35 protein-coding genes and 1 pseudogene (2 of these 36 running past the window's edge) are annotated in these 57,671 nt (G+C 55.9%); 8 read left to right on the top strand and 28 right to left on the bottom strand.

Annotated elements, in window-relative coordinates; genetic code table 11:
- Positions 1-441, top strand: partial view of a VWA domain-containing protein gene (locus AB1L30_RS12145; RefSeq protein ID WP_367013690.1) — the final stretch only. Its footprint begins 1,587 nt before the window's first position; 441 of the gene's 2,028 nt are visible here — the last part of the coding sequence; the start codon falls outside the window, past its left edge; the stop codon is at positions 439-441.
- 66 nt (positions 442-507) lie between these two features.
- Complete coding sequence (locus AB1L30_RS12140) at positions 508-3,318, top strand: BatD family protein (protein WP_367013689.1); 2,811 nt, start codon at positions 508-510, stop codon at positions 3,316-3,318.
- 124 nt (positions 3,319-3,442) lie between these two features.
- On the opposite strand, the gene AB1L30_RS12135 is transcribed toward AB1L30_RS12140, so the two are convergent.
- The 17 genes and pseudogenes from AB1L30_RS12135 to AB1L30_RS12055 all read right to left on the bottom strand — a co-directional run bounded on the left by AB1L30_RS12135 (position 3,443) and on the right by AB1L30_RS12055 (position 31,756).
- On the bottom strand, positions 3,443-4,969 hold the full coding sequence (locus AB1L30_RS12135; protein ID WP_367013688.1) for a hypothetical protein: 1,527 nt from the start codon (positions 4,967-4,969) through the stop codon (positions 3,443-3,445).
- On the bottom strand, positions 4,969-6,783 hold the full coding sequence (locus AB1L30_RS12130) for a hypothetical protein (RefSeq protein ID WP_367013687.1): 1,815 nt from the start codon (positions 6,781-6,783) through the stop codon (positions 4,969-4,971). The genes AB1L30_RS12135 and AB1L30_RS12130 overlap by 1 nt, the downstream gene beginning before the upstream one ends.
- 318 nt (positions 6,784-7,101) lie before the next feature.
- Positions 7,102-8,013: a dihydrodipicolinate synthase family protein gene (locus AB1L30_RS12125; RefSeq protein ID WP_367013686.1), complete on the bottom strand. Its 912-nt coding sequence runs from the start codon at positions 8,011-8,013 to the stop codon at positions 7,102-7,104.
- A gap of 30 nt (positions 8,014-8,043) precedes the next feature.
- Entirely contained in the window at positions 8,044-9,768 is a 1,725-nt protein-coding gene (araD, locus tag AB1L30_RS12120; RefSeq protein ID WP_367013685.1) for an L-arabinonate dehydratase, read from the bottom strand.
- 102 nt (positions 9,769-9,870) lie between these two features.
- Complete coding sequence (locus tag AB1L30_RS12115) at positions 9,871-11,523, bottom strand: SLC13 family permease (protein ID WP_367013684.1); 1,653 nt, start codon at positions 11,521-11,523, stop codon at positions 9,871-9,873.
- A gap of 457 nt (positions 11,524-11,980) precedes the next feature.
- The gene (locus AB1L30_RS12110; protein ID WP_367013683.1) at positions 11,981-13,567 is read right to left on the bottom strand and encodes a glycosyl hydrolase; all 1,587 of its coding nucleotides are present in this window, start codon (positions 13,565-13,567) and stop codon (positions 11,981-11,983) included.
- Between the two features lie 933 nt (positions 13,568-14,500).
- A pseudogene (locus AB1L30_RS12105) lies at positions 14,501-14,626 on the bottom strand (hypothetical protein); the annotation flags it as partial.
- 187 nt (positions 14,627-14,813) lie between these two features.
- The gene (locus AB1L30_RS12100) at positions 14,814-15,761 is read right to left on the bottom strand and encodes an SIMPL domain-containing protein (RefSeq protein ID WP_367013682.1); all 948 of its coding nucleotides are present in this window, start codon (positions 15,759-15,761) and stop codon (positions 14,814-14,816) included.
- Positions 15,762-15,861: 100 nt separating this feature from the next.
- Entirely contained in the window at positions 15,862-19,281 is a 3,420-nt protein-coding gene (locus AB1L30_RS12095; protein WP_367013681.1) for a HEAT repeat domain-containing protein, read from the bottom strand.
- 56 nt (positions 19,282-19,337) lie between these two features.
- A complete protein-coding gene (locus tag AB1L30_RS12090; protein ID WP_367013680.1) occupies positions 19,338-20,690 on the bottom strand; it encodes a multiheme c-type cytochrome in 1,353 nt (450 codons plus the stop codon).
- A gap of 18 nt (positions 20,691-20,708) precedes the next feature.
- Complete coding sequence (locus tag AB1L30_RS12085; protein WP_367013679.1) at positions 20,709-21,431, bottom strand: DUF4159 domain-containing protein; 723 nt, start codon at positions 21,429-21,431, stop codon at positions 20,709-20,711.
- A 2-nt stretch (positions 21,432-21,433) separates the two neighbouring features.
- The gene (locus AB1L30_RS12080) at positions 21,434-24,229 is read right to left on the bottom strand and encodes a hypothetical protein (RefSeq protein ID WP_367013678.1); all 2,796 of its coding nucleotides are present in this window, start codon (positions 24,227-24,229) and stop codon (positions 21,434-21,436) included.
- A 21-nt stretch (positions 24,230-24,250) separates the two neighbouring features.
- On the bottom strand, positions 24,251-26,527 hold the full coding sequence (locus AB1L30_RS12075; RefSeq protein WP_367013677.1) for a vWA domain-containing protein: 2,277 nt from the start codon (positions 26,525-26,527) through the stop codon (positions 24,251-24,253).
- Positions 26,528-26,555: 28 nt separating this feature from the next.
- Positions 26,556-28,673, bottom strand: a complete 2,118-nt coding sequence (locus tag AB1L30_RS12070) for a BatA and WFA domain-containing protein (RefSeq protein WP_367013676.1) — start codon at positions 28,671-28,673, stop codon at positions 26,556-26,558.
- A 42-nt stretch (positions 28,674-28,715) separates the two neighbouring features.
- A complete protein-coding gene (locus AB1L30_RS12065) occupies positions 28,716-29,624 on the bottom strand; it encodes a DUF58 domain-containing protein (RefSeq protein ID WP_367013675.1) in 909 nt (302 codons plus the stop codon).
- Positions 29,624-30,628, bottom strand: coding sequence for a MoxR family ATPase (locus AB1L30_RS12060; protein ID WP_367013674.1), 1,005 nt, complete (start codon positions 30,626-30,628; stop codon positions 29,624-29,626). Before AB1L30_RS12060 ends, AB1L30_RS12065 begins: the two co-directional genes overlap by 1 nt.
- A 399-nt stretch (positions 30,629-31,027) precedes the next feature.
- On the bottom strand, positions 31,028-31,756 hold the full coding sequence (locus AB1L30_RS12055; RefSeq protein WP_345092651.1) for a YebC/PmpR family DNA-binding transcriptional regulator: 729 nt from the start codon (positions 31,754-31,756) through the stop codon (positions 31,028-31,030).
- A 527-nt stretch (positions 31,757-32,283) separates the two neighbouring features.
- On the opposite strand from AB1L30_RS12055, the gene AB1L30_RS12050 reads away from it, so the two are divergent.
- The 5 genes from AB1L30_RS12050 to AB1L30_RS12030 all read left to right on the top strand — a co-directional run bounded on the left by AB1L30_RS12050 (position 32,284) and on the right by AB1L30_RS12030 (position 40,317).
- The gene (locus AB1L30_RS12050) at positions 32,284-33,723 is read left to right on the top strand and encodes a TolC family protein (protein WP_367013673.1); all 1,440 of its coding nucleotides are present in this window, start codon (positions 32,284-32,286) and stop codon (positions 33,721-33,723) included.
- A gap of 100 nt (positions 33,724-33,823) precedes the next feature.
- Positions 33,824-34,276: a hypothetical protein gene (locus tag AB1L30_RS12045; protein ID WP_367013672.1), complete on the top strand. Its 453-nt coding sequence runs from the start codon at positions 33,824-33,826 to the stop codon at positions 34,274-34,276.
- A gap of 111 nt (positions 34,277-34,387) precedes the next feature.
- The gene (locus AB1L30_RS12040) at positions 34,388-34,681 is read left to right on the top strand and encodes a hypothetical protein (protein ID WP_367013671.1); all 294 of its coding nucleotides are present in this window, start codon (positions 34,388-34,390) and stop codon (positions 34,679-34,681) included.
- A gap of 123 nt (positions 34,682-34,804) precedes the next feature.
- Positions 34,805-36,853, top strand: a complete 2,049-nt coding sequence (locus AB1L30_RS12035; protein WP_367013670.1) for an efflux RND transporter periplasmic adaptor subunit — start codon at positions 34,805-34,807, stop codon at positions 36,851-36,853.
- 2 nt (positions 36,854-36,855) lie between these two features.
- On the top strand, positions 36,856-40,317 hold the full coding sequence (locus tag AB1L30_RS12030) for an efflux RND transporter permease subunit (protein ID WP_367013669.1): 3,462 nt from the start codon (positions 36,856-36,858) through the stop codon (positions 40,315-40,317).
- A gap of 118 nt (positions 40,318-40,435) precedes the next feature.
- Here AB1L30_RS12030 and AB1L30_RS12025 read toward each other — a convergent pair whose 3' ends face one another.
- The 7 genes from AB1L30_RS12025 to AB1L30_RS11995 form a co-directional block, all read right to left on the bottom strand.
- Positions 40,436-40,942 carry a hypothetical protein gene (locus AB1L30_RS12025; RefSeq protein WP_367013668.1) on the bottom strand — a complete coding sequence of 169 codons (507 nt, stop codon included), beginning with the start codon at positions 40,940-40,942 and terminating at the stop codon, positions 40,436-40,438.
- A gap of 111 nt (positions 40,943-41,053) precedes the next feature.
- On the bottom strand, positions 41,054-44,248 hold the full coding sequence (locus AB1L30_RS12020) for an efflux RND transporter permease subunit (protein ID WP_367013667.1): 3,195 nt from the start codon (positions 44,246-44,248) through the stop codon (positions 41,054-41,056).
- A gap of 81 nt (positions 44,249-44,329) precedes the next feature.
- Entirely contained in the window at positions 44,330-45,718 is a 1,389-nt protein-coding gene (locus tag AB1L30_RS12015) for an efflux RND transporter periplasmic adaptor subunit (protein WP_367013666.1), read from the bottom strand.
- A 146-nt stretch (positions 45,719-45,864) separates the two neighbouring features.
- Positions 45,865-46,308, bottom strand: coding sequence for a hypothetical protein (locus tag AB1L30_RS12010; protein WP_367013665.1), 444 nt, complete (start codon positions 46,306-46,308; stop codon positions 45,865-45,867).
- A 165-nt stretch (positions 46,309-46,473) separates the two neighbouring features.
- Positions 46,474-47,949, bottom strand: coding sequence for a TolC family protein (locus tag AB1L30_RS12005; RefSeq protein WP_367013664.1), 1,476 nt, complete (start codon positions 47,947-47,949; stop codon positions 46,474-46,476).
- Between the two features lie 405 nt (positions 47,950-48,354).
- Positions 48,355-48,498, bottom strand: a complete 144-nt coding sequence (locus tag AB1L30_RS12000) for a hypothetical protein (RefSeq protein WP_367013663.1) — start codon at positions 48,496-48,498, stop codon at positions 48,355-48,357.
- A 305-nt stretch (positions 48,499-48,803) separates the two neighbouring features.
- Positions 48,804-48,968 (bottom strand): hypothetical protein, encoded by a 165-nt coding sequence (locus tag AB1L30_RS11995; RefSeq protein WP_367013662.1) that lies wholly within the window; start codon positions 48,966-48,968, stop codon positions 48,804-48,806.
- Positions 48,969-49,354: 386 nt separating this feature from the next.
- Here AB1L30_RS11995 and AB1L30_RS11990 point away from each other — a divergent pair, with 386 nt between their 5' ends.
- Positions 49,355-50,572 carry a dipeptidase gene (locus AB1L30_RS11990; RefSeq protein WP_367013661.1) on the top strand — a complete coding sequence of 406 codons (1,218 nt, stop codon included), beginning with the start codon at positions 49,355-49,357 and terminating at the stop codon, positions 50,570-50,572.
- Between the two features lie 43 nt (positions 50,573-50,615).
- On the opposite strand, the gene AB1L30_RS11985 is transcribed toward AB1L30_RS11990, so the two are convergent.
- The 4 genes from AB1L30_RS11985 to AB1L30_RS11970 all read right to left on the bottom strand — a co-directional run.
- The gene (locus AB1L30_RS11985) at positions 50,616-51,965 is read right to left on the bottom strand and encodes a DUF1552 domain-containing protein (protein WP_367013660.1); all 1,350 of its coding nucleotides are present in this window, start codon (positions 51,963-51,965) and stop codon (positions 50,616-50,618) included.
- Positions 51,966-52,021: 56 nt separating this feature from the next.
- Positions 52,022-53,932: a DUF1592 domain-containing protein gene (locus AB1L30_RS11980; protein WP_367014095.1), complete on the bottom strand. Its 1,911-nt coding sequence runs from the start codon at positions 53,930-53,932 to the stop codon at positions 52,022-52,024.
- A gap of 376 nt (positions 53,933-54,308) precedes the next feature.
- Positions 54,309-57,464 carry a DUF6493 family protein gene (locus AB1L30_RS11975; RefSeq protein ID WP_367013659.1) on the bottom strand — a complete coding sequence of 1,052 codons (3,156 nt, stop codon included), beginning with the start codon at positions 57,462-57,464 and terminating at the stop codon, positions 54,309-54,311.
- Positions 57,461-57,671 carry the final stretch of an SWIM zinc finger family protein gene (locus AB1L30_RS11970; protein ID WP_367013658.1) on the bottom strand. It continues 1,217 nt past the right edge of the window, so only the last 211 of its 1,428 coding nucleotides appear in the window; the start codon falls outside the window, past its right edge; it ends in the stop codon at positions 57,461-57,463. Before AB1L30_RS11970 ends, AB1L30_RS11975 begins: the two co-directional genes overlap by 4 nt.

Raw genomic sequence — 57,671 nt, 5'->3', positions numbered from 1 at the left:
CAACAGCAACAGGATCAACAGCAACAGGATCAACAGCAGCAGGATCAACAGCAGCAGGATCAACAGCAGCAGGATCAACAGCAACAGGATCAACAGCAACAGGATCAACAGCAACAGGATCAACAGCAACAGGATCAACAGCAACAGGATCAACAGCAACAGGATCAACAGCAACAGGACCAGGACCAACAGCAACAGGACCAACAGCAACAGGACCAACAGCAACAGGACCAACAGCAACAGGACCAACAGCAGCAGAACTCCGGCGGCATGCCGCAGTACGGCCAGGCCGATCCGAACTCCATGGACGAGATGCGTCCGATGACCAAGGAAGAAGCCCAGAAGATGTTGCAGGCCGTTCGTGACCGCGAACTGATGCGACGCCTTCAGAATCAACAGCAGGCTGACCGGCGACGTGTGCCTGTCGATCGCGACTGGTAGAAGCCGTCAGACCACGATTTGAAAAGCTTTCGGACTTTTACGTCCCTTTCCCCAACGAGCCCAACGATGAGAACCACATTTTCCACGCTTACGAAATCGATTGCCGTCGCCGTGATCTTATTCTCGGCGGCAGCGGTGGCCTACGCAGGCCAGATCCAAGCCTCCTTGTCGGCGCGCGAAGCTTACGTCGGTGCACCGGTTATGCTGTATCTCGAAGTGGCGGACTCGTCATCCCACGACCAGCCGCAAATCGCTTCAGTTTCTGGCCTCGACATCAAGGCCAGTGGCACCCCCAGCCGCAGCAGTCAAACCACGATCATTAACGGTCGACGCACCGATCGTACCTCGACGACCTATACCTGGCAGGTAATCCCTCGCCAGGAAGGAACGTTCGAGATCCCTCCAATTCGCGTTGAAGTGGACGGCCAGGTCCAGCAGACCCGGCCGCTCCGCTTCGCTGCCACCAAAAGCGAAACAGGCGACTTGCTGTTCGCCGAGGTGACCGGCCAACAAGAGCAGATCTATGTGGGCCAACCGTTGCCGCTCACCTTGAACATCTGGGTGAAGCCATATCACGATCGCGAATATGACATCACGCTTTCGGAAGAGAACATGTGGCAACTCATCTCGCAGGGCACCAACTGGGGTGTCTTTGGCGAACGCCTGGAGGAACTCGCTGAAAAGAACCAGCGACCAGGCGGGGTCGAAGTGCTGCGTGACGATTCCAATGGTGATTCGCGTTCGTACTATCAATACAAGATTGAAGCCACCATCTACCCGAAGCGCCCAGGTCAGATCGACGTTGGTGACCTGCAGATTGTGGTTGACTATCCGACGAAGCTCGAAAAAGGACGTGATCCGTTCGGCTCGATGTTCGAAGACGACTTCTTCGGTGGCCGCTTCCCATTCGCCGACCGAGGATTCTCACCTTTCAGCCGTAACACGTTGACGATCGCAGCCAGCCGTCCTGTGGTGGCGAGTGCGGAAGTCGCTCCGATTGATGTCACGGCAATCCCAATGGCAGGCCGTCCGGCTGATTATCGGGGAACCGTCGGTCATTACCAGATCGTCACGCATGCCGTGCCAACCTCGGTCAAGGCAGGCGATCCTATCACCTTGCACATTGGAATTCGTGGTGACGGTCCGATGGACCTGGTTCAAGCTCCACCTTTGGCTTCGCTTCCGCAGTTGACGGCGGACTTCAAGGTGGCCAACGAGCCGCTCGCCGGGATCGTGGAAGGAGACACGAAGCTGTTCACCACCACCATTCGTCCCCGACGGGCCGGAATCACTGAGATTCCTTCCATTCCCCTTTCGTACTTCGATCCAACCACGGAGAAGTTCGTTACCGTTGAAAGCACTCCGATCGCGATTGAAGTTGCCGAGGCAGAGCGTCTGGCACTCGAATCGATTGTCGGAGCTCCGCACGATACCAACACGCCAGGTACAGCCGCGGCAGCCGAACCTCGAAAGTTTGATCCTGCGATCTACTCTGGTAGCGACGCCATTGTTTCCACCTCGAAGGCCAGTCAGTGGCTTTGGATCGCAGCAGCCTTGCTTCCTGCGTTGATCGTCGGAGGTGCCTGGTTCAGTCGTCGACGGATGAATACGGACAGACCCGCAAGCTCCCTTTCGCATTACCAAACGCAGAAACCAATTAATCTGGCCCACAATCCAGCCGAGATTGGTTCTGCTTTAGCGAGCTATATCGGTCAGCGTTTCAACCATGGTAACCATCCCACCGCGCGGACTTTCACTCGTAGTGAAGTGACCGCACAACTTCGTGCGGCAGGCCAGACCGAGTTGGCTGGACGCGTGGAAGCACTGTTGACCCAGTGCGAACAAGCGGCCTACGGTGCATCCGGCAACCAGACCACGGACGAACTGAAATCCGAAGCAACTGCCATTATGTCGGAACTTTCGCGTGCCAAGTTGGGCGGCACCGATCGTTCCGCGGCAGTTCGCTTCGGGTACCGTCAAGCGATTGCTGTGGCCTGCATCGTGCTGGCAGCACTCGCGATTGGTATTCCAACCGGTTTGCATCTGGCGAAGCAGACGCCTTCGGCGGAGAACATCGCTACGAACGTTGAACTACAATCGCACGATTCAGCCATGCTGGCATCGTTAAGCGATTCGCAGAAGGCGACCTTATTAGAAGAAGCCAACGCGGCCTATCAGCGCGGCATGGCCAGTGGGGCGGAAGATGCCGCGACGGCGAACGAAGCCTTTTCGCAAGCGGCCGCCAAGTATCAGCAGTTGGTCGATAGTGGCGTTCGCAATAGCGAGTTGTACGTGAACCTGGCAAACGCTTACGTTCAAGCAGGCTCACCAGGGCGAGCGATCGCGAATTACGAACGAGCTCTGCAACTTAATCCCTACCATGGACAGGCCTTCCAGAACTTGAAGCTGACCCAGTCAGGTTTGCACCCAGAAGCAACGTCGGCCATGGCTGCCAGCAGCGGATGGCAGCAGACGTTGACTCACTGGACCAGCAATGTCTCGCCAATGTTGGGTGTGTTGCTTGCTGCGGCTGCCTGGTCGACGCTTTGCATCGCCGTTGTCGGAGGCATGTTTGTCCCGAGTGCTATGTGGCGATGGGCAACGATTCCTGCGACCTGTGTTCTGCTGGTCGGGGTGACTTTGGCCAACGTTCACCGGATCACCGAAACGCACGGAGCTCAGGCCATCGTCGCAGCTCCGACGGTCGCCTTGCGGGACGCTCCCGGGGATAACTTCCCTGAGAATCCAAGTCACACCGTGAACGAAGGGGAATCGCTGGAAGTGTTGAAGGCCAATGGCCGGTGGCTGCAAGTGCAGACGCCAGCTGGTTCGATCGGTTGGATCTCGCAGCCTCAGGTCGAATTACTTGACACCTAAAGGGAGCGGCTCGACTGGTACGACCGAGCCGCTCTTGCAGGATCCGGGCAGCGATCCTCAAAAGGCCGCCGAAACCCCTCCACAGGTATCGGCGGCCTTCCTTTTTTAATCCTTCGTCTTGATGTTATTTGGCGACCTCGAACATACGGGTATAGGCTATTGTGTTCTTGCCATCCTTCTGTGCCTTCCACTTCTTATTGAGGGCAACCGGCAAGTCTGATGTGAGCGACGGCGGACCGGAAGTTGCCATGGTTTGAAATTGCTTGTCTCCGTTAAGCGTTTGCCAAAGCGTTTGGTTGGGAATCTTGTTCTCAAAACGTGACCACTGCGTTGACATCACGCAATGCAAGGGGCGTTTCGCCGTTCGGTCTTTCGCTAGGAAGTTCCACATGGAAAGAATGGGGGTGGCATTGTTGCTACCGTGGTGACCAACTTTATAAAGGTCTACGTCTTCCAAGATCGTTTCAAGAGGCAGTCCAAACGGACTGGCCGGACCGGTTCCCTTTTGATTGATCCAGTGCCATGCGCCAACCTCTGCATCGCCGGGAAACAACATGGTGAAGTTACCGAACTTCAAAAGCAGCACGACGCTCGTATTGTTGATGTGGCTATCAAGTTCGCGGACAAACCCGAGCAACTGCGAGCCACGCAAGCGATCCAGCTTTTCCACCAGCCATCGAACGTTGTCCTTGTTGCCATGGGAACGTCGCTCCATCGCGGCCTGTGGGAAGATTGGCGGAACACCATAGGGACCATACTTTTGGTCAAAGGCGATCATCTTTCCGTTGTCATCCGCATTCTCGTCCGCAAAACCGGCAAGTCGCGCCCAGAGTTCATCTTGGCGTCCTTCCTTCTTGAGCGCATCCCAGTGATCTGGCCCCGCTGGACCGAGGATCTGCATCTGTAGACCAGGAATAAATCCCGCCGCTTTAGACTTGAAGCCTGACGAGACGTACTCGACCTTCGACCCGGCAGCTTTCCAGCGAGAGATCCGTTCTAACGCATCGCGGTTGGTGATTTGTTCCGTGTTCACAGCGTCGCTTGAGAATCCGTGAAACGAAGCGACTTCGTCCGCTAGATCTCGCGTCGCGGTTTCGGCTAAGTCGATCTCTCCGTTGACGGCGAGAAGATTTTTCGATCCGTAGAACCAGACTTCGTCGTCGGTCGAGCGATCGAAGCCAATGGATCGACGTCGAACGACTTCTTGCATGATGCTTTCGGTAATCTCTTGAGCTTCAACCATCGATTGCCGTATAAAGGCCGAACCGGAGTTCGGATCGCTGCTACCCGCTGGCAGGTCGGCTTCGGGCTCTTCGGTCCAAGGCTGGATGATGCGTTTCGGGGGAAGCATGTTATCTTCAAGAAACTGCCCTGTTTTGCCTCCGAAACCGGACAGATGATCCAGATGCCGATGCGTTGCAATCAAAACATCCAGCTGAGACTTCCCATCTTCGCGTCGGCAATCCTCGACAATCTGCTCCGCGATTTTCATCATCGGCGGACTGTCGGGATTACGCCCGATCGATCCAAAATCGAACAACATACGAAACACGTTATTCTTGGTTGCCGTCGTATGGAAGCTGACCAGAATCGAATCGCCAAGACCAACGTTGTAGACTTTGACTTCAATTGCTTTTGGTTTGGTAGCCACTACCACGATTCCTCCCAACCTGGACGCTCGTTACCGCAATAGGTACGCAGTTCGTGCAAACTCGCAAACGAGGCGTTGATCCGCTGGCCATTTGCTCGGACAAGTCCTTGCTCCCAGACGTAACGCAGGAGGTCGGTTTGCCGCTCCCGATTGTCGATATACTGAGGGATGTGATACTTAAGCTGCCCTCGGATATCAAAAATCAGGGTCCCCCCACCATAGAGATCGGCCTGAGCATTCGCGCTCAACTGCCGCGGTCGGCCGAAACCACAGCGTGTCAGTGCCGTTCCGGTCATCTTCGCACTTTGCACGTACTCCACGATTGTCTCGGAAAGAAGCATTCCCTCGGGTCCGATCCGCACTGAAGGCTGAACCTGGGTGACCATCGTGTAGTAGTCATCCGAGATACCGAGCGCCTTGCGATTCTCCCAGACGAAGCGAAACATTTCGTCGCGGTCGAACATCATGGCATGGTGGTCGGTACGATCTAGCCGAATCCAACTCTTCAGATTGCAACCACCCCAAATCCCATCGGGCGAATCGGCGGCCGGAACAATTCCGTAAGATTCAAACGAGTCTTGGATGATCGCTCGATAACCATACTTACTATCATTCCCGACAAGTTCATAGTCGGCCGTCAAAAGGGCGGAAAGATATTCACCGAAGGTCAAATGAACCGGAGGCAAATAATCGAGCGCCCGAATGCAGATACTCATCATGTTGCGACACGCTTCTGCAACGCATTCAGCCAACTGCCTTTGGCTGATCAGTTTTTCCTCGGGCTTTTTGCTGTTCTGAACTCCAACGACATAACAGCGACGTTCGGCAATTCGAATTATCGACCGGAGTACAGCAGCGACTAATAGTTCACCACGACGATGAGGCTCTTGAAACTCTCGTTGGCCCAGCAAGTCACGGCTCGGTATGATATTCAGACTATCCCGCAAACCAGAGCCATGGACGCCCGCTCCTTTGCTTCCCATATCCTCGGCCAAGGTAAAGATGGCCATCCCGGGCCCCAGACTCTGTCCGATATTACTCAGATTGTCATCCGCGTGATCGTAATTCGCGGAGACCGGAATAACTTGGTCACTCTTGCTCAAGCCCTTATTCTGAGCTCGATCTCCACCACTCATAATTCGTTGAATCAGATCCGGCGAGGAACCGACGGAGAGGATGGCGACGATGTCCGAGAATCCTTCGTGAAACGCGGCTTGATCTGGAAGGGACGGAAGCACAAATCCTTCTCGTACGCCATCCAACAAGGCGTGCGTCGTTTCATGGGCCACAACGTCGTGCGAAAGACAAGTAAAGCAGTTTTCGAGGCTACCGTTCTGTGGGTCCGATGTTTTTCGCGCATAGTAACCGAAAAGGATTGCCTCGAGTTCGCGCGCGTAGAAAGCATTCTTTTGACGAAAGGCGTGGGGAACGATCTTTAGCTGGTGCGTATCGAACTGCCAACTAACGTGACGACCAAGGGCGAACTCAAAGTTCCCGAGAATCTTCATCGCAATCGCATAGACATTCTGCTGATGAAACTTCGGATTCTGAACTAATTCATCCGCATCGCGATCAGCGAAGTGATCGATGTAGTAACCATCGCCCGCTGGGTTCTCAGGCTCGTATAAGGTGCCAGTCGACGCGTCGTAGTCAATTACACGGATTCGATACCCCGACGGTCCAGGCGCGAGCTGTTCCGCAGGAATATTCACCGTCGTGAGAAGTGGTTTTGCGTTGTGATCGAGTACAGCAGTATCCTGAGCGATGATCGTTAACGGCCTGGTTTTAGCACTTCTCGGTACAGAGCCGGACATGGTGGTAACCTTGGACTTAGAGAATTCTGCAACGATGCAGCCTTTCACCAGCCGGAAACGGGCATCGACGAGCCTTCCACCAGGCCCCCACTTGCTGGCGGTTACCAGATTAACCTAAGGCACCAAGCAAAATCTACCACTTTTTGGATATTCAGTAGGATATTCATCTTCTATCACTGGCATATGGATATACCTATTGCCTTGCTCTATATGGCATTTGATAACACGCCAACGGCAAGAAGATGCTTACTAGCGCATGAAAAAGCCTGGCTGAACTTGTTTCTCCAGCCAGGCTCGGGTCGATAGACTTACTTACCATTAAGCCGACTGACGGATCGTTTCCAACGCGGCTTTGATCTGAGCGTTGATATCTTCGGTCGGCTCGGACAGAAGTGGGATGATCGGGCCGGTTTGGGCGATGCCTGCGAGTTGGGTGGCCCGGTGCAGGATGCTGATCGGGCCGAGATTATCACGTAGCTGTTCCAAAGGCAGGAACTTCTCACGGATGGTTTCCGCTTCGTCCCATTGGCCTGCCTGGATGGCTTTAAGCAGCGCTGCTGACATCTGGGGAAACACACAACCACAACCGGTGGTAAAACCACCCAGCGCGAAGTCCTGCATGTGGACGATGGCAGGTTGATCGCCCAGTCCGCTGAGAATCAACTTGGGATCGATCTTGTCGGTAAGTGCGCGGAGGTAATCATCCCGGGTGTAGTCTTCGCGAACGACAGCATATTTGATAGCCGAGATGTAACCATCATCGACCAGGGCCGTGGCGTCTTCCACGCTGACCACGTTGCCATACTTCAAGTACAGCACAACCGGTTTGCCAAGTCGCTTGGAAACATTTCGCACCCCGGCCGAAAAGCCCGCCGAGGAAATGACATCGCGTTGCGGCAACACCATGGCGGTCGGGAAATTGAAGTCTGCCAGGATATCGGCTTGATCGAGCATCGTGCCGTAGGCGGGACCAATCGCGGGAATTACCAGCGTCGAATCGGCTGGCACTTCGCTGATCAGCTCCAAAGCTTCACGATACTCCTTCATCGTCAGGTGATAGAAGATTGCGTTGCCACCGTATAGCAGCGTCGAGATGCCACCTTGTTCGATATGCTTGATCAGCTTCGCGTTCTCTTCGCGATCAATCGTTCCGTCCGCCGAGCGTGCAAGCGAGGGTACGGCCCAAACAGAGTTGGCGATTGTTTGTGTGGTAACAGGTCGGGTATCCATGGCCAAACTTGGTCCTTGATGGGATCTATATCAGTAAATGTCAGGGTCCGGCGTTTCAGCGCCGTGATGTAGGAAGTCGAAGTCGCAGCCGGCGTCGGCCTGGGTCACGTGCTTCAGGAACATTGCACCGTAGCCTCGTTGATAGCGTGGCGCAGGTGGGGTCCATTCCGCCTGGCGTTTTGCCAGTTCATTTTCGTCGACAAGAAGATTAAGGCTTCGTTGATCGATGCTCAGTTCGATCAGGTCGCCATTGCGAACCAATGCCAGGGGGCCGCCGACCGACGCCTCGGGAGCAACATGCAGGACACACGTGCCGTAACTCGTCCCGCTCATACGGGCATCGGAAATACGAACCAGGTCGCGAATGCCCTGTTTCAGCAGGTGGTCTGGAATTGGAAGCATGCCCCATTCTGGAAAGCCAGGGCCACCTTGCGGCCCGGCGTTGCGGAGAACCAAGACGGAATCGGCGGTGATGCCTGCTTCAGGGTCGTTTAGCTTCGCTTTGAGCTGAGCATAGTCGTCGAAGACGACAGCTGGTCCGGTATGATTGAGCAGTCGCGGCGACGCCGCGGTTGGCTTGATAATGCAACCGGAGGGCGCGAGATTGCCGCGAAGCACGAAGGTCCCGCCCGTTGGCGAGATAGGGTTCTCTAGTGTACAAATAATGTCGACGTCGATCACTTCCGCCGCGGCGACATTTTCCCCAATGCTTTTTCCGTTGACGGTCGCACACGCCCCGTCGATGTGATCGCCAAGTTGTTGCAGCAGCGCTGGCAATCCGCCTGCATCGAAGAAATCTTCCATCAGGTATTTGCCAGCGGGGCGAACATTGGCGAGAACCGGCGTGGTCCGCGAAAGTTCGTCGAATCGTTCCAGCGTCAAAGGGAAGCCAGCGCGCCGTGCCATGGCGATGATATGAACGATCGCGTTGGTCGAACCACCGATCGCCATCGACGTTACGATCGCGTTGTCGAACGAGGCTGGCGACAAGATAGCGGAAGGTCGAAGCTTCTCTTGAGCCAATTCAACGGCACGTCTTCCCGTTGCCACAGCAAGCCGGGCATGTTCGGCGATGACAGCGGGAACGGACGACGCTCCCGGCAAGGTCATTCCCATCGATTCGGCGATCGAAGCCATCGTCGACGCGGTCCCCATCGTCATGCAGGTACCGGCCGAACGGGCAATGCAGTTTTCGATTTCGCCCCAAGCTTCATCGCACAGGTTGCCAGCGCGACGCTCGTCCCAGTATTTCCAGGCATCGCTACCGCTGCCGAGCGTTTGATCTTTCCAGCGTGCTTTCAGCATCGGACCGGCGGGAAGAAAGATCGCCGGTAAGTCGGCCGAGATCGCTCCCATCAGCAGCGCGGGGACGGTCTTGTCACATCCCCCCATCAACACGGCCGCGTCGATCGGATGGCAGCGAAGCACTTCTTCGGTCTCCATCGCCAGCAAGTTGCGATAGAGCATCGTCGTTGGCTTCATCATCATTTCGCCAAGCGACATCACCGGGATCTCGACGGGAAAGCCTCCCATCTGCCAGATCCCGCGTTTGACCTGCTGCACGCGTTCCGGAAAGTGCGAATGGCACGTGTTCAGGTCGCTCCAGGTATTCAAGATGGCAACGACCGGGCGATCGCGAAAATCTTGATCGTCGTAGCCCATACCCTTCAAGCGCGAACGATGCCCGAAGCCACGCAGGCTATCCGGAGAAAACCAGCGGCTACTTCGTAGTTCAGATTCATCAGACGGATTCATAGCCATCGGGCAATCAACATTCGGAAGTTAACAGTTCAGTCAGTCGGAGCACACCGTGATGCACTGCGTGCAGAGGTTCCATTAAACCAATCAGGCGACGCCTTAAACCAGTGGCAAAACCATAGCAAATACTAAGGTTGCCAGGAACGACACCACCCCCATGATCGTCAGCAGCACAGTGAAGGTCTTCAAGGTTTCTTTCTCGGTGAAGCCACTCATGCGGCTAATCACCCAGAAACCGCTATCATTCATCCATGGCAGCGGCTTCGATCCACAACCAATCGCCAGTGCCAGATAAACCGGATGAAATGGCAGTCCCATCTGATTAGCTACGGGAACGACAATCCCGATCGCGGTAATCATTGCCACAGTACTCGAACCTTGAATCACGCGAATCGCCACGGTAATCAAGAAGGCGGTCACCAGCAGGCCAACGCCACCCACCGAGGCAGGTAGCGCGTGGGCGATCGTCTCTCCGACATTCGTTTGCCGAATCATTTCACCAAAGGCTCCACCAGCACACGTGATCAGTACGACCACCCCCCCTTCACTCAACGCCTTTTGCACTGAACTTGCCAGGCCGGCCCAACTCATCGCGGGACGGGTAATCAAGATCAACAGCGCCAGTATGGCACCAAGCGACAAGGCAATGTTCTTATCGCCGAGAAAAGAAACCGCGCTATCCCAAATTTCGCCAAGCGGTCCCTCTGGGCCGGCTCCCATAGTCTGATGAAAGGTCTTCAAACCCAAAAGTAAAACAGGAACGATCACCGGCAAAATCGAAAACCAGAAACCGGGCAGGTTTTGATTGATTGCGTCCGGCGAGGAAAGCGATTCGGTCGAAGTCGAAGCTTCCAGCCGAAGAGGAATTTGCCAGGTACGATTCGCCCACAACATATAAAAGTAGCCAGCAATCACGCCCCAGATCCCAACACCGATGCCGCCGATCACCATCGCTCCGATGCTGACGTTCAGTTCGGCAGCGACGAATAATGGTCCCGGTGTTGGCGGAACCAACGAGTGCGCAAGCGATCCGCCGACAATGATGGACAAGACGTATTTCAGGTAATCTTTGCCGGTTCGTCGGGCCATGGCCTGGGCCAGGGGTAGCATCAGAAAGAAGACCGTATCGAAGAACACTGGAATCGCGAGCACGAAGCTGCTAATTACAAAAGCAAGTGTCGTCCAGCGTTCGCCGAGTGCATTGCGAATTCCGGCGACGATACGTTCCGCCGCGCCACTAACCAGCAGACACTGGCCAATGATCGAGGCCATGGCGATCAAGATGCCAATCTTCTCGAACGTCTTCCCCAGTGCCGCGGCGACGCGATTGATGGGGCTGCTGCCTGCTAACTGTTTCGCTTGCGTGTATTTGCTCTCAGGAACGAGTTGGCCACCGGTCCACGAGTTATTTGCTTGGGTCTGCGATAGCGTGGCGATCGAGATGCCATCCTCTTCGGAGAAGGCATCAACCCAGACTAGTGTCGGCGGCGTGCTCGCGGAAGCGTTTGGCACAACATAGAAAGCCCCCGGCTTTTTGGCGAGATCTTCCCCGACATCGCCCAACAACAGTCTCTGCCCAGAGGCCTGGGTGATGGTCGCAGTAACGTGATTGAGAGCACTATCCGAAATCGAATGCGACGCCGTCACGGCCGCAACAACAAGTGCCCCGAAGAACAAGGCCAGAAACGCATGCATCCGCAGGAACAGCACCCCGCAGATCACGATCAGCATTCCCAAGACGATTGCGAACATATTGCGGAATGCCTACTTCGATTCAACCAGGTGGGAGTGCATGGGGAGTGAATGAACGTTGTAGGACGCGATGTTCATGGAGAATCGCGTCTTCAGGGGGGAGTGTGGGGCGAAGCGGTCGAGAGGCAAAGTAGCGAAACGGATGTGCTTGCCTGGGCGATGCCACCGCAGGATCGTTTAGCATTCGTTTTTTGCTTATTTGCCGCTTTTTTATAATTCTCAGGATGTCCAGAAGGTACCAGAAGTGAAGTACGCGGGCAAATGGGGGAACGAATTGAAGCACAACTCCCCTGAGAATTTTTATCGATTGAATCAATTCCACAAACTATCGCCGAACGCCCAGACGCCTTCGATCAATCGTCTTCATTCCACTGTTTGACGTCGTCATTAAGAAGTCGGCCGCGTTCTTCTCCACGAACAAGGCCGACGACAACGCGGAGGAACCGGCAACGGAGAACTAGCCGGTCACCAGATGATTGGCAGATTGCTCTGGCCCGCGCATCTTTCGCAGGTCGACGTCATACAAACGCATGCTGGCCGATTCGAGGTACACGCCAAACTGACCCGACAAGAAGGTCGAATCTGCCAGCGAAAGAATCACGCGACCATCAACGGAAAGTTCCAGGTAATGGCCGAACGCGATCAAGCTAATCTCGGCCTGACCAGGGGTGGTGCTATGCCAATTGCCACCTTGCAGTGCCCGGAACTGCATCATGTGCTCGCCACTGCCCGGCTCGCCGGTGTGCCAGGCACGAAGCTGAGCGACTCCTTTTAACAAGTCGAGCGACAAATAGTACCCGTCCTGGGTTTCGGGATCGACGCGGCAAATAATGCCGCACTTGCCGAGACCATAAAGATCGATCTTGGCACTGAATTTCGCCGATTCAATCGCCCCATCGAAGACGTACGCCTGGAAGCCTGCCTCGCAGCAGAGATCAAGATTGTTGCCATCGATCGAGCAAGTTTGCTGTCCGATACCCCGCTGGAGCGGATGAACGCAGCGCGTATCGATTCGTTCGCCAACCCATTGGTCCAAACCCTCAAACGACTTTGCTCGCAGCATCCCTTCTTCTGAAAGCACCAGTCGCTTGGGAGGAGGCATCAAATTTCGGGATGTTCGATCAATCCCCCCCAGCGTAAAGAAGTTCCAAAGCAGCCAGCCCTTATCATCGCGACAGACGCGCGCGGCGTAGTTACCTTGTGCGAGAAGCACATTGTCGTAGTAACTGCGCCATGGCTTGCCGATCTGGCTCGTGTGCCAATAACGAATCTTGGCATCTTCGCGAAGGCTACCGATCAGGTAATATTCGTTGCGAATCTTGATGAGATTCGGCACTTCAATATCGTCGTACAGCCCTGGGTGATGAAGTGGCGGCCGGGCCTCGAACTGTCCAGGTCCCACTTCCTCCATCACGCCGACACAACCTCGGCGCACGATAGGCCCTTCTTTGGTTCGCGCGGCCATGATCAGCCAGCCACGATCTCCTTCGCGATAGTAATAGGGGTCTCGGAAGCTAACCCAGTGCCGACCTTCGTCGAGTTTCGATTCGTAATACTCTCCATCAGGTTCCAGCGGAAAATGGCTTTCCGGATCAAACGGAGCGTGTCGGCAACTTGTGGGTTGCTCACGCGCCAGCTTCCGAGCCCGAATTACTTCTGGGGGGTCGTACGGGCCGCGATCATCGGACCAATTCGCTGACGTTTTCTGCCAATGGTAAAGATCGTCGCTAACCGCCAGTCCAATCCTCTGGATGTTTCCTTGTTCTCGCCGTGACAGGCCGGTATAGAACATCCGCCATCGGCCAGGCACGAACGGGTCGGGCGAGACCGCCATGGTCCACAACATCAAGTCGTCCCAAGATCCCGGATCGCCGATGAATAGTGCATTGTTGACACGTCGCCAGTTGATACCATCGGTGCTGACGGCATGAGCGATGAAGTCATGGTTGGGCAGCACGAGATGGAACAGGTGATACAGTCCTTCGTGATACACAACATCGACGTCGCCAATCGCTTTGCGGCTGCCTTCGGATTCAGTAAACACGGTGCTTTTGTCTTCTCTGCAGATGGTTCGTGGCGAGGGAGCCGGTTCCCCCTGATTCAGCTAAAAACCGCCGGCGAGCGTTGCCGCAGTATTCTGCTGCATGATAAACGAGAAGTGGTTGCGTCCCAACCTCGGTTCAGAACGCCACTAAACTCGAACTGCTTGCTCGTCTACGCTTTAACCGCAAATAGCAGCCGATCTAACGGGCTCCAACAATGATCGTCGCCAGAAACATACCCGCGAAGCCATAACATCCCCTCGATTTTCCGCAGATAAAATCCTTTTGGCGTGCCATCACTAGAATCGAGCGGCCTGGAAAGCACCGTGATCGCCCCAGGAGGAGCGCAGTTCTTGGTTGGCGGCTGTCCGATCGCACCTTCTGCCTGGTCGAGAAATTGCAGACGCCAAAACGGCCCGGTCTCGAGAGGACAGAAGTCGAGTTCGACTTTCCGCATTTGCTCGACAATCTCGCCAAGCGTTCCTCCATTTCCAAGACCTAGTTCGGCAACCGATAGCTCAACGGTGGATAAAGGATAGATTGATTGGGTCGGAACGAAGAGCGGATGCCGAAAGAGTTGCTCTCCGATCGGATTCACTTGGATATCGAAACTTCGAAGCCTCTCTCGCAGTTCCGATTTCGACAGTCCACCCAATTCGAACCGTCGCAGGATACCGGGGTTTTCGGGGTAGCATTGTACAGATTCGGTAGGCATTGTGACGGCGAAATCAAGAAGGCAAAGGCTTAAGGGTTCACAGAGAGCATCGCTGCACAATTAACAGAGCTCGTCGAGTCCGTGTCCCTAATTGTGGGTCAGGCATAGGAAGATGATCGTGGATCAGTTTCTCAGCCCGCTCGTAGTTGATCAAGAAGTGCATCCAATCGAACCAGGGAAACGGCAAGGTTGCACTGGGCCCATTTAACGTCCATCCTGCCATGCTTTGCTGAATCCCCTTCGCCACACCAAAGTCGATGCTCCTCGGAACCGGCCTCCCATTTTCGAGCGACACCAACACATTCGACGGTTTCAAGTCACGATGGATAACTCCCTTTTGGTGGGCGAATGTCTGCCGAGTCAGCTGGAGATCGGTTCACCGATGAGATTTGAGCACGATCCCAGAAAGCAGCGGGAAGACTCGAAATTAAGTTGAATAATTGGCCGCAGGAAGATGTCAGCCAGCAAAAAGAAAAGCCCTGCTTCCGCTCGTCCGGACCAGGGCTGAAATGGGATGTCTATCGCGAGAAAAGTTAATTCGGAGCGGCGACCATCTCGAAGGCTGCCCCGACCGAAAAGTGAAACTCGAGTTCGCCAAACAAAGGGCTCTCCGCCGTCAAGCCATCGTCTGTCGAAGGCATCCCCATCCCGCGTCCGTAGCCGCCAGGGTAGCCGTAGTATTCGTTCATCTCGACTGATGCACCACGGACGTTCGACTCGAGATTGCTCAGGCGGGCTACCTTCATTCCCGCAGCACTCGCCAGTTCCTCGGCACTTGCCCGAGCCTTCTTGAAAGCATCCTTCAGCCCCTGCTGACGATCTTCGTCCGCAAGTTGGCAGCGGAAGCTGAACTTCGGCGTGCCTGGTTCGACCTCTTCGCTGGAACGCGATCGGTACGAACTGTACCCCATCGCCTCGGCCTCCGCCATCATTTCCTGCTCGGCCAGATTCGGCTCTTCATCTTTGGTACTGGCGATATCCGCTTCCTCGATTTTTTGCTTCAGCTCACTGACTACCAACAATAATTCCGTTGGCGATCCTTCAGGCAGAGGCCAACGGACTGTCAACGTCGAGCTCACATTAACCGACTTCGGCAGCTTGAGGCCTTCCGGCATTTCCGATCCGCTGCGACGAACGTTTTCCTGGAACATCGCTTGCAACTCTTCCATCTTTTGGCTGGAACGATTGGATGTCGATGGCATGGTAAACTGCATCGACTCCATGTTGGCATCCAACGTCTTGAGCAAGCCTTCGGCAGTCTTCTTGCGGCTTTCGAGCTTGGCAACCGCTTCCTTCACCGACTTATCGCGTGCGAGAAACTCGATGGTCACCACCAGTTCCTGCGGCAACCGCTTGATTACAGATGTGCCATTGGACCGGAGCAACCGAGCTTCTTCACCGAATGTCGATTGCGGGCCACTAACCAATAATAAACAGGCCACCGTAGCGACTGCAGATACCTTAAGAAATGCGGTTCTCATAATCGTCCTCTTGAAAAGTCGCCACCGCCAAGCGGCCAGGCATATTTGATCTGGGCTGGATGTTGTTCGTTGACCACGTTGGTGTGGCTTCGCTTCGTACTTAATGAAGTATGTTGTCGCCAAACTTGTCTCGCAGTTCTTTGCGTAACTGAAGCACTTCGTCGCCGCTCATGATGCGGATCGTCCAGTAGAACTGCCCGGCGTAGTAGCCTTCGTGCTGCGAGGCGATTTCCCGTAATGTTTCGATCTGATCGCCTGCGTTCAACTTGGCAATCGCGCTATAGACAAGCCGTTGGTAGGTCGAATCTTCATACGCCTCGTTTCTCCAGAATTCAAGCAACTCTGCCAGTCCCGCGTCATCGCCATGCATTGCCAGAGCATAGCCAGCCAGGGCACGCACCTTTGCTTCTGAGTGTGTCAGCAGATCGCGAGCGGTTTCCGGGTCAATTCCGTCGATCACCTTCGGAATGATCGGACCAGGGCCTGAGCTTGATGATGAAAAGAAATGCGAGGAATACGAACGATTGAAATGGAGTTCGTTGCGGACGGTTGAAAACTCATCATATTCATCCGCCAGAACCAGCGCGACCACGGCAATCGCCTGGTGCTTGGGATTATCGCTCTGCAGTCCCTCTTTCGCTAACGCAACGCGTTTGTCGGGATCCGCGTAAAGGAAGGCAATCTGATAGGCGTCGTCGCGGAGTTCTTGCGGCTGGAACTCGTCGGCGTAAATCTCTTTCGCCAGGTTGGCTGCCATCGTTGGATCGGCATTACTGATCTGAAAGAGGGCAATCAAGGTTTCCCACTCGTTCCCCGTCTGCAGGTGCAACTTGGCGTTCTCGATCACCTGATCCTTGATGGCTGGGTTGTCGTTGCTGTCTTTATCGTACCGCCAGTACCACTCGCCCGTCAGCGACGAACCAATCGCTCGAGAGATATTGCCTGCGAGTCTTGAATTGAAATCTTTGTCGGCAACGATCTCCCAGAGACGTTCCGCACCACGAGGTTCCAACGGTTCGGTGAATGCCTGAAAGAGTTGACGTGACTGATCATTCTGTAACGCCATCGGCAAGAGCCAGTTGAATTTCTCGAGGCGTTGTTCCCACGGCAACCATGGCAATATAGCCGCTGCATTTCCCGCAAGCGACGGTCGTGCTTGCACTGCCTCTTCGATGACGGGCAAAGTCTCGTCTTTATGCCCCATGACTAACAGATTGCTGGCTGCCAGCAGACGCGTCGCTGGGTCTTCGCTTGCCATCATTTCCTTTAAAGGTGGAACCAGCGTCTGCTGCGCGTTGGGCCAAGGCAACGTCACATTTATTTCGGCCACCATCTCATCCCATGGCTTCGGCTTATCCGCTGGCTTCTTTTCATCCTTCGGCTTCTCTGCGGAAAAGATCTTGCGAATGGTACCAAATGGGTCTCCGAACGGATCGTTTCCTGGCGAACTATCAAGCTCCAACCCATCCGATAGACGTGGATCAGAACCTTCAATTAACCATCGCTTCTTGCTTTCCAGTTGATCGTGGAATGTTCCAAACAAGACACTCGCTGTCGCCATGCGTACCCGTTCTTCGGGATCGTTGAGCATGTCCTCGACCCACTCGGAAGGTGGATGATCGCTGGCACGCGAGATCCCTTCGATACCGCTTATTCGAAGCGTGGCACTGTCGTGCTTCAACAGCATGAAGAACCGATCTTGGACTGCGGTCATTTCCGCCGTGGAATACGACATGCTTTTGATCACCTCCGGGGCAACTTCGGGATGTCGCTCCAGGGCGGAAAAAAATGGCTCAACGGCGGGTTCTTTTAGTCGTTTTGCTAATGCGGAGGCGACCCGACTAAATACAAAGCCATCTTCATCATCGAGCCGCGACAATAACTTCTCTTCGACCTGGCCGACCAGCATCTCGTTCTGATTGAATTCGCTGTCGTTCATAAACTCTCGAATCGCATCGGCAGCCTCGGCGCGAACTTGCCATTGGTCATGCGAGAGAAGCGGTAGCACCGCCTGACTACTCGCTTCGGTGGGAATTTCGCGGAAGTACCGCAGTGCGTGGACGAGCAAGTCGGGATCGGTCTCAGACTTCACGTACTCAGCAACTTGCGGCAACAGCTTCGGCGATGCTTGTTCGGCAAGCTGCTTAAGCACTGCCGCCCGCACGTTCGGCTCTGGATCGGAAAGCAGCTTGACCAGTGTCTGAGTCGCGGCTTCACCACCGACGGTTTGCAATCCCTTGAGGGCGAGTTCTCGAATCAGCGAATCGCGATCGCTGAACAGTTCCAGAAATAGTGCCTGATCCCCGGCGGTAGCCAGGCTGATCAGTTGCTCCGCGGCCTGGCGACGGGTCGGAACGTCACTCGATGCCAAGCGGGCCAGTCCGCCAGGAAATCGCAGCACCAGCGAATCGTTCGCGACGAGTCGATATCGTAGGGCGCGGAGTTTCATCCGCGCGTCGTCCGTCTCGGCCTCGTCGAGTCGCCGATAGACCTCCGGCAACAACGCATCGGCATGACGCGATAGCCGGGCAGCGATTGCTTCCCCTTCTACCAGGTCGACCTTCAGCAAACGATCGATTTGCGAGTTGGCTTCGGCAAGCTGTTCATCTGAGAGCGCGCGGTCCCTGCCATTGGGATCGACCTTTAATTCGGAACTCCACTCCCGCAGCGATTGAATCAGGGGCTCGTTGATCGAATCAGGTTGCCATGGATCGATACCACTGACTGGGGCATCCCATTGCTGCAGCACCTCGAGCGTGGCCAATCGCATCGAGAGATCACCCTCGGCGAAAGCATCGACAAGGGGACCGCTGGCAAGCTGAGGCACCAACGCCAATCGGCTGATCGCTGCCTCACGACGGAGGGCATCTCGCTGATCAAGCTGTTGAATCAACTTTAAAACGGTCGTGGTGTCTGGTTCGCTGCGATCGAGCAAAATTCGATCGGCTTCTTCTGCTGCCGTTTGACGATGTTCCTCGAGCCACTCCGCGAGATCCGCCGCTTCCAGGTATCCGTCATGCTTGGCGATAGACGTGCCGGACTTCGAAAGAATCCTTAGGGCGGGGATCACCGTGACACCAAGCTGCTGGGCAGTGGCTGGCGACTGGTCGACGTCGAATTCAACCAGCGTCCATTTCTTCAGGGCAGTCGGCAGTGGCTCCTTTTGTAGTTCCTGTTTCAGCAGCGTGCACCAGGGGCAGTTTTCTCCCCCCGCGATGATCAATAACGGATGGTCTTCTTGCTGTGCCAACTGTAGAACGCCAGCGAACCCGCCCGTTTCCTCTCGCATCTGGTGCGGGACAACTTTGATCTCAGGTGGCGTCTTCTGTTCAGCAGGTTTCTGGCCGGAATCTTCTGCTGGCAGTTCCTTGGCTGGTTTATTGCTAGATGGGTCGTCGGAGAGCGCATCTTCCACCATCTGTTCCACGGATCCGCCTAGCGAATCGATCAATTGTTGATCGAGCGAAGGAGGAGACTCTTGCGCTCGCACGTGCGGCGACGCTACGCCGACGCACCCCATGAGGCATGCCACAGCGATCCAGAGGTTAGGCTGCCCGAGTTTTGAGCCGATTCTCATCATCCGGAATTCCCTTCTCCGTGTTCGATTTGCTGCCAGTAGGTTTGATAGTCAAACTCAGGACTGTTTTCGTGGTCGTGGCAGCGAACGCAGGTCACCTTCGCGTTCCCGAAATAGGCCGTTCGAATCGAAGGATCGTTGCGATGCGCGTCGGAAGGCCCATGACAGCTTTCGCATGATACATCAACGCGATCGGAGGACTGCCTCCGCGACACGAATCCACCCTCGACGCCATATCCGGTGACGTGGCATTGCTGGCAATAAGGATCGACATCTGACTTTTGATCGACCAACGTCTTCCAGGCGTGCGCATGGGCAGACTGGGACCACAATTGATAGTCTTCTTCATGACAACTTTGACAGCTTGCATGACCCGCGATTGTCCCGCCCGGGCTGCTTTGAAATAGCGTCTGGTCCGCAAACGAGGTTTCGCGGGCGGAAAAGTCATTTTGGGCGAGCCGCTGATAGAACGCTTCGAGATTCGCGGCTTGTTCTGGATCTTCGGGAAGATCCGCGGTCATCTCAACCGCCTTGCCAACGACCGATTCCGATCCGTTCGCGGGGAAATCTAGCTGGACCAAAAACTTGCCTTTATTGGTTGCGGCCCCGATCCAGGTTGCCCCCACTTTTCGAGGGACGATCGCCTGTCCAGTAGGTCCACCAATCACGGCATCGAGCTCTGGCAATTGTTTCGCCAGAGTCACCAGTTTTTCTTCCGCTGCATACGCCAGAAGAATCGCGAAATCGTAGTCATCGCCTCGTTTGACCTTTGACAGAACTTCAAGCACGGCATCGCGTGCTGGTACATGATCGCTCTGGGTGGAACCATCAGCATTCGACAGCACCCCGATGACAAGAATGCGTTCGTCGGCGGCATTCAATATTTGATAGCGATCGGACGAAAGCAGGTCAGCTGTCACGTTGGCCGAGTACAGCCCTGGGAAGGCGTTGCCTTTGTTTGGTGTCGAACTTGCCAGGAAGGCAGCTTCGGAAGCACCGACATTGTGGAACTTCACCCCCATGGCCTGTTCGCCCGCCAAAATTGCCCCGAACTTGGCGAAGTCGTACGGAGAGGTTCCACTGCCAGCCCCTCCGCAGTCGAGGTATAAAACCTCTCGCTCTTCACTTAACTGCCGCAGGTAACCGCCACGCCGCAGCAGACCTCCTGACTGGTTAGTGGTACATCCGCACGGGACAATCCAGCCAGCAGTATCACCACTGACCACAATCGAAAGCGGCTTTGCCGATTCTGGCTTCGCAGGCGAACACCCCACCATCAACAAGGCGCACGCAGCCGCCGAGCCAAGTGGCAGGCGTTGCGGAAGCTTCATTTTGTTAAGGAGGTTTCGCATGAATCGCATTTCAAGACACTAATAGGTCAAAGCGTAAGCCAGGATATTGACGTTGATTTCCTCGGCGTTGGTGATTTCGTTTCCACCGCAGCAGCAGCAGCCTTGGGTATGCTTGGTGTCGTTCAGACCATCGTTAGAGAAGATGACGCCGATTCGCCCACCAATGCTGACCCCTTCGATCGGACGCGGGTCGGCATGCCAGCCTTTCAGTGTTTCGATATCATTGACGGTGTGAAAGATCGGATGCTCCATGTCGAGTGCGGTCAGCGGGTGATCGGGGAAGATTGCTTCCATCTCGGCGCGAAACGCTTTGTTCCATTCTTCCGAAGAACAACCCGCGGATGCCAACAGAAAGCCACCTCGCTCGACATATCGTCGCAGGCTTTGGCGTTCCGATTCCGGCAACTCAAACGTGCCTTCGCCGGTCATGATTACCATCGGAAAGTCATACAGATCTTCACTTGCAAGCTTCACCGCATGAAAGCGGCGACTGGTGCTGATCGAAGTTTCTTGCTCGGCTCGGACCAGGAAATGATCGGAGAAGCACTTGCTGCTTTTGACGCCTGCGTAGACAAGATTGGCAACCTGAACGATGCTCTCCCCTTCTCCTCCGCTTTGAGCGGAATCTGGAACCGGAGCAATCGTTCCGGCAGCATCGTTCTCGACGGCCAGGGCATTGGGAACCATCGCAATGGCTGCCGAAATGGCAACGATCCCTAGCCAGGACAATTCGGTCTTCATCGTTAAGGCTCCTCATTCATGAAATCGGAAGACTCGGCTTCTTCCGTGATGCGACGAAAATATTGTGCTACCCGTTCGCGATAGCGAAGTGGGACATTACTTAGCCCTGCCCCGGAAGTTCCCCCAGGCGTCATAAGATCGAGCATGGATGGCTGGTCCGGATTGATGCCTTCAGCTCCGACCGCCAGGGCCTGACCATCGCGCTCTTCGTCTGAGCCACCACCAGTTTCAGCGAGCATTCCTTCCATGCTGCCAAATAATCCCATCTTGTCACTACGTCCCGAACTGTATCCGCGGCCGTTTCCACCTAGCCCCATTTCCCCCAATAACTGGGATGCCGTCTTTCCCAGTCCTGGACCAAGGCCGGGGATTGCGACGAGCAACTGCTGCGTCATCTGGTTTAGAGCGTCGTTCTCTTCAGCAAACTGCGACAACTTCTCGGCGGCCTCACGGGCATGTTCGTGACCATCGGTGCCTGAGAAACGGGACAAGCCTTCTTCCGCCGCCGACATTTCTTCCCCGGCGCCACTGGAACGAAGGGCGTCGACCAGCTTGTTACCTGCCTGCCGAATCTTTTCCGTGTCTTCGCCAGGGGGAAGCAGCAGCATGCCCTCTTCCAGTTTGTCGGCGACTTCCTGTAACTCGTTGCGGATGGCTTTTTGTTCTTCCTGCAAGTCGCGCATTCGCGCCTTCAGATCAGGATCGTCCTCACCATCTTTACCCCGTAATGCCTTCAACCGATCTGCCAAATCGTTTTGCGCTTTCACGAGTTGCTTCAGCCGATGCTGAGCAATAAGCAGCGGCATAATTTGTTCGAGTTGCTCCAGTGGCATCATCGCCGACTCGCCGTATAAGTCACTTTGTTGCTGGAGCCCCTCCATCATTTCGCCAAGTTGTTGACTCAACTGGCTGTAATCTCCCATGCCTTCCAGACGCATCAATTGCCGTTCCAGTTTCTCGGCCGCTTCTTCCAATTGCTTGGCCAATTGCTCGAGATGCTTCGAGAGCTGTTGGTCCGAATCGTAGGGCAGTTGCCGAGAGGCAGCCTTGGCGAGTGACTGGGCATTCTTTCGCATCTCGTCGGCGAGCTTCTGAACGGCTTCCTTATCTTTCTTCTTAACGAGCCCCTTCTTCTGCTCGTTTTCCTTTTGTAACTGCTTCGCTTTCTGCTGAAGTGCCGACAACATACGTTGGGCCTGTCGATATTTCGAAATCAGGACATTCAGCCCTTCACGAGCCCGCAGCATCTTTTCGTACTCTTCTTGCGAAATGATGTGGACAATCGCGACCGGTGTTTCTGCTCCCTGAGCGAGCCCAGGATGATTGTCTTCTACGCGAGCGAACAGCTTGATCTGATCCCCAGGCTGAAGTCCGTAGGAGGCCAACGGTAAGTAAATGGACTGCTGGATACGGCGCGGCGCGGGTTTAGGCAACTCAACTTCCAAAGGCAATGGCCGGGACCCATTCAAACTGCGATAGATGGCAACCCGTGCCAACCCGTAGTCGTCTTCCCCATCGACTTCCACTGGAAGGTTGGCATTGGGGGTCGCCATCGAAACACGATTCGGTTTCATGAGCCGAACGAATGGGGTTTGGTCGTTAACGATGGTAATCATCCCCGTGGCAGACTCTTGCGATTCTTGGGCGTCGATGTCAATCACATGCAGCTCAAACTTGCCTGAGGACTGAAGCGTAAGTTCGCCAACAACCTTCTCTGGGCCTTCCTTGCTGGGGATCAGGTCGACTTGTCGGACCGTGGATCCCTCCGTCACCATGATCGATCCGCCAGAGAGGGGACGTCGACTACTCGCGGCAAAACGCACCTTCGTCCCCGGCAAACCGGCGAGGCCGGATTGCGGCAAGAGGCCCTGGTAACCACCAATTCCATTCGCGTAATCAGGGGGGATCACTTCCACGGTGACTTTCTCAATCGTTGGCACCGTCACAATGTGGATATGATGTTTGGCACTACGAGCCTGAAACGCGCGCACGTAGTAGTCGGTGGGTGCGGCCAACTGCATCAGCACGGCTCGCCAGCGATTGTCGCGATCGAAGAACATCGGAACGACTTCTTCCTTTTCATCGCGAACCAAAACCAACTGAACGTCTTCCAGCGGTTGATCCGTAGGCTCAACAAAGATATCAAGCGAGTCGCCATAGCGAACGGAAACATCTCCAGGCACAACCGTTAGCTCCAGCCAACTGGCCGGGACCGTATCGCTCCAGGGAAATGCGAATCGTTTCCACTGGGTCTGAATTGTCTCCGGGAAGGCGGCGGTCATCAGCAACACGACCAGAGCCAGTCCGCCAAAACCACACCAAGGCCCGAGCAGTGGTCGACTCGAAACGGCAACCGCGGGATCGACCCGTTCCGAATCCAGGCCTGCTCGAGCGATCGCAAGTTGTGCCAGGCCGGTCGAGTTGTCTGATGCCGCAGCAGTACCATTTGCCAGCAGATCCCAACCCGTAACGATGGTTCCACGAGCGTCAGCCGTATCATCAATCAACCGGGCAACGTTCGGTTTTGCAAAGCCGTTCAGTCGGCGGACAGCCAGCACGAAGACCACGCTAAGACTTGCGACAAACACCACGTAGGGTACCGCTGCCCGCGTTGCTGCAGGTAATTCGAAGGCGAGATCGAGCCAGAACGCGATAAAACTTCCGCCGAGGAGCGTAAGTAGTCCCCAACCGATTGCTACCAGCAGCCATACCTGCTGGTAGCGAAACAAGACCTGATCGAGCTTCGCGTTCAGCGACGCTGCACTACGGTCAGGCGATGGTTGGATTGGCGAGTTCATACACTTGTTCCGTTGATCTCGTTACACAAGGCTGGCCCAGCGGCGGACTACCCAGGTGGTGCCCCACAAACCGAGCGTGCCGAGCAATACCCACCACCGGTCCCACGCGGACGTGCGAATCATTCGGTCTGGTCGGCTTCGTTGTCGATGTTCTTCAAACACATGGTCGAGTTCCAACGCCATTTCGGTGGGATCGGTCTTCTCTAGAACGGACGCCCCGCTTTGCTCTGCCAGGTCTTGAAGCATCTTCGGCCGAGCCACAACATCGAGTCGCTCCCTTGGATTCGCGGTGACGTCAAACGAAGTTTCCGCGATGGCGTCCTCGTCTTCCGTGCGGAACACCTGGGCGCTGTAATTTCCTGGAGGCAACTTGCCGAAGTTAACGCGGTAGACGCCGTTCGCATCCTGGCTAACCGGGGCAAACGAACGCCCCGCATCGATACCGCCGCCAGTCAGGTGAACAACGGGAGGCTTGTCCCACTGCTCTTCACGTAGTAATAACGTCGCCGCCGCAGTTTGGTTGGAACTCACCGTAATGCTATCGGTTCGCAAGGCGACCTCTTCGTGCGGCAACAGCCCCACATGAGAAACCAGCCATCGCACCAGACTTCGCCAGAGCGTGGCGTAGATCTCGTCGTGCGATTGATGTTCTGGGGGCAGAAACGCCCAACGCCACATGCCAGAACCTTCCAGCACGACGACCCTGCCACGTCCGGTCGGGCGGAAGGTGATCAACGGAACTGCCTGGTCGGTACTGGCCCCCTCCGCCAACACGGTTGTCAGTGGCTTGACCTGATCAGGCCTTGCCGAAAGAGCCAGGGATGGCAACAGTTCCAATTGACTGCTCAGATCGGGTAACCACTGGGCTGCCTGGCCGGCGTCGGTCAAACTCATTCGCGTATGCGTTTCGCCTGAGTTATCCCAATCGATTGGCATCAACGCCCCCAGCTCTTGGGTCAATTGCGAAGCAGGTGACCCTCGGAAGCACACAAGCGAACCTTCACTACTCGACACCCATGACTTGAGTTGCCGCAGAGTCTTATCATTCAGATACGCTTCGGTATTGCGCCCGAGAATGATGATCTGAAACTGCGCGAGAAACTCGCTGTCGGCCAGGACGTCGGGTGCTTCGCGATGAATCTTCCACTCGTTCCGAGGAACCGAGGTCGCCTTGTCGACCGATTCGCTCTCTGATGGAGATTCCTCTTCGGCTCGTTTCGCTGGCTCAAGTTGACGCTGCAGAAATCTGCCAGGCGCCATTTGAACGACACTCGTCAGCGCCACGGAAGGATCATTGGCAAGCGTTCGAATCAGAAATTTTGTGTCCCAATAAGGCTTCCCTTCCAGAAGCAGCACCGCAACTGGCTGGTCGATAACCCGCAGCAAGACCGTCGCAGAGTTGTTTAGATCGGTTACCTCGCCGTCGATCGAAGTTGCCGAAAGCTGATACCGAAAGAGCCCACTGGCATCTGGTTCGACGTAGAAGGTTTCTTCAGCCGGTGTGTGTGGCAGCAAATTGACGACCCGCTCTTCGATCGTTTCGCTATCTGCCTTTAACGTGACCGATACTTTTTGTGACTCGGGGAAACTGTGGGCTAAACGAAGCGTGATCGGGACCCGTTGGTTCGAGAACGCCAACTGCTGCGATTGCGGCAACGAAACCTGCAAATCGCGCACGCCTTGCTGGGTACCCAATGGTCGGACGAAAAGAGGCGTGCTGAGTGCCTTCGCCCGCTGCGCCGTCTTCTGCAACGCGATCGAATTCGCCGAAGAGGTATCGATTCCGTCGCTCAGCACCAGCACCGCTTGCCCTGGCGGTCGATCTTCACCTAATACCTTTTCGATACTGTCTGCGAAGTTCGTTTCTCCACCGTCGGCTTCCAGTTGATCAATCGTGGATGGCTCGAAACTATGGCTCGTTTCCGAGAACGCCCGAAAACGGAGCTCGTACTTCTCGCCAAGCTGTTCTTGAATGGCCTTCACGGCATGCCTGGCCACGTCAATTCGCGAATAGCCGAGCCCATTCCCGTCGACCGTTCCCATGCTGGCGGACTGATCGACCAGGACCGTCAGCAACGGCTTGCCCGGCGGAGGTGGTGTCCGTTGAATCCAGATGGGGTTCAGCAACAACAGCAATGGCAAGAGCAGGCACACCGTCATCAGCCCGAGCACTATCGTGCGGCGTGGTCCGGTGAGTCTGTCGTGACTCCGAATCGCGTAGACCACCAGCAGCGCAGCGGCAGCTATGGCCAGCGGCAGCCACAGGGCGAGCGGGATGTGAGGATCAAAGCGAATCACGAATTACCTACGAGAAGTTGAACAACGATTACGTTCGATAAGCCATCAAGGCGGCCAGTTCCCCAAACATGCATAACACCACTCCAACGACAAACCATTGCCAAAGATTCTGGTCTGGGTTTGCTGTTCCTCCGGTCGCTTGAAATCGAACGGTGTAGCCTGCCGCAAGTCGATCTTTGACAACTTCAGCCGAAAGGGTCTCCAGGTCGGACTCCTCTGGTGGCAAGGCGACTGCCGCGGCAAACAGCGTGTCTCCATCTTCCTCGATCCGATAGACACCGGGCCGATCGGGGGAGGACCACTGCCATACGACGGCACCACCTTCGTCTACCAGCTTGCCGGCAGTTTCGGTCCGATGTGCTGAATTCTCGCCGGAATCGCTCGTGGCGATCGCCAAAGAATCTGCCGCCGCCGATGTTTCAATGCGCGCCACAATCGGCTCGCCGCAGAGGAATGCTCCCGAGTTGTCATCTGACTCCAAAAGCTCTTGAACCAACTCGTCCATCAATGGGACCAGCGCCCCGGTCTTCCACATGTTCGAGGCCGCCAAATCGGCGTTCAAGATGGCGAGGGTTCCACCAGAACCTGAACGGGCAACCACGATCGCCGGAGTTCCGTCGTTGAGGGTGGCGCGAATGCGATCATCACTTAATGCCCCGGTCGCAGTTCCTGCTTCGATACTAAGCCCTCCACTGAATCGCAAAGGTTCGGCCAACGCAGTCAGACTATCGCCAAAACTTGCCAGCGGAGGCTTAGGGTTCTCAAGTGAAACCAGGTGTAAATCAGAACGTGATGTTCCGACCCGCGGGGGAGCAAAACGAATCGGCAATTCCACGGCGGCCATTTCTGCGAGTTGATCAAGATTCGCAGCATCGATTGATTCGCTGGCTACATAAAGCACCGACTTACCACGCCGAATTTGCTGCGCTAACATGCCGAGATGCTCAGGCGATAATCGCCCTGCCGCATTGACCGCGATCAAGTCGGTACCGGCGAACGATTGATTGTCGAGAAGTTCAGGTCGCACCATGCGAAACCGGTCGGACGCCGAGTCTGTCGTCAGCTCGGGCACGAGCGCACATGCCAGAATCCGACTCGACTCGATTCCGGGTCGATTTCCTTGCGAACTGACCATCACATACTGCGGCCGGCCCCGGAGCTGGGCAACGATCGGACGCCAGTTATCCGCTGCGACGGCATCACTTGTTTCTAAGAGGCGAACTTGACCCGATTGCCATCCCTGGCCGGTTGTCGGAATTTCCTGGGTCAACAAAGTTACCTGTCGCGGTGCACAGCTGCCTTCAAGCCGGTGAACCGACTCACCGATGTTCGCTTCTACCGTGACGTTCCGGCTGTTCCCGCTAAAGTTGCCTACCCGAACTTCCAATTGCATTCGATCCTGCTGAGCACCAACCGGTTGGCACGTTGCACTCACGATTGCCATGTTATCGGGCGCCGTTTCCGGAGCGGTCGATTCAAGCTGGATCTCGGTGTTTGCCGGCAATACGTTAAACTTCGCTGCCCCCCAACCGCTACGCTGAAAATCGGAGATGACGATCAATTCACGGCGGCGGGTGTCGTTTTCCCCTGTCGCCGCCAATTGTTTCGCAGCGAGTTCGAGAGCTGCGTCGACATCCATTCGTTCAGGAAGGACCTCTGCGCGAGCAACTTCTTCCAGCAGCGATTCAAAATTAGTCGAAACGTTGTCGAATACGGCGGCAGGACGGGCCCCTGCCACAATCAAATTGGTTTTCAGCCCAGGTCGATACTGCAGATAGCGACTCGCAAAGCTGCGTGCTCGTTGAATCCCAGGTGTCGTTCCATCGGATGCCGCCATACTTTGACTGACATCGAGCACCACGACTCGGATCGCGTCTCCTTCGTCCTGAGTAAGGCTTGTCGGATTGGTCCACTGGGGACCTGCGAACGCGGCGGCAAGCAGCAAGATGGCCAGGCAGCGCAGTGCCAGGATGATCCAGTCACGCAGACGATCGACGGCACTTCGCTGCTGTATTGCTTCTCGCACGAAACGAAGCGTCGACAAAGGCATCTTCACCGGCCGAGGACGTGTCAGCCAATGAATCAACACCGGTGCCGTCGCGGCAGCGATGCCAAGGCCGAAGATCCAGGGTGCCGAAAACGTCATGGGAAAGTACCGAGCTGTCGAATCAATTGAAAACGGGAAGCGTCAGCCAGAGCGTTCTACCAGGAAGCTACCGAGGGCTTGCAGGTACGGAACCGAAGTCGATAGCCGCCGGCAGTCACACCCAGCGGCGAGTGCCATTTGCCGGACCATTGCCGTGTGAGCCGAGAACTTTTCTGCGTACTGTGTTCGAATCTCGTCGGGCGAGCAGTTCAGCACGCCTTCGTTCTCCATACCGATAAATCGAAAGGCGGTTCCACGCGGCAACGATTCTTCCTCAGGATGTATCAAGTGCAACGCCAGGACTTCCAGGCCCCGATGCCGAAACAACCGGAGCGCCGCAAAGGTTTCGTCCAAGTCTTCCATCAGGAAGTCAGTAAAGTACAGCAGCACGCCACGACGAGTCGTTTGTTCAAACAGAGTTCGCAATCCACCAGCCGCCTTGGCGGTCGGATTGGTTTTGATCTCTTCAATCTGTTGCATCACCCGGGTCACGTGGAGTGAAGTACTCCCCGGCGGCATGTGGTCAGCTAGTTTCTCGGTTAAAAGTGCCAACCCAACCTGATCCTGGCCGAGGCTGATGACGTATGCCAACGCGGTTGCCAGGTACTGGGCATATTCCAGCTTCGATCCACCACGTGTCCGACTGCCAGCGAAGGCCATGCTCTCACTGCCATCGATTGCCAGCGTGCAGACCAGGTTCGTTTCTTCCTGATGAAGTCGGACGAAGCTCTTTCCCGTCCGTGCGAGCAGCTTCCAATCGAGCCGCCGTAAGTCTTCACCACCAGAGTACTCACGGAAATCAACGAACTCGCCAGCGCCACCTTGCTGGCGGCTTTGATGACGCCCGCTGTACGAGCCTTCGACTCGATGTGCGGTTGTGAACCGCATATGAGCGAGCCCGGCAAGTGCCTGCTGTTCGAAGAATTTCGATCCCCGTGCGACACTGGCCATTATGCGTCTTTCAGCATCGAGCGAATGACTTGTTCGGCCGTTACGCTGTCGCCGATCGCCCGGTGATTCAAAATCACGCGATGCCGCAGGATCGGAAGCGCGACACTCTTCACGTCTTCTTCAGTCGGCGCGGTCCTGCCATCGAGCAGAGCGGTCGCTTTGGCGGCGAGAACCAGGTTTTGCGAACCACGTGGACCAGCACCCCACGCGACGTAATCACGAACCATGGTATGGGCTCGTTCATCTTCGGGACGGCTGCTCCCGCATAAACGGACCGCAAACGATGCAACCGTGCGTGGTACGGGAACCGATAGCACCAGATCACACAATTCGAGGAACTCTTCCTGACTCAGCGCCGCAGTTGGAAGTTCGACGCGGCCCGAAGTGGTTCGCAGAACGATCTCTTCTTCCTGCTCCGGCGAAGGATAGCCGAAGCGAATCTCCATCATGAAGCGGTCCAACTGCGCTTCGGGCAGTGGATAGGTTCCTTCCTGTTCGATGGGGTTTTGCGTGGCGACTACCAGAAACGGCGAAGGCAGCGGATACGTTTGGCCACCGACCGAAACGTGATGCTCGGCCATCGCTTCGAGCAGTGCCGACTGGGTCTTCGGTGCGGCGCGGTTAATTTCGTCGGCCAGTACCAGATTCGCGAAGATCGGACCACGACGAAACACCATCGAAGGTCCACCGTTCTCTTCGCCACGTCCCAGCAGTTCGTATCCAGTTACATCCGCCGGCATCAAGTCGGGCGTGAACTGGATTCGAGAGAAGTTCCAGCCGAAGGACGAAGCCAGGGTCTTCACCATCAGCGTCTTGGCCAATCCCGGCACACCCACGAGTAGCGCATGGGAACCGGTGAGGGCACAAACCAAAAGCTGGTCGATCGAGGCGTCTTGGCCCACGACCACCTGATGCAAACTTTCGCGAATCGATTGAACGCGCTGCGAGAACTCGGTGAGCTTCTCTTGTGCCGTCGCAACGGCAGACGCCGTGGCTTCACTCATAGAACTGCCTCACTCAAACGGGCGAAGAGGAGTAGTTTGCCCGTGCTGGTAGCGGAATATTGGAAAGGATTGTGTCCGATGTCTTGCAAAGTCCTGGACTTCATCGCACGCGTCTGGCGACCCAGGACGAGCGAAAAGACAAGGAAAGCGATAGAGACCCTGACTGGTGGAATGGTATCACGCGAGAGAGGGTCTCGCAATTATTTCGTAGCCTAACGAGACATATTTCCCGAAGGCTCAGATTTCCGCCAAATTCGCTTGAAATTCGTGACATGAAAACAGAAACGCACGAATTGTTCCTTGAACGCCTTCCATCACTTTACGAACGAAAAAAGCCGCTGGCTCCCAACGAGGAAGCCGGCGGCTTGAATGGTTTGTCTTAGGTTCGCTCTTGGAGGTTTAGTCTTCGCTTGGGAGCTTGGCGTTGTGATAGACGGTCTGGACGTCTTCGCAGTCGTGCAGCATATCCATGAACTTCTCGAACTGAGCAGCGTCATCGCCCGAGAGTTCCGTCGTCGATTGTGGCACGAAAGCGATTTCCTGCACTTCCAGCTCGATATCTGGGTTCATCTCCAGCAGGGCCTGCTTCGCTTTGAAGAAGTCGCTGGAAGCCGCGAAAACGGTCAGGTGGCCATCTTCAGATTCCACGTCGTCGACGTTGACGTCTGCTTCCAACATCGCTTCCAGCACCTGATCCGAGTCGGTTCCCTTGAACGAGAAGATCGCCAGATGGTCGAAGAAGTGCGAAACCGAACCGGAGGTTCCCAACTTCGCTCCCCCTTTGTTGAAGCAGTTGCGAACGTCGGTAATCGTGCGGTTCGCATTGTCGGTCAGACAGTCAACAATCACCGAGGTGCCGCCTGGCCCAAAGCCTTCGTAACGCGATTCCGAGTAATCTTCGCCGCCGGTTCCCTTGGCTTTTTCAATGGCTTTATCGATCACGTGGGCCGGTACTTGTTCCCGCTTCGCTTTTTCGATCATGCTCTTGAGCGAGGGGTTCGACTCCGGGTCCGGCACGCCATTCTTCGCGGCAACGTACAGCATCTTGCCATACTTCGAGTACAGCTTGGACTTCTGCGAGGCGGTCTTGGCAATCGCGTGCTTCCGGTTTTCGAAACTTCGTCCCATGGGAGTCGTCTATCAGGGCTAAGAGGATTGATGGAGAAAGAGTCGTTCATTAAAGATAGACGAGTTCAAGATTTAGGGCAATTACGACTCCTCCTGAATCGTTCAGAATCGCCGGCAGTCCGGCCGGAATCCTAGGAATTCTCACCTGTTTTTCCGCAACTTCCCAATCTGGCAATAGTTACGTCGACGCGCTGCCGGTCCTGATTCGGCAGGCGTTGTAAAGCAGCTCTGAGAAGATCGGCATGATCACGCACAGCTTCTCATCTTGGCCAGATGTGGAACTTGGTTCCTCTGCCCTGCCTCCCCCCCGAGCGATAGCATCAAGCTGACTGCTCATCGACTGATCGATTTACGTAACCGGCACAGTTCTCCGCCGCTCGTCCGACAAATTGATTCAGCCGCGATAATCGCGCAGGCATCGTTGCCGTTTCGGTCGATCAATTTATTGGACCGTGCCAACCTGGAACTCTTGTAACGCACCGAGGCGACTTTGCCTTTGGGGCGCGAATGCATGGCGAGACCGACGAATGCTGGCACCTGGCTCAAAACCGATTCTTTCGACAACGCTTCTCCTTCTGGTCGCTGGCTGCACCTCGCCCGACGGCAATCGGGAAACCGTTCCGGCATACATCGAGCCGGAAGTAGTCGAGTTGCCTGCGATTGAAGATTCGGCAGCCTCCCCTGCTCCTGCAGTCCGTCGGCCCAAAGCACCGACCGAGGTCGACGTAACCTTGGTCGCACATCACCTGCCCGCCGACAGCTTGGATGAATTGGAACAGCTGGCTTCCGCCCAGAATCCGCGACTCACGCGCCTTTATCACGAATATCAAGCGTCGCTGGCCAAGTCGCGGTATGTCGATAAGCTGCCTGATCCTCGGTTCGGAGCCAACGTGTTTGGCAACCCAATCCAGACGGCGTCCGGTTCGCAGCGAGCCAACATGACCTTTAGCCAGGCAGTGCCTTGGCTGTCTCGCCTGCGTGCGGACGAGCAACGAGCGATCTTCGAGGCGTACGCGATCCATGCCGAAATGGAAGCCGAGCGACTGCGAGTTCAGGCGGCCGTCCGCACCAATTGGTACCGGCTGTATGTTCTCGACAAGCAGATCGAGATCGCCCAGGCAAATCAGCGTCTGCTCAATTCGTTGATCGACGTGGCGAACGCCCGTATTTCGACCGGGGCCGCCTCGCAGGGAGACGTGCTGCTAGGCACGCTCGAGCTGTCGCAGTTGGAGGAACGTCTGCTGGGGTACCGACGCCAACGCAAAGGGGTCGAAGCAGAGTTGAACCGGTTGGTTGCACGAGATTCGGATGCTTCGATCCAGTCTGCAAGACTCTTGCCACCGGGGATGCCAGAGCTCGACCCTCAGCAACTAACGGCTCTCGCCATCGAGTATCAGCCAGAACTCGAAGCGGCTCGCATGCGAACTCATGCCACGCGCTGGGGCGTGGAAGTATCGCGTCTGATGCGTCGACCGGAGTTCGTTTTCTCGGCCAGTTATTACCCCACCGATAACAATCGCCCACCGAGCACCGTGGTCGATGTTGGACAAGATCCGTGGGCACTCGGAGCGCAGGTCAGCATTCCGATCTGGTACAACAAATACGATGCGATCGAAGATGAAGCGAAGTGGAAGCATCAGGCCGCCCACAACACGGTCGAAGAGCTGACCGATCGCTACGAGTCGATTATCCTCGACCTGGTGGCCGAAGTCCGTCGGGCCCATGAAACGGCCATGCTATACGAGTCGACGATTCTGCCTCAGGCACGACAGACGCTCGCAGCCGATCAAGACTCCTACACGAATGGATCCGTCGAGTTCGACCGCGTCATTCGCGATTACCGTAACCTGCTAACCCTCGAGGTGGGATATCATCAGGCAATTGGTGATATGGCAACCGCCATCGCGAAATTGCGGCAGGCCGCGGGTGCTGATTTTCCGCTTACCCCCGCTGGTTCCCTGCCGTAACGGCGTGTTCTTCAGCTAAGTTCAATTCCGACGTTGACGCTCGGCGACGGGAAACCTAGACTTTCGTGTATCGCTAACTCGAAGTCCCAAGGACATTTGTGTGATCTCTTTGCTTCGCAAATCGACTGTCGTTTCGGCAACGTTCATGTTGTTGTGGCAATCGGTATGCCTGGCTGCTGTCACCAACTGTACTTGCTCCAGCGATGCTTCGGCCAGCGCCGTCTGCTGCTGCTCGGGCATGACGATGGATATCGCGGGCGGCTGTCCGCATTGCCAAATGAATGCCGACATGCCGGATACCGGCTGCCACCCGGGCAACTCGGTGGAAGGCGATTCGGTCTGTCATTGCCATCTAACAGTTCCTGCCTCGGGAACACCTGTGACGGCGCCGGAAACAACCATTTCCGACGGCTTGATGGGAACACTCTTATTCATCGCGCCTGCTTCGTTTGAAGTCGTTTGCCATCGCGAAACGGTCCAGCCGGAGCTTACCGATGTGCCCATTCCGGATGACAACTTCCGGCAAGTCATTCTCTGCGTGTGGCTGACCTAAAGGCAGCGTAAATCGATTCTTCGTCGCGAGGTTCCTCCGAACTTTCGTTGCGACTTTCTACTGCGATTTATGCACTAAGTCTTTCTCCTTTGGTTCCAAAAAGATTTCACCATGCGCAATTTGTTTTTTGCAACGGTATTGGCTGCGCTCGCCGCAGGTTGCACGGCTTCTTCCACCGATGCGGCTCCCGAAGCAACCGCACAAGCCACTGTCAACGATCACTGTCCGATCATGGGTGGAGACGTGACGAGTAAAGGTGGCACCGCCGAGTGGAATGGCAAGACGATCGGGTTCTGCTGTCCAGGCTGTGCCCCTAAATGGGAAGCACTCTCCGACGAACAGAAGGCCGAGAAGCTTGCGGCTGCCGACTCTGCGGAAGGTGATCACGACCACGATCACTCGTAGTCTTGCCACTTGAAGCATGTGAGCGGCTGGCCGGAACCCGATTCTGGCGCGGTCCAAACGCTAGTTATGCGTATCGGTCCAGCCGCTCCTTTTGCCATCTCCTGTTGCGAAGGAAACGTTGCGATGTCGACGTCCTCACCAAATACTGATTCAACATCGGTCCCCAACCCTCCTTCAAAATCGGGCCGTTGGTGGTTGTCGCGGTTGGCCCCGGCGGGTCTATTTCTCGCCGCCGGCGTACTACTGATTATCCTGCTGGGATTGGCTCAGCGCGTTGGATGGATCAGTAGTGGCAGCGGCAGCCCGGTCGCCACCGAAAGTGAATCGCAGCAGATCTTCACCTGCCCGATGCATCCCCAGATTCGCCAACCAGGACCGGGACGTTGTCCGATCTGTGGCATGGCCCTGGTTCCCGCGTCTGCCGGGGGAGCCGACCTGGATGAGTTCGCGGTCACGATCGAGCCAGCCCAACGGCGGCTCGCACAAATCGCAACCGCTCCTGTTACGTCAGAAGCAGTGACGACCGAGGTTGAAACCATTGGTTCGATCGAAATCGATGAAAGCCGACAGGCAACCATCGCCGCTTATATCAACGGTCGGGTCGAAAGGCTCTTCGCCGACTATACCGGTGTCTCTGTGGCAAAGGGAGATCACCTGGCGGTCGTCTACAGCCCGCAGCTCTATGCCGCTCAAGCCGAATACCTTGAAGCCCGGAACACGCTGCAGTCCAACAGCGGAACGACACTGGCTGCCGTTCGCCGGGCTCAAGAAGGCCTGATGAATAATTCCAGGCAGAAGCTGGTCGAACTTGGCATGACCGAACGACAGTTGGCGGAACTGGAAAGCTCTGGCAAACCTCAATCTCGTTTAACCATTTACGCCCCAATCGGTGGCACGGTGATCGAGAAGCTGGCCGAAGAAGGGATGTACATCTCGGCCGGGGAACCGATTTACCGTATCGCCAACCTTTCGACCGTCTGGCTGATGCTGGAACTCTATCCCGAAGATGCCTCACATATCCGCTTCGGCCAGGTCGTTAAAGCGGAGCTTACTTCACTTCCGGGTGAAACCTTAACCGGCCGTGTTGCGTTCATCGATCCGAAGGTGAACACCCGGAACCGGACCGTGGGGGTTCGTGTCGAGTTCAAGAATGACGATGGTCGATTACGACCTGGTGATTACGCGGAAGCCAAGATCGAGATTCCAATCGGCCCTCAGGGTCAGATCTATGACGATCAGCTCGCAGGAAAGTGGATCAGCCCCATGCATCCGCAAGTCATCCGCGACCAGCCTGGGGCCTGTCCGATTTGTGGGATGGACCTCGTTCCAACCTCGCAGTATGGCTACGCCGATCAACCCGTTGGGACGACCCCTTCGACCGTAATTCCCAGGTCGGCACTGCTGATGGCGGGTAAGACAAGTGTCGCATATGTCGAGACCGAGCCAGGTCGGTTTGAGATTCGGAAACTGACACTGGGGCCTATTCTGAAAGATAAAGCAGTCGTGCTCGAAGGGGTGGAGCCTGGGGAAATGGTTGCTACTTCCGGCAACTTCTTGATTGACTCTCAAATGCAACTTGCTGGCAAACCGAGTCTGATCGATCCCCACCGGCTGGTGAAGAAGGCCAACCGCAATACGCCGATGGAGGTCGAAACCGACCAACTGGCAAAGGTGGTAGGTCCCGTCGGGCAAGATCTCGAGGCAATGTACCAGGCCTACTTCGCCATTCAATCGCAACTCGCGTCTGACAAAAAGCCAGCGGAAAATGTGAGTCAACAGCTCTATCAGTTGTCGCAGAAGTTATCGAAATCTCCGGACCTGGGTGACCCTGCCCATGCGGCACTTCAAGAAATCGCCGAAAACTCACAGCATCTGCACCATGTCTCGCTCGACGAGGCTCGCAAGCAGTTCAAACCGATTAGCCATGCCGTACTGAACCTGGCGTCTCACGTGCGTGGCGACGGCGCAACGCAATCGTTTCACCAGTTCTTCTGCCCGATGGTGCAGGATGGCGAAGGCGATTGGCTGCAAGCAACTGATCAACTGCTCAATCCTTATTACGGTAGCGAGATGCTCCGTTGTGGCGAGCATGTGCGGACGTTAACAACGCAGGCCCCAGCACCGATGCACCAACACTCCGAATCAATGCCGATGCCAGAGGGAGGCCAATAGCTATGCGATCGCTCATTGCCTTCTGCCTGCGAGAGCCGCTGATCATGTTGGTTCTGACCATCGTTGCCGTTGGCTACGGATGGTATGCCACCAAGAATGTGCCGATCGATGCGATTCCGAACATCGGCGAGAACCAGGTTATCATCTTCACGGCCTGGCCTGGCCGTTCGCCCAAAGATATCGAAGATCAAATCACGTACCCATTGTCGGTCGCCATGCTGGCGGTGCCGGACGCGGAATCGGTCCGCGGCAAAAGCCTCTTTGGGTACAGCTTCGTCCAGGTTACCTTTCACGACAGCACCGATTTCTATTGGGCGCGATCGCGCGTGCTCGAACAGTTGGGCATCGCGGCGGCGGTACTGCCAGATGGAGTCGTCCCGACACTCGGCCCCGATGCCACCGGGCTCGGCCAGGTGCTCTATTACACGCTCGAGCCTCCTCCAGGGATGAATCTCGCGGACCTTCGTTCGGTCCAGGACTTTATCGTCAAGTACGAGCTTCAAGCCGTGCCAGGCGTGAGCGAAGTCGCCAGCGTCGGAGGTTATGTTCGCCAGTACCAGATCGAGATCGATCCCGATCGCTTGCGTTTTCATAATGTCCCCTTGGACCAACTGGTCGACGCTGTGAAGAAGTCGAACATCGACGTCGGCGCCAAAACTGTTGAGTCAGGAGGGATGGAATTCATCATCCGCGGCAAAGGGTTCATCGGCGCCAACCAAGACACTGACCAGGCGATCGCCGACATCGAAAAGACTGTGGTGCGTACACGTGACGGAATTCCACTGCGGATTCGAGACCTGGGCCACGTTCAGTTGGGCCCGGAATTTCGTCGTGGTGCGATCGATTTGAATGGCACCGAAGCCGTTGGTGGCGTCGTCGTGATGCGATTTGGCGAGAACCCACGGGCAGTGATCGATCGCGTTAAACACAAGATCGCCCAGATCGAGCCGAGCCTCCAAGGGGTGAAGGTAAACATTGTCTACGACCGTACTGGTCTTATCGACGACACCATCGCCACTTTGACCACCGCGCTCACGCAAGAGATCATGATCACCGCCGTCGTGATTCTGCTCTTTCTATTGCATGTGCGGGCCAGCATCGTGGTGGCCATCACCCTGCCAATCGCCGTGCTTCTGGCATTTGTGGCAATGCACGTGTTTCGGATTGATGCCAACATCATGTCACTGGCCGGGATCGCGATCGCGATCGGAACGATGGTCGATATGGGGATCATCGTTTCCGAGACCATCTACGATCAGCTTGCCGACTGGGAACGCGAGGGACGCCCCGGAGGCAACCGTCGGCGACTTGAAGTTATACAGTCGGCTGCCAGTGAAGTTGCCCCAGCCGTGGTGACCGCGGTGATGACCACCGTGGTGAGCTTTCTGCCGGTGTTCATGCTCACGGGACGCGACTACAAGTTATTCGCTCCGTTAGCCTGGACAAAGACGTTCTCGCTGCTGGCCGCTTTGATCGTGGCGGTCACGCTCGTTCCGCTGTTGAGTCGCTTTCTGCTGAGCACGACGCAGGTGAAACGATCGACAACATTATGGGTTTCAGTGGTCTTCGGTATGGTTGGCCTTGTGCTCGGTGGAATGATCGGCACCTCCACTTACCCGGGTTCGTCCATCAGCCTCGTTGTTGGTTCGCTACTGGGAGCCGTGGCATTTGCCTTGCTGGCCTGGTGGATGCTCGGCGAGCGACTTCGCCCCGTCGACGAGAACCCAGTCAGCCGAATGATCCTTTGGGTTTACGAGCCACTTCTGCGTTTATTTCTCGCCCGCAAGGGAGCCTTCCTGACACTCCCCACGGTTGTGGTGCTGATTGGCCTGGGTGCTTGGATCGGACTTCCCACCGTTTTGTCGCCGGCCGAGAAGGTGGCCGGTTATCTGGGTGCCGACATGAACGAAGTCCCTGGCTACGTCGATCTCAAGCATACCTTCACGGGATTGAAGGAATCGGATTGGATTGCCCTAGACGAGGGAAGCTGGTTCTACATGCCAACGCTTTACCCGGCCGCTAGTTTCTCGCAGGCGATGGAAGTTCTACAGACCCAGGACGCAATGATCAAAGAGATCCCGGAAGTGAAGGATGTGCTGGGAAAGATTGGCCGCGTCGAGTCGGCACTCGATCCAGCTCCTGCGGCGATGATCGAAACGTACGTGATGCTGAAGCCCAAAGATCAATGGCGCGAAGGGATCACGACGCAAGATATCTGGGAGCAGATCAACGCCGTTGCGACGCTGCCCGGCGTGACGCCTGCCTCGCCTCTTCAGCCGATCGAAGGCCGTGTGGTGATGCTGCAAAGCGGGATCAAAGCGTCGATGGCGATTCGCATCTATGGCGACAGCCTGCCCGGCCTGGCCGAGGCATCGATGCAAGTGGCCGAGCATCTGAAGACCTTGCCTCAGGTGCAAGCCGCCACGGTCAATCCCGATATCGTCCTGGGTAAGCCTTACGTCGAGTTCGATGTGAATCGCGACGAAGCGGCACGCTATGGGATGTCGACCGCGATGGTGAACCAGGTGATTGAAACCGCCTTGGGCGGCGCCAATGTTACCAAGACCGTCGAAGGGCGAGAGCGCTACCCGGTCCGGGTTCGCTACGAGCGTCAGCTTCGAGAGCAGCTTTACGAATTGGACAAGCTGCCGGTGGTGACCCACTCCGGTGATGTGATTCCGCTGTCGAGTCTTGCCACGATGAATACGACCTGGGGTCCGGGGGTAATCAACAGCGAAGATGCCCGACTTGTCGCGCATGTTTCATTTCAACCTTCCGGCAGCATGGGGGCCTTGGAAACCGCCGAGTCGGTTCGCGAAAGCCTGCTTGCCGCGCAACGAGATGGTTCGTTACCGCTGCCACAAGGCTATTCGTTAGATCCCGTCGGCTCGTTTCAAAATCAGATTGAAGCGAACAAGCGTCTGCTCTGGGTAATCCCACTGGTGATCTTCATCAACTTGTTCATCATCTATTTGCAATTCCGACATTTGCCGATCACGTTGGCGGTGTTTTCTGGTATCCCGGTCGCGTTTGCCGGAGGGATGATCTGCCTTGCGATCAACGAAGTGCAGTTGAATACCGCCGTTTGGGTTGGGTTTATTGCGCTTTTCGGAATTGCCGTCGATGATGGCGTGGTGATGGCGACTTACCTCGACCAGGTCTTTTCCCGCAAACGATTGAAGACCATTCAAGATATTCGCGATGCCACCGTCGAAGCAGGCATGAAGCGAATTCGCCCCTGTTTAATGACCACCTTCACCACAATTATTGCCCTCGTGCCGGTGATTCTTTCCACCGGACGTGGCAGCGACGTGGCCAAGGCCATGGCCTGGCCGGTGGTGGGTGGGATGACAGTCGAACTGCTGACCCTGTTTGTCGTTCCGGTGGTCTTCGCTGCGTTCAAAGAGTTCAAGATGAACCTTGGCCTGTACGATCGACATTGGGAAGGAACCGAGGACGCGTAGCTTACAACGCTCCACTGTTCGAAATAAAAAAGCCGGCGATCGGATAGCACCAATCGCCGGCGAGCACTTCTCGTAGTAGATCACCGAACCGCGCCGTTGGTTCGGTGTTTACCCGAGATTAGTGATCATGGTCGTGGTCGTCGTGATCATGTTCGACACTGCCACGGAATTGTTTTCCTTCGATGCTGACAACGATGGTTGCCTCGGCCCCCTCGTGGTCGAGCGCTTCTGCCAGGGCTGGATCGCTGGAGGTGAACTCCGAGGCCTTCCCTTCCGCGGCGCCGACCGCAGGCAGTTTGAACTGCGAGCCATTGCCATCATGTTTGATGTTGATGGTCAGGTCCGCTGCTTCAATTGCCACTGGCTGCTTGGCGGCCGAGTCGAGCAAGTAAATCGTTACCGAACCTGCTTTGTCGTCATGGACTAGCTCGGCGTGATACTCTTCCTCGCCCAATTCGATCAACGCTCCGTGATGAGGCCCTTCCGATGGATGGTCGTGATCATGTTCTTCCGAATGCCCCGCTTCGCCGGAGGCGTTTGGTTTTGCTCCGCCATCACAGCCGGTGAGCCCGACCGTAAGTACGGCCGACAACAGTACGTGAGACAGTAGTGTTAGCTTGCGCATTGTTTTCTAATCCTTCTGGTTAAACAGCAACTTAATGAGCCGATTTGATTTGTCGTTGCCAGCTGACTCCCGACCAGCAACGACCAGGTTTTCCAATGAACATCTTCGCCACTAGGCCTGCGGGAGAAGATGTTCTTCTGATTCTTCCACCAGTTCGACATGCGACGACTCCGCTTCGACCAGTCGTCTGGCCGCCCCGGTGCCAACCTTCCAAAACAACGCAGGACGAACCAAGAATTCGAGGACGGTGCTCGTGATCAGCCCACCAATAATGACGGTCGCCACCGGGTAAAGGATTTCCTTGCCCGGTTCCCCAGCGGCCATCGCCAGTGGAACCAGACCGATTCCCGACGTCAGGGCGGTCATCAACACCGGTGCCAGGCGATCTTTACCAGCACGAATGATCATCTGCTTCGACCAGCTCTCTCCCTCGTACTTCACCAGGTGCAAGTAATGGTTGATCAGCAGAATCCCATTCCGCGACGCGATCCCGCATAGCGAGATGAATCCGACCATACTGGCCACGGTCAAAGTTTGCTGCGTGATATATAACGCCGCCACAGACCCAATGAATGCCATCGGCAGGGCGATCATCACTTGCAATGAAAGATTGGCAGAACCAAACATCTTGTAAAGGACAAAGAACATCCCGGCCATAGAAATCATGAACAGCACCGCGATCATCCGAGAGGCAGATTGTTGGCTTTCAAACTGGCCGCTATACTCGGTGAAGTACCCGGTCGGCAGTTCCGCTTCGATCGGCTTCAGTCGCTCGCGAATGTCCTCGACTACGTCGACCAGCCCGCGTCCGCTCACATTGCACTGAACGATGATCCGACGACGAACCTGTTCGCGATTGATCGTATTCGGACCACTCGATTCATACACGTTCGCGACATCTTCCAGCTTTGCGGTGCCGCCATCAGGCAACTCGATCACCAGGCGGCGGAGCGCGTCGCGATCTTCACGGAAGTCTTCGTCAAGCCGAACCAGCAAGTCGAAGGTACGTTGCCCATCCAATACTTCCGAAACCACTTCTCCTTGCATAGCCGTCTCAACGAATTCGTTGATGTCTTGCCGACGCAGGCCATACTGCTCCAGGCGATAGCGATCAGCCTCGATGCGGAGCTGCGGAATGTTGACTTGCTGTTCGACTTGCAAGTCACGCACGCCTTCCACCCCGGACATCGCCGCTTCCATCTTCTTTGCTTCTCGGCGGAGGATGTCGAGATCGTCTCCGTAAAGTTTAATGGCGACCTGGGCCTTCACCCCGGATAGCATGTGCGAGATCAAGTGTGCCAGTGGCTGTTCTACGGCAGTGACGATACCGGGAATATCGGCCAGGGCCTCGCTGATTTCATCGATCACCTCTTCGCGCGATCGCTCGGTATTGGGATCGATCGTGGCGACAAACTCGGTCATGTTGACCCCTTCGGCATGCTCGTCGAGCTCGGCCCGGCCGGTCTTACGCACGAAGGCTTCAATGTCATCGAGCTCTTGAATCCGGCTTTCCACACGCGCAGCCACCTCGTTGGTCTTCGCCAGCGAAGTCCCAGGCGGCAGAATCACGTTGACCTGCACGGCACCTTCGTTGAAAGGCGGCAGAAAGTCACTTTCCAACTGCAGCATTCCCCAGCCAGCGATCATCACTCCCACGCTGGCCAATGCCAGAATGGGCCAGGCCAGATTCAAACTGAACGCCATCACTTTGTCGGCGACGGCTTTCAAGACTCGCAGGATAAGACCATCTTTGTCATCATGTCCCAGGTTGGCGTTCCCGAGCAGCCAATAGCTGAGCACCGGCGTTACCGTCAGCGAAACCAGCAGCGATGAGACCAGCGAGACGATATACGCAATTCCAAGTGGAGCAAACAACCGACCTTCCATCCCGGAAAGGGCAAACAGCGGGACGAACACGATCACCACGATCATCGTTCCATAGACAATCGAGTTGCGGATCTCGCAGCTGGCCTGAAACACAACCAATAGCGGATTCTTCGGATTCTCGGCATGGCGATTCTCGCGGAGACGTCGGAAAATGTTTTCGACGTCCACGATGGCATCGTCCACCAACTCACCAATGGCAACCGCCAAACCGCCCAGCGTCATCGTGTTGATCGACAGCCCAAAGATGGCGAACACCAAGGCAGTCATCACAATCGATAAAGGAATGGCGGTCAGCGTGATAAAGGTGGTTCGCAGGTTCAGCAGAAACAGGAACAGGATAATCACCACCAGAATGCCACCATCCCGCAAGGCTTCCACCACGTTGGCAATCGCCAGATCGATGAAGGTCTTCTGCTGATAAAGCTCTGGCAGCATTTCGATATCGCTGGGAAGCGACGATTTCATTTCGTCGATGGCCGCAATCACCTTGTTGGTGACATCGCGAGTATCTGCATTGGGCTGCTTCAGAATCGTCAGTGCAACCGCTGGACCGCCGAAGAACTTTCCTTCCTCATCCCGGGCATAAGCGGAACTGTCGCCTCGTTTAACCTGGGCACCTTCGACCACTTTCGCGACTTGGGAAAGCCGAATTGATTGGCCATCACGATGCGCCACGACGATCCCGCCAATTTCGTCGATCGTGGTGACACGCCCAAGCGACCGGACGAGCAGTTCGTTAGGACCTTGTTCGTCGAGATAACCACCGGCGCTATTCTGGTTGGACTCCGCGACCGCCTGCTTCACTTGGTGAAGCGTGACGCCGTAGCGCTGCAAGTTGTTAGGATCGACCAGAACCTGAAACTGCTTTCGTTCCCCTCCCATGACAATCACTTGGGAGACGCCGGGAATAGTTAGCAGTCGTTGGCGAACGACCCAGTCGGCAATGGTCCGCAGTTCCATGGGAGGCGTCTGGCCATCCTTGCTGACCATGCCCATCACCATGATCTGTCCCATGATCGACGAAATGGGCATCAGCTGCGGCTTCGCACCTTGCGGCAGACGATCGGTCGCCAATGCCAGGCGTTCGGCCACGATCTGGCGATCGTTATAGATGTCGGTTCCCCAGTCAAACTCGACGTAGATCACCGACAGCCCGACGCCAGATTGCGTACGAACATCTTGTACCCCGGTGGCACCGTTCAAAACGGTTTCGAGTGGAAACGTAATCAATGTTTCCACTTCTTCCGGGGCCATCCCAGGGGCTTCGGTCATGATGACAACCCGCGGGCGATTGAGGTTAGGAAACACATCGATCGGCAATTGAGTGGTCTGCCAACCGCCGTATATCAACAAAAATATGGCCACTGCAATCACCAGCATGCGGTTCTGCAGTGAAAAGCGAATGATGGCATTTAGCACGATGAAGACTCCGAAACAAACAAAGCGTGAAAGACGTATGAACGTTCCTCGATGCCAGGCGAAAATCACCTGGCCATTACGCTAGTGGTTGTGTCCAGCGTGCGGATCGATTCCGCCACCAGACTGGTTCTTCAACGTTAAATGCATCTCGTAAGCACCTCGTGCGGCAATCACATCACCCGGGAACAGAGAGCCATCGTTCGCAATCACGACATTCGATTGATCACGATATTTCACATGGACCGGCACACGATCAAAGTGATCACCGTTCTGCTGATAGACATACTTTTCGGCACCTTCTTCCACGATCGCATCAACCGGAACGACGATTTCGTCTTCCCACTTTTCGACGGGAACGTGTAGATCCATTCGCTGGCCTGGCTTGAATCGCCACTCGACGAACTGCTGACCGTTGGGCAGTGTCCGCTCGGAAACTATTTCATTGGGCAAGGCGATGAAGAAGCGAAAAGCTCGCGACTGGGGATCGATATGATCGGCAAGGTAAAGTACTTGCAGGTCGTCGACCCGGTCCGCTTCTTTACCAGAAACCAACAGCGAGGCGCTGATATTCCAGTGCTGATTGGCGGCCTCGCGTAGTCGCATGGCATCGCCTTCGAAGGCACGTCCTTCGATATACAGTTCGCAGTGATCGGCAATCACTCCCAGCAGTTCGCCAGCTTGAACTTGCTGTCCCACTCGGGTTGGCAGGTTTTGCACGTGGTAGCTATGGGTTTCTTTGCAGCTTTCGGCATCTTGAACATGCTCTGGGGCTCGAATGACCAAACGTTCAAGTAACGTCTTGGTCTGCATGATCTGGGCAACCTGTTCTTCGTCCAATCCATGCAACAGCAAGGACTGGCGTTCCGCGCGGAGCGAAGCCTCGAGCTTCTGCTTTTCATATTCCTGCTCCAGGATTCGCTTTCCAGCGATAACCCCTTCGGCCAGTCCTTGCAGACGAGCAAGTTCGCGATTCACGACATCCAGTGCTTCGGACGTACGAATCAAGTTGCTCTGCGCGGTCACCAGGTCTTCATGGGTCAAACGCAGTTCAAATAACGGACTCCCGGAATCGACCGAGCTTCCTTCAACCGCGAAGATCTTCGTGATGACGCCGGTCAGCGGCGCCGAGATGTTCATCTGGGTGCGACCAGGGCGTTCGACCACCATTGCTGGCACGGTAATCCGCCGCATGTAGGTCCCCAGTTCAATGGTGACCGGTTTGAAGTCGATATTCTTCAGACCATTGGCACTCAGCTCGACGGAATTCGCTTCAGAGTGGCCAGCATGTCCATGGTCGTGACCAGCATGCTCGTCGTGCTCCTCTTCCGTCTTGGCTTCGGCTTGCATGCCGAGGATCTGCTGGGCTTTTGGCAACCACATCGATGCGGTCGCAGTCGCGACGATCAGCAGCGCTATGACAAGCGCAAGGCCAATGATCGCGGGAATAATGTTACGGCTAATGGTTGTCATCGTTCTCTTGCCTCTCTCGTTGGAAACCTGAGAGCTGTTAATGGCGCAGGGATCTTCGGTAAAGTGAGTGCAGAATGCCTTAGGCAAATTCATTCCGCGCGAAAGACCAAAACGTCACGCTTTAGAAAGCACGTGAGCTGCGCGATTTAGAGAAGCATGCTTTCGAACTGCAGGTAGACAGCAGTCCCCTCGGGCGGAAGCCAACAGATTTCGAGCAATCCCTCCTCCGCGACCTGGCCCAATGGCGAGTCAAACGCCGGCAGACAGTTGGCGTCGAAGTAGAGTTGCGAGCCGATCTGCTTGACCATGCTCAGGTGGCCATCGCTATCGGAAGTCGAGGCCGACATAACGCAGTCCGATTGGCCACATTCGCCGGTGTCAGAATGCTCGTCATGGTCAGCGTGTTCGTGATCATCGACGGCGTGGCCATGATGGTGCGAACACCCATGATAATGTTCGTGAAGCTGCTGAGAGGCCGTCGAACAGCCTTCCGGTCCCAGCAATGGAGCATGCGAGTGATGCGCGCAACATCCGGCCAGGGCATGCCAAAGCATGGCCACGAGCGTCAGGATGGTTGCGGGAAACGTCACGGGAAACTCCATTCAGGTCAACTGTTTTCGGAATCTTATCCCACCAGGGGCAAACGAGACAACCTCGGTTCCCCCCAAAAGTCGATATTCCGAGCCCCAATCGGTCGATTTGGGACGTTCCAAGGATCGTATCGGTTCAAGCAGATGCAGCTCTTGCCGATTTTTTTACTGTTGGCTGAAAGTCTGCCCACGAAGCGCATCGCCCAGCGAACCAGAACCAGCCATATCTAGCGCCCCGGTTAGCAGCAGTCCGTCCACTTTAGCCTGGGCCTGCGACAGATTTCCGAGCGAATCGAGATAGTTGAGGTTTGTATCGAAGTAGGTTCTTCGGGCGATCAAAGTCTGCACAAACGAAAACTCACCTGCTTCATACGCTTTCTCCGCCAGACTCAATGTCTGCTTCGCCTTTGGCAAGATCTGGTGCTCGTACCGGTCGACGGCGAACCGGGCCGAATCGAATTCCTGGGACACTTGTGCCAATCGAGTCTGCAGGGACATCTCGATCCGCTTCACATCGTGCGTCGCGCGACTGTATTCATGATACGCCGCCGAGACGTTGCCAGAGTTGTCGTTGAACACCGGGATCGGTGCACCCAGTTGCAATTGCAACATGCCCGATCCGGTCGCGTTGTCGACGCCCGCCTGGAGGTTGCCGGTAACGTTGGGAATCGCTTGAACCTCTTGTCGCGACAGATTCGAGCGGGCCATCCGTACCCGACTGAACGCAGCCTGAAGCTCGGGACTTTTGTCCGACAGAGCGAGGTAGACCGTGTCCCAGTCGAGTTCAGCCGACCCACCTTCCAGCGAACCGCTGAGCGGTGTGACCTCCAGATTCGGAACACCTGCGGCGGCGGCCATTTCTTTCCAGGCAGCCTTCCAGCGATACTCGGCCTGCTGCCGCATCACCTCCACTTCGTTCATTTGAATCTCTGCCTGCAGCACTTCGGCCTGCGAGGCCTCTTGAGCATCGAAGCGGCGCTCGGCGAGGGTTACTCCTTTGGTCACAACGCCGTGGAAATCATCAATCATCTCCATCTGTCGTTGAGCGACCAGGGCTTGAACGAACTTCAACCGTACGTCGGTCATCACGCGGTAACGCTGGGTTTCGACCTCCCAGCGTTGGGCCTCGACCGAATGCCCTAACACGTCCTGATTCATCTGCAGCTTACCGCCGGTGACGAACTCTCGTTGAACATAGACCAGGTGCTGGTCGGTTCCCTGGTCCGCCAGCTGGTTGGCAGCGTATCCGACCTCTGGATTGGCGGAACGACCGACCTGGAACTGATACTCTTGCTCGGCATTAGCGGTCGCCGAAAGCGCCATAATTGCAGGGTTGTTCGCCAAAGCCAAATCTTGGATGGCCTGCAAAGTCAGACCTTCTTGTGGCACCGATGGCACCGCCGGGATTTCACTTGCAGACGTCAATTGAACCTGCTGAAGTGATTCAGGTTGATCGAAACTGACCTGTTCGATCTCGGAAGCAACTGGTGGCAACTCGGTCGCTTTGGCGATATCGGTGGCGATGGCTTGGTCGTCGTGGAACACTTCTGGCTTGGGAGCCGTCGAACGGCAGCCACTCACGGCGGCGAGACCTACGGCGCACCAGACGAGAGAACGAAACGTCTCCTGCGAGTATTTCATGGGAACATCCTTGCTGGGTTGGGTCATTGGGTATAGGCAGGGAAGACTCAACGGCGCAGGCACGCGCACAGAGTCCGAAATCGTTGGCAAATAAATGGTGCGAACGATTCACTCGAATACGAGAAGACGGCTGTAGGTCGCGAAGAGGTGGTCGTCAGGCTCCATCCATGCCTGCCGTACCAATGTTGTGCGACTAGATCAGCAAAACGGCGATCGCCAGATGTCGGCGCAGAGCGCCACGATGCGGTCGATGGCTTCGTGGGTCCCAAGACTTCCAGGCAGCATGATGCGATGGAAGAACCGCCACTAATTCAGCACCCGGAGGAAGCGTTTCCGAAAGAACGCGAGCCCGAGCAACAACGCCATCCCAGGAGGAATCGCTGGTAATGAACGAGCTTTTGACCTTCAAGCATTCAACGCAAGGCTCGTGCGGACCATGTCCATGATCGTTATGTTGGCCAGCACAAACTTCGCAGCGATGGTTTCCCAGGCAACGGCAGTGGCGATGATGATGGGAACAAATTGCGTTGTTCGCAGCATGTTGGGCATGAAAACACTCGCAGGCACACGCGCAACGCACGCAGCAGCCAACCACACAGTGAATCATCACTGCGGTCACTGCCAGCATTGCTATAAGTCGCCGATCCATGCTTCTGCCTGAGAATACGCTAGAACTTGCCTCAGCGTTCTTATCGTCTTCTCTGCTGCATCCGATCACCGAAAGTCCGTTAGCCCGCCCAAATTTAAACAGGGACGGCAGCTAGAACGAACTGCCACACTTCTGCAAAGCTCGAGCGGGCGAGTCGTGGAAATCTGATTCGCCTGCCAAATGGCACTCGCAATAAACAACATTATCAGGCCACCGATTCCGGTGCCAATCGCTCCCCACGAAATGACCAGATCATGTGCAAGCCACCGAAGAAGGCTACGAATCGAAAATAGCTCGCCTCGGTCGACATCCCGTTCTTCTCGAATTCGTTGCCATGCGTCGTAAAGAAGTTTCGCGGATCGATTGGCACGATCGCTCCGTCGGTTGTCGATTTCGCGCACAGCGGTGGGTACAGTTTGATCCAGGGAGATATAAGTTCGTGGTCGGGCGATCGTTAGCGTTATTGACAATGTGAAGCGTCGTCGGACGCATCGATCAGCAACAACGAAGGACGCCGCAGAGTGATTTGCGGCGTTTTTTTATTTCTTGGAACTCACTTTCGTATTTAAAAGATCCAACGAATGACTGTCGTAGCCTTAATGCGCGTTTTGATATTTGTTTTGCGCTGTCTGACATTGTTTGACCAAGCGGGAAAACTACATTCGGCTATGTCCTGAGTCCTGGAACCTCGTTTGACGAGAAGGAATGGCCGTGAACCTATTTTCGATCCCGCGTAGCTCAACGATTTTCCTCCGCATGGTGGTTTCTGCCGCTTCGCTGCTGGCGATTCCGAACGGACTGAATGCCGAAGATGCGGAGCAAAGCTTTCGGCCGCAACTGACCGCAAAAGCGAAAGAACTGCATGCTTCCAGCATCGTGATCGACGGTCACAACGATCTTCCCTGGAAGATTCGAACCGATGGCGACGGCAACTTTCAGAAGCTCGATATCAGCCAGCCTCAGCCGAAGCTGCACACCGACATTCCTCGTCTTCGCCAAGGGGGAGTCGGCGCCCAGTTCTGGTCGGTTTGGGTCCCGGTCGATCTCGGTTATCAAGGGACCGCGCTGTTGACGACGATCGAACAGATCGAACTCGTCAAAAAGATGGCGGAAACCTACCCGGACGATTTCGAGTTTGCTCTGACCGTCGAAGACATTCGCCGGATTCATGCGAATGGAAAGATCGCTTCGCTGATCGGCGTCGAAGGTGGTCACTGCATCGAGAACTCGATCAGCAGCCTTAATCATCTACATCAACTGGGTGCCAGGTACATGACCCTCACGCATGCGGATAGCCTTGACTGGGCCGACTCAGCTACCGACGAGGAAAAGTCTGGCGGCCTGAGTCCATTTGGTAAAGAAGTCGTTCAGCGAATGAACACGTTGGGCATGATGGTCGATATCTCGCACGTTTCGGTACCGACCATGCACGATGTCCTGAACATCAGCCAGGCCCCGGTCATCTTTTCTCACTCATCGGCTCGAACCGTCGCCGACTCGCCGCGCAACGTCCCGGACGACGTACTCACGCGTTTAAAGGACAACGATGGGATCGTGATGGTCAACTACTACTCTGCCTTTATCGTTCCCGACGCGGCACGAATCTATCACGAAGGTGTCGCCTTAAAACGGAAACTACAGTTGGAAGGCAAATCGGCTGACGAAGTTCAGGCCGCTGCCGCAAGTTTCCACAAACAGAATCCGATGCCTGCCGGCACCTTTAACGACGTGATCGAGCATATTGATCACCTGGTGAAGACAGCCGGATGGCAGCATGTGGGGATTGGCTCCGACTACGATGGTGTCGGCCTGCTGCCTGCTGGCCTGGAAGATGTCAGCACGTATCCCTACATCACCCAGGCCCTGCTCGACCGCGGTTACAGCGACCAGCAGATCCGTGGCATCCTCGGCGAAAATCTGTTGCGGGTGATGGCCAAGATTGAGACGACCGGTCGGCAGCTTCGCCAGAAATAATGGGCGTCGCTGCTAGTCGTATTTGCGGACTGAGCTGCGGAACCTAAGCGATGGTTCCCAGGTCCTTCAGCGGGCCGCTACTGTCACCGAAGGCCTCGATGTCAACGCCCATCCGCTGTAGCATGGCGTGGTAAAGATTGCACAGCGGGACCATCCCTTCGGCGGGCAAGTGACGACCGGTTTCGAGCGTCTTTCCACCTCGACCGCCGAGCAAGATTGGAAGATTGTCAGGATCGTGGCGATTGCCGTCCGACATGCTCGACCCGAACAGGATCATGCAGTTGTCCAGCAACGTGCCATCCCCTTCCTGAATCGAGTTCAACTTGCCGAGCATGCGAGCGTACTGCTCGACGTGCCAACGGTTGATCCGCTGATACTGCTCGATCTTCTCGGCCTTGTTTTCATGGTGGGACAGCTCGTGATGCCCACCCTTCACGCCGTCGACGAACGAGAAGTTTCGACCGGAGACGTCGTTGGCGAACATCATGGTTGCAATCCGGGTTGAATCGGTCTGGAAGGCCAAAACAATCAGATCGAGCATGATCGAAATGTGATCGGCAAAGTTGCCTGGCACGCCGGGGGCCCCTGCCGCGATGACATGATCGGCCACGTCTGGCTGCCAATCGCCGTTCTCGCCCTTCACCGCGAACTCGATTCGCTTTTCAACGGCACGCACCGAGTCCAGATATTCGTCCATCTTGAACTGGTCGTCGCGGCCCAATTTGGGACGCAGCTTCTTGGCATCATCCAGCACGAAGTCGAGCAGGTTCTTGTACGACTCTGCCTTTTCCGATTCCGGAGATAGCTTCTTGCCGAACAATCGTTCGTAAACAAGCCGTGGATTGATCTCTTTCGCCACAGGACGCGTTGGCGACTGCCACGAGATATGCGAACCGTAAAGACGCGTGTACCCGACATTGCTGTCGATGCCGCTGATGACTGGCTCGGTACCGAGCTCTAGCGATGGCAGTGGCGTGGAACTTCCCACGTGCTGAGCCATCAACTGATCGACCGAGATGCCGCCGCTGCTGATGTCTTTGCCGGTGGTCTTGGTAACCGGCATACCGGTCAGAAAGTTGGCCGTCTTGGCGTAGTGACCATCGCCGCCGTGACTGTTCTTTTTATCCAAGCCAGTCAGCACCAGCACTTCACTGCGGAGGTCGGTTAGCGGCGTCAGGCTCGCTGGCATTTCGTAATCGGCGCCGGCCTGCTTCGGTACCCAATCCTTTTCCCAAACACCGTTAGGGAAGTAGAGGAACGCCGAGCGAACCGGTGGCTTGCCCGTGCCGGCGGCCTGGGCGACACGTGGTGCCAAGGAAGCCATCCACGGCAAGCTGAGGGCAACGCCGCAACCGCCGAGGAAATTACGACGCGAGAGGGTTCGAGACTTCATGGTGTGCCTGCGAATCTACGGGTGGGGTTGAGTAGGCGGAACGAAGCGATCCAGTCTTACGGCTTCGACTTGAAGTAGCGATGCTGGAACGGATACGACAAGGCGATCTCTTCGATCAACACGGCCGACTTCAGATCGTTTTCGCGAAGCCGTTTCAGGCATTGATCAACGATACAATTATCGAACTTGTTCAGTTGGCGGCCCAGGGCGAATCCGAGCAGCTTCTTGACAAAGTGCTTCTGGAAGTCGCCGCTACGCTTCAGAAGAATGACCTTCAATTCGGCTGGTCCGCTAAACTTATCTCCCGATGGTAACGCCCCGGCCGAATCGATCGGTTGACCATTGTCGAGATCGCGCCAACGTCCGATTCCGTCAAAGTTTTCCAGACCGAATCCGAGTGGATCCATACGGTTATGGCAACTGGCACACTCCGCCTTCTTGCGATGAATTTCGAGCCGCTCGCGAAGGGTCGTTGCCTTGCCGCTTTCATGTTCCTCTTCCAGTGCCGGAACATTCGGTGGCGGTGGAGGCACACGCGAACCAAGTACTTCTTCCAGGATCCAACGTCCCCGCAAAACCGGGCTGGTACGGCGAGGATACGACGTGGTGGTCAGGACACTTGCCATCGTCAGCACACCACCGCGTTGGCGATCGTCGAGTTTGACCTGCTGCCACGTTGCTTCCTCAGGCAAGTCGATTCCGTAATGCCGGGCCAGCGTTGGATCGGCATAGATGTAGTCGGCATCGATCAAGTCGGTCAGCGGGGCGTCGTTCTGGAAAACGCCAGCGACCGTGCGAATCGCCTCTTCTCGCATGCCGTACATCAACTGGTCGTTGTATTCGGGAAAGACCTCGCCATCGGGGCGCGGGCCATTGCCGAACTCTTTCAAGCCAAGCCACTGCAAACCGAAGTTTTCGCCCAAAGCTCGCGAACGAGGATCGGCCAGCATTCGGCGGACTTCGCCTCGAAGGACTTCTTCTTCGTATAGTGACTGATTGTCGGCCAGTTGCATAAGGCGTTCATCAGGAACCGAAGACCAGATGAGCAGTGACAGCCGCGTTGCCAGTTGATGCGGCGTGATTCGCTGAACTCCCCCTGCATGCTCCGATTCAACGACAAACAGAAAGTGAGGCGAAATCAAAACCGCCTTCATCGGCTGACGCAGTGCGGCGAGGTAGTGCGCATTTCGGCCATAGGCAGCGTCGTAAAGCGTCATCAACCGTTCGACTTCGGCATCTTCGACCGGGCGACGCCAGGCGCGACGGGCAAACTTGCTCAGCGTTTGCTTCGCGGCCTCACGGGCCTCCAGTTTCGATTCGGGATCGAGTTCTTTCGGGAGAACCGGCAGCAGGCCGCTGCTCTTGGCCACGTCGACATCATCCGGCAGCGCGGCTTCGATGACACGATTGGCCGACATCAAATAAGCTTCCAGGTGGATCGGCGAAGTAAACAAAGAGTCGCCGACCGTATCAAAACCTTCTCCGCCGGCACCATCCGAGGGTGGAAGTTCGCTGTCGGACAGCTCGATGCCAACCAGATCGCGGACCGAGTTGCGATATTCAGTTCGGGTCAAACGTCGACTCATCACGTGGCCGCGATACCAGCTTTGCGTTTCGTCCGACGCCAACTGATTGCAAAGATCTTGCTTCGGTCGCGAATCCAACCAATGGTTGAAAGCTCCCTTCTGCTGATCGTTGAGACCTGGGCTCCCCTCCGGCGGCATCTCATTCTGGCGAATGCGTCGCGCGACGCGATCCCACATGTCGCCGGCCGATGCAGCCGACTCGCTGCTGGTAAATTTGGCGAGGTCTAGGCTTCCTTCCGATTCGGCGCCGTCGTGGCATTCGATGCACCGCGACTTGATCACCGGAAGTATGTCCTTGGTGTAACGGTCTCCCCACGCCTTCAACTCAGGCGTCAGTTCTTCCGCCGACAACGTAGACGCGAAACCGATCGTCAGTAGCACGACCAAGGCGAGGAAACACGATCGACGAAGGGGAGCAACACGGCCAACCAGGCGAAATGGATGCCTGGTCAGACCCGATATATGTCGGAGCCAGATTCGCATAGAGCAACAGGAAGGTGGAAGGAACGCGCTGGAGGGAGGATTGTGTGGAAGGATCCACGATGGTGGACTTCAGGTCGAACCCACGCGTTACGACTTCGACCGTGCTCTCATCTTACCATAGGAAGGGAAATCGTAGTGGGGTTTATTGCCAGTTCCAAGATCAGATTTCACCGACCGGTCCTTCCCAATCTGAAACCACTCTAACCCTTTTCTCACACGACACTTACATCGCGCCACAGACCGATCAATGGGTTGTCAAGACAACCACCTCGTCTCAATTAGTCTCGCTGGCTGGGACTAATATCGGGCGTGAATTTCTTTGAGCTCGGGCAATCCGTTGTTCGGCCAACTGCTGTAAGGCGGCGCTGCGTTGGCTCGTCATCACTCCATTTCGGCACTGAATCGATTTCGCGGCGCCTTTCGCCTTGCCACTTTTGATCGACTCGAGCAATGGTTTCAATCCTACGTCAGCCGGCAGTCCCAGCCGCTCGTAAGCCTGATCGATGATCTCCAGCAACTTCGCTCCGTCGCGCGGTAATGCTTCCTGCAATTCCAGGAAACGAGCACAGGTTCGCGCTGCGATCCAGGCCGCTAGCGGTCCCGCCTGACTGACTTCGCCGAAGACCTCGGCCACGCGATTCAACTTCATCCAGCCCCCTGCCATGACATCGCTCCAAGCCTCGACAAGCAATTCAACGTCGCAGCGATCGGTCTGAGACAATTCAATCCAGGCCTCGATCGCCATCCCTTTCGCGTTGCCATCTTTGCTGACTGTCGCAATCCACAATGCCCTCGCCGCCATGATCGTCAACGGACAATCGGGTTCGAGCAATGGCAACAGATACTGTGCGTACCTCTCTTCGACGCTGGCCCCGCTGTCGACCCGCCGCGACAAGCTGACCGACGCCAACGACCAGTACCAGTCGAGCTTCATCGGCCACTGCGTTGCCAGGTAAGGATAGAGATACGGGGGTGCGAAGGAACAGCGAACGCCGTGAAGCTGTGCAGTCAGAAAGCCCAGGTCATGATCCAGTTTCTCCTCGGCCTCGCCGAGCGCAATCAGTTTCAGGACATTGTCGGGCGATGTGAGCGATGCGCCGTTGAGCTCTTCCTTCATCTTCTCGACTTCAGCCTTGAGAGGATCGCGGTCGTCAGGTGCCATCGGCTCGCTATCGACAATCGGAAAATGTCGCGGGCCCTTCGTTTCTGGAAGTGACCGCCAATAATAGTTCGAGGGCTTCAAGACGTCAGGCTTACGCCATAGCTCTTCCGGTATCTGGGAAATCTCCTCTTCAGGTAGATGCTTTGTGAGATCGATCGATGGTTCCCGCGACCGAATCGCCGCGATCCAGACTTGGATCGGCCACTGGTCATCCAACTGCAGATGTTCGGTCGACTCGATGGGCTCCAAGGCGACACGCACCAATTGATGCATCGCCGGCGACAAGGTCAGTGTCCCCGCTACGACTAGATTCCAGGCTTCCTCCCTCCGATCTGGAGTTAGCCGCAACAAACTGCGGACCAGGTCGCATTCTAAAAGATCGACCTTTGACACTTCCAGATCGTGCAGTCGCTTGACCCAAACGCGCGGATCAATCCAACCACCTCGGTGCGTCGGAGCGGAAACAATCGGATAGGCAGTCTTCTTTTTTAGACGATCGGCCAACAGCCACATGAAATCGCCCGGCGGGAAGCGTGACGGTTTCAGTAAATCTTCGAAGAAGCCGGTCGATCCAAGCCACGCGCCAATACAACGAGCCATTGGCTCGCTGAGCACGGCGCCGACAATCCCGCGCATTGGCCGCCCCATAATTTCCTGGCAGACTCGAGTCTTGAGTGACTTGGTCAGGGTGGCAAAATGCTTCGGACGTTCCAGGTAAAGCCGTGTGATGCCGTCAAGGATTCGTTCCGGCGTGTCGGGGCACTCACATGCTTCCACCGCTGCGGATGTTACCTGAACGAGTTCTTCCACCGTTTCGATGGGCTGCAGTGGTTCGTAGACATCCAGGATGCGAAGGTCACATGCCTTCCACCTTCCGGCTGTTGGAAGCTCTCCAGAAACCAGGGCTTTCAACGCTGAGGCAACTTGGAACCTCTCGGAAACTGCGGGAGGAAGCTCCGCGGCACTTGCCTCCAGATCTTCACTGCAGGCATCGAACGCCGAAGGATCTTCATCCATCGGCGATTCACTTGCCCCAGGGACGACGGTCTCCAGCCGCGAACGTAGCGTCGGAGCGACGGTTTCCAGGTGGAGCTGAATGGATTCGATCGCATCAATATCAGATGCCTCGATATGCAAAGCGAGCTGTTCGATGGCATCCTCTTGCACCTCCTTCGCCGGATGTGCCAGGGCGAATGCCAGTCCCCGCACCGCATCGCTACGAATTGCCGAGTCTTTTGCCAACCGCCCGAGCAGTAAGATCCCTTTCCGGGCGTGACTTTTTGCCTTGTGATTGAAGAGATGAGGCAGCGCCACGACAACCTCTGGTCCGTTTAACTTGCCCGCTTTTTCAACAATCAGCAATTGATCGAGTCCAAAGCCTGCGATCGGTCCTTGGGCATCGGCCAGCAAGGCGATCCAGTCAGGCTGCATGGCGACGACAATCTTCTTCGTCGCCGCAACTGGCTTGCCGAGCGCTGCCTTGATCAGGACGATACAGCCATTGCGTTCGGTTTGATTGTGCGGCTCCGATAGCTCGGCAAGTGCGACTTCGACAAACCGCTGAACATCGAGAATGCCTGCCTGAGCCATCCATTGAATTGGAGGCACCCACACTTTCGGCAGAATCATCTGCATGGTGTTTTTGACGACTTCGTATACCGGCTCAATCGCTTCGGGATACGCCAGCAAGAATTGCTGCGTCGCCTCGGGCTGTTTCTCGTAGGCAGAGGGAATCCAAAACTTTGCAAGGCGTTCTTTCAATTTGAAAGACTTGCTATTTTTCAAGAGACCTCGCTGATGGAGCAGTACCCAGAACTCGCCTGGCCAGTTGTAGGTGTCTCGGTCTTCCAGCTTTGGGAAGTGCGTTTCCAGCCACTGGTCGATCCAGGGCGGGTTCCTGTCGGCCAGGATCTGAGCCGATTCCGCCTCGAAATGTGGGACACAGGTACACAAACAACTCTCACCCTGATCGACAATGCCATACCAAGCCAGCCAGGCGACGTAGAACAAGTCGCTGTAATAGCGTGGCGACAGTTCGTTTGTGTCGGCCAAGTTGTACTTCTTTCGTTTCTCAACGACCTCTTCGCTCGTCTTGGTCAAATCGGGATGCACACCTCGCGTCACATGGCGATCGATTCCCAGCGCCAGCCAGAAAGCCTTGAGTGGTCGAACCGAGGCTGCCCGTTCCTCTTCAGTCGCCGTCGACAGAACCTCGACCACCTTCGCCGAATCGTTCGCAAGAATCACCGCTTCGAGCGCTTCAATCATTTTTGGTGCTTTCCCTGCGCCACGATGCGTGCCGCCAAAACATGCTTACAAGGACCACGTTCACCCTGGTGCCGACTGAACCAGGGACAAGTACACGAGTCGGCCTCGGAACCGAGACGAACAAAATAAGCGATCTCGCCGCTGCGGACTTCCATTGCGATGGAATCACGAACTTCGCTGGCAGCCAGGTTGATCCGCCGTACTGCG

This window comes from Bremerella sp. JC817 (assembly GCF_040718835.1).
Classification (GTDB): domain Bacteria; phylum Planctomycetota; class Planctomycetia; order Pirellulales; family Pirellulaceae; genus Bremerella.
Note: the sequence above shows the minus strand (reverse complement) of the source record. Positions and strands in the feature narration are given on the sequence as shown.

Excerpts from the sequence above, each read along its gene's own strand:
- AB1L30_RS11990 (WP_367013661.1), top strand. The coding sequence starts at position 49,355 with ATGGTGGTTTCTGCCGCTTCGCTGCTGGCGATTCCGAACGGACTGAAT.
- AB1L30_RS12040 (WP_367013671.1), top strand. The coding sequence starts at position 34,388 with ATGCGCAATTTGTTTTTTGCAACGGTATTGGCTGCGCTCGCCGCAGGT.
- AB1L30_RS12050 (WP_367013673.1), top strand. The coding sequence starts at position 32,284 with ATGCTGGCACCTGGCTCAAAACCGATTCTTTCGACAACGCTTCTCCTT.
- AB1L30_RS12055 (WP_345092651.1), bottom strand. The coding sequence starts at position 31,756 with ATGGGACGAAGTTTCGAAAACCGGAAGCACGCGATTGCCAAGACCGCC.
- AB1L30_RS11975 (WP_367013659.1), bottom strand. The coding sequence starts at position 57,464 with ATGATTGAAGCGCTCGAAGCGGTGATTCTTGCGAACGATTCGGCGAAG.
- AB1L30_RS12025 (WP_367013668.1), bottom strand. The coding sequence starts at position 40,942 with ATGCGCAAGCTAACACTACTGTCTCACGTACTGTTGTCGGCCGTACTT.
- AB1L30_RS12000 (WP_367013663.1), bottom strand. The coding sequence starts at position 48,498 with ATGCCCAACATGCTGCGAACAACGCAATTTGTTCCCATCATCATCGCC.
- AB1L30_RS12080 (WP_367013678.1), bottom strand. The coding sequence starts at position 24,229 with ATGAACTCGCCAATCCAACCATCGCCTGACCGTAGTGCAGCGTCGCTG.
- AB1L30_RS12090 (WP_367013680.1), bottom strand. The coding sequence starts at position 20,690 with ATGCGAAACCTCCTTAACAAAATGAAGCTTCCGCAACGCCTGCCACTT.
- AB1L30_RS12070 (WP_367013676.1), bottom strand. The coding sequence starts at position 28,673 with ATGACGTTTTCGGCACCCTGGATCTTCGGCCTTGGCATCGCTGCCGCG.
- AB1L30_RS12035 (WP_367013670.1), top strand. The coding sequence starts at position 34,805 with ATGTCGACGTCCTCACCAAATACTGATTCAACATCGGTCCCCAACCCT.
- AB1L30_RS12085 (WP_367013679.1), bottom strand. The coding sequence starts at position 21,431 with ATGAAGACCGAATTGTCCTGGCTAGGGATCGTTGCCATTTCGGCAGCC.
- AB1L30_RS12140 (WP_367013689.1), top strand. The coding sequence starts at position 508 with ATGAGAACCACATTTTCCACGCTTACGAAATCGATTGCCGTCGCCGTG.
- AB1L30_RS12065 (WP_367013675.1), bottom strand. The coding sequence starts at position 29,624 with ATGGCCAGTGTCGCACGGGGATCGAAATTCTTCGAACAGCAGGCACTT.
- AB1L30_RS12095 (WP_367013681.1), bottom strand. The coding sequence starts at position 19,281 with ATGGGGTGCGTCGGCGTAGCGTCGCCGCACGTGCGAGCGCAAGAGTCT.
- AB1L30_RS12060 (WP_367013674.1), bottom strand. The coding sequence starts at position 30,628 with ATGAGTGAAGCCACGGCGTCTGCCGTTGCGACGGCACAAGAGAAGCTC.
- AB1L30_RS12115 (WP_367013684.1), bottom strand. The coding sequence starts at position 11,523 with ATGTTCGCAATCGTCTTGGGAATGCTGATCGTGATCTGCGGGGTGCTG.
- AB1L30_RS12015 (WP_367013666.1), bottom strand. The coding sequence starts at position 45,718 with ATGACAACCATTAGCCGTAACATTATTCCCGCGATCATTGGCCTTGCG.
- araD (WP_367013685.1), bottom strand. The coding sequence starts at position 9,768 with ATGAATCCGTCTGATGAATCTGAACTACGAAGTAGCCGCTGGTTTTCT.
- AB1L30_RS11985 (WP_367013660.1), bottom strand. The coding sequence starts at position 51,965 with ATGAAGTCTCGAACCCTCTCGCGTCGTAATTTCCTCGGCGGTTGCGGC.
- AB1L30_RS12030 (WP_367013669.1), top strand. The coding sequence starts at position 36,856 with ATGCGATCGCTCATTGCCTTCTGCCTGCGAGAGCCGCTGATCATGTTG.
- AB1L30_RS12130 (WP_367013687.1), bottom strand. The coding sequence starts at position 6,783 with ATGTCCGGCTCTGTACCGAGAAGTGCTAAAACCAGGCCGTTAACGATC.
- AB1L30_RS12005 (WP_367013664.1), bottom strand. The coding sequence starts at position 47,949 with ATGAAATACTCGCAGGAGACGTTTCGTTCTCTCGTCTGGTGCGCCGTA.
- AB1L30_RS12125 (WP_367013686.1), bottom strand. The coding sequence starts at position 8,013 with ATGGATACCCGACCTGTTACCACACAAACAATCGCCAACTCTGTTTGG.
- AB1L30_RS12100 (WP_367013682.1), bottom strand. The coding sequence starts at position 15,761 with ATGAGAACCGCATTTCTTAAGGTATCTGCAGTCGCTACGGTGGCCTGT.